Source organism: Pseudaestuariivita rosea (assembly GCF_017592335.1).
Taxonomy (GTDB): Bacteria; Pseudomonadota; Alphaproteobacteria; order Rhodobacterales; family Rhodobacteraceae; genus Parasulfitobacter; species Parasulfitobacter rosea.
On sequence record NZ_JACNMP010000028.1, the window covers coordinates 1 to 44,462 of the forward strand.

45 protein-coding genes and 3 pseudogenes are annotated in these 44,462 nt (G+C 56.4%); 22 read left to right on the forward strand and 26 right to left on the reverse strand.

Annotated elements, in window-relative coordinates; genetic code table 11:
* The 4 genes and pseudogenes from H7848_RS15350 to H7848_RS15365 form a co-directional block, all read right to left on the reverse strand.
* Positions 1-414 (reverse strand): annotated as a pseudogene (locus H7848_RS15350) (hypothetical protein); the annotation flags it as partial.
* 98 nt (positions 415-512) lie between these two features.
* Positions 513-1,067, reverse strand: a complete 555-nt coding sequence (locus H7848_RS15355; RefSeq protein WP_208353193.1) for a type II toxin-antitoxin system RelB/DinJ family antitoxin — start codon at positions 1,065-1,067, stop codon at positions 513-515.
* A gap of 221 nt (positions 1,068-1,288) precedes the next feature.
* Positions 1,289-1,513: a hypothetical protein gene (locus tag H7848_RS15360; RefSeq protein WP_208353195.1), complete on the reverse strand. Its 225-nt coding sequence runs from the start codon at positions 1,511-1,513 to the stop codon at positions 1,289-1,291.
* A 189-nt stretch (positions 1,514-1,702) separates the two neighbouring features.
* A complete protein-coding gene (locus H7848_RS15365; protein ID WP_208353197.1) occupies positions 1,703-2,863 on the reverse strand; it encodes a replication initiation protein in 1,161 nt (386 codons plus the stop codon).
* A 523-nt stretch (positions 2,864-3,386) separates the two neighbouring features.
* Between H7848_RS15365 and H7848_RS15370 the strand changes: the two genes are divergently transcribed.
* From H7848_RS15370 to H7848_RS15380, 3 genes are all read left to right on the forward strand, one after another.
* Complete coding sequence (locus H7848_RS15370) at positions 3,387-4,772, forward strand: AAA family ATPase (RefSeq protein ID WP_208353199.1); 1,386 nt, start codon at positions 3,387-3,389, stop codon at positions 4,770-4,772.
* A 3-nt stretch (positions 4,773-4,775) separates the two neighbouring features.
* Complete coding sequence (locus tag H7848_RS15375) at positions 4,776-5,882, forward strand: ParB/RepB/Spo0J family partition protein (protein ID WP_208353201.1); 1,107 nt, start codon at positions 4,776-4,778, stop codon at positions 5,880-5,882.
* A gap of 144 nt (positions 5,883-6,026) precedes the next feature.
* Positions 6,027-6,326 carry a hypothetical protein gene (locus tag H7848_RS15380; RefSeq protein ID WP_208353204.1) on the forward strand — a complete coding sequence of 100 codons (300 nt, stop codon included), beginning with the start codon at positions 6,027-6,029 and terminating at the stop codon, positions 6,324-6,326.
* Between the two features lie 260 nt (positions 6,327-6,586).
* Here H7848_RS15380 and H7848_RS15385 read toward each other — a convergent pair whose 3' ends face one another.
* Together H7848_RS15385 and H7848_RS15390 are read right to left on the reverse strand one after the other, a co-directional pair.
* Entirely contained in the window at positions 6,587-7,603 is a 1,017-nt protein-coding gene (locus H7848_RS15385; RefSeq protein ID WP_208353206.1) for a nucleotidyltransferase family protein, read from the reverse strand.
* Positions 7,604-7,711: 108 nt separating this feature from the next.
* Positions 7,712-8,746 carry a tyrosine-type recombinase/integrase gene (locus H7848_RS15390; RefSeq protein ID WP_208353209.1) on the reverse strand — a complete coding sequence of 345 codons (1,035 nt, stop codon included), beginning with the start codon at positions 8,744-8,746 and terminating at the stop codon, positions 7,712-7,714.
* Between the two features lie 66 nt (positions 8,747-8,812).
* Here H7848_RS15390 and H7848_RS15395 point away from each other — a divergent pair, with 66 nt between their 5' ends.
* From H7848_RS15395 to H7848_RS15405, 3 genes are all read left to right on the forward strand, one after another.
* On the forward strand, positions 8,813-9,055 hold the full coding sequence (locus tag H7848_RS15395) for a type II toxin-antitoxin system Phd/YefM family antitoxin (protein WP_208353211.1): 243 nt from the start codon (positions 8,813-8,815) through the stop codon (positions 9,053-9,055).
* Positions 9,055-9,456, forward strand: coding sequence for a type II toxin-antitoxin system VapC family toxin (locus tag H7848_RS15400; protein ID WP_208353212.1), 402 nt, complete (start codon positions 9,055-9,057; stop codon positions 9,454-9,456). The genes H7848_RS15395 and H7848_RS15400 overlap by 1 nt, the downstream gene beginning before the upstream one ends.
* Before the next feature lie 233 nt (positions 9,457-9,689).
* Positions 9,690-10,709, forward strand: a complete 1,020-nt coding sequence (locus H7848_RS15405) for a helix-turn-helix domain-containing protein (RefSeq protein ID WP_208353213.1) — start codon at positions 9,690-9,692, stop codon at positions 10,707-10,709.
* Positions 10,710-10,892: 183 nt separating this feature from the next.
* Here H7848_RS15405 and H7848_RS15410 read toward each other — a convergent pair.
* A pseudogene (locus H7848_RS15410) lies at positions 10,893-11,039 on the reverse strand (IS5/IS1182 family transposase); the annotation flags it as partial.
* A 336-nt stretch (positions 11,040-11,375) separates the two neighbouring features.
* A pseudogene (locus tag H7848_RS15415) lies at positions 11,376-11,501 on the reverse strand (IS110 family transposase); the annotation flags it as partial.
* 207 nt (positions 11,502-11,708) lie between these two features.
* Here H7848_RS15415 and H7848_RS15420 point away from each other — a divergent pair.
* A complete protein-coding gene (locus H7848_RS15420; RefSeq protein WP_208353214.1) occupies positions 11,709-12,254 on the forward strand; it encodes a P-loop nucleotide/nucleoside kinase family protein in 546 nt (181 codons plus the stop codon).
* Between the two features lie 496 nt (positions 12,255-12,750).
* Complete coding sequence (locus H7848_RS15425; RefSeq protein ID WP_237072785.1) at positions 12,751-13,386, forward strand: ArdC family protein; 636 nt, start codon at positions 12,751-12,753, stop codon at positions 13,384-13,386.
* A gap of 52 nt (positions 13,387-13,438) precedes the next feature.
* Here H7848_RS15425 and H7848_RS15430 read toward each other — a convergent pair whose 3' ends face one another.
* Genes H7848_RS15430 through H7848_RS15440 form a run of 3 tightly spaced genes read right to left on the reverse strand, consistent with a single transcriptional unit; the run spans position 13,439 to position 16,616 of the window.
* The gene (locus H7848_RS15430; RefSeq protein WP_208353215.1) at positions 13,439-14,437 is read right to left on the reverse strand and encodes a tyrosine-type recombinase/integrase; all 999 of its coding nucleotides are present in this window, start codon (positions 14,435-14,437) and stop codon (positions 13,439-13,441) included.
* The gene (locus H7848_RS15435) at positions 14,434-15,378 is read right to left on the reverse strand and encodes a tyrosine-type recombinase/integrase (protein WP_208353217.1); all 945 of its coding nucleotides are present in this window, start codon (positions 15,376-15,378) and stop codon (positions 14,434-14,436) included. The genes H7848_RS15430 and H7848_RS15435 overlap by 4 nt, the downstream gene beginning before the upstream one ends.
* Positions 15,375-16,616 carry a tyrosine-type recombinase/integrase gene (locus H7848_RS15440; RefSeq protein ID WP_208353220.1) on the reverse strand — a complete coding sequence of 414 codons (1,242 nt, stop codon included), beginning with the start codon at positions 16,614-16,616 and terminating at the stop codon, positions 15,375-15,377. Before H7848_RS15440 ends, H7848_RS15435 begins: the two co-directional genes overlap by 4 nt.
* A gap of 189 nt (positions 16,617-16,805) precedes the next feature.
* Between H7848_RS15440 and H7848_RS15445 the strand changes: the two genes are divergently transcribed.
* Entirely contained in the window at positions 16,806-17,831 is a 1,026-nt protein-coding gene (locus H7848_RS15445; RefSeq protein WP_208353221.1) for a serine hydrolase domain-containing protein, read from the forward strand.
* Between the two features lie 555 nt (positions 17,832-18,386).
* On the opposite strand, the gene H7848_RS15450 is transcribed toward H7848_RS15445, so the two are convergent.
* The 4 genes from H7848_RS15450 to H7848_RS15465 all read right to left on the reverse strand — a co-directional run bounded on the left by H7848_RS15450 (position 18,387) and on the right by H7848_RS15465 (position 21,609).
* Entirely contained in the window at positions 18,387-18,941 is a 555-nt protein-coding gene (locus tag H7848_RS15450) for a PadR family transcriptional regulator (protein ID WP_208353223.1), read from the reverse strand.
* Positions 18,942-19,054: 113 nt separating this feature from the next.
* A complete protein-coding gene (locus tag H7848_RS15455) occupies positions 19,055-19,846 on the reverse strand; it encodes an alpha/beta fold hydrolase (protein WP_208353224.1) in 792 nt (263 codons plus the stop codon).
* 27 nt (positions 19,847-19,873) lie between these two features.
* Entirely contained in the window at positions 19,874-20,281 is a 408-nt protein-coding gene (locus H7848_RS15460; protein WP_208353226.1) for a hypothetical protein, read from the reverse strand.
* Positions 20,282-20,418: 137 nt separating this feature from the next.
* Positions 20,419-21,609: an MFS transporter gene (locus H7848_RS15465; protein WP_237072786.1), complete on the reverse strand. Its 1,191-nt coding sequence runs from the start codon at positions 21,607-21,609 to the stop codon at positions 20,419-20,421.
* A gap of 97 nt (positions 21,610-21,706) precedes the next feature.
* Between H7848_RS15465 and H7848_RS15470 the strand changes: the two genes are divergently transcribed.
* From H7848_RS15470 to H7848_RS15480, 3 genes are all read left to right on the forward strand, one after another.
* Entirely contained in the window at positions 21,707-22,294 is a 588-nt protein-coding gene (locus tag H7848_RS15470) for a YdeI/OmpD-associated family protein (protein ID WP_208353231.1), read from the forward strand.
* 162 nt (positions 22,295-22,456) lie between these two features.
* Positions 22,457-22,861 (forward strand): zincin-like metallopeptidase domain-containing protein, encoded by a 405-nt coding sequence (locus H7848_RS15475; RefSeq protein ID WP_336512126.1) that lies wholly within the window; start codon positions 22,457-22,459, stop codon positions 22,859-22,861.
* A 302-nt stretch (positions 22,862-23,163) separates the two neighbouring features.
* Positions 23,164-23,829, forward strand: a complete 666-nt coding sequence (locus H7848_RS15480) for an aspartate/glutamate racemase family protein (protein ID WP_208353234.1) — start codon at positions 23,164-23,166, stop codon at positions 23,827-23,829.
* A gap of 221 nt (positions 23,830-24,050) precedes the next feature.
* On the opposite strand, the gene H7848_RS15485 is transcribed toward H7848_RS15480, so the two are convergent.
* A complete protein-coding gene (locus tag H7848_RS15485) occupies positions 24,051-24,992 on the reverse strand; it encodes a hypothetical protein (RefSeq protein WP_208353237.1) in 942 nt (313 codons plus the stop codon).
* A gap of 190 nt (positions 24,993-25,182) precedes the next feature.
* Here H7848_RS15485 and H7848_RS15490 point away from each other — a divergent pair, with 190 nt between their 5' ends.
* The 3 genes from H7848_RS15490 to H7848_RS15500 all read left to right on the forward strand — a co-directional run bounded on the left by H7848_RS15490 (position 25,183) and on the right by H7848_RS15500 (position 29,290).
* Positions 25,183-28,074, forward strand: coding sequence for a Tn3 family transposase (locus tag H7848_RS15490; RefSeq protein ID WP_208353240.1), 2,892 nt, complete (start codon positions 25,183-25,185; stop codon positions 28,072-28,074).
* 131 nt (positions 28,075-28,205) lie between these two features.
* Positions 28,206-28,757, forward strand: coding sequence for a recombinase family protein (locus H7848_RS15495; RefSeq protein ID WP_208353242.1), 552 nt, complete (start codon positions 28,206-28,208; stop codon positions 28,755-28,757).
* 104 nt (positions 28,758-28,861) lie between these two features.
* Entirely contained in the window at positions 28,862-29,290 is a 429-nt protein-coding gene (locus H7848_RS15500; protein ID WP_208353245.1) for an Imm1 family immunity protein, read from the forward strand.
* Between the two features lie 244 nt (positions 29,291-29,534).
* Here the strand turns inward: H7848_RS15500 and H7848_RS15505 are convergent, their stop codons facing one another.
* The 5 genes from H7848_RS15505 to H7848_RS15525 form a co-directional block, all read right to left on the reverse strand.
* Positions 29,535-29,744 carry a hypothetical protein gene (locus H7848_RS15505; RefSeq protein ID WP_208353247.1) on the reverse strand — a complete coding sequence of 70 codons (210 nt, stop codon included), beginning with the start codon at positions 29,742-29,744 and terminating at the stop codon, positions 29,535-29,537.
* Positions 29,745-30,133: 389 nt separating this feature from the next.
* Positions 30,134-30,733 (reverse strand): ferric reductase-like transmembrane domain-containing protein, encoded by a 600-nt coding sequence (locus H7848_RS15510; RefSeq protein ID WP_336512124.1) that lies wholly within the window; start codon positions 30,731-30,733, stop codon positions 30,134-30,136.
* Complete coding sequence (locus H7848_RS15515) at positions 30,733-31,224, reverse strand: twin-arginine translocation pathway signal (RefSeq protein WP_208353250.1); 492 nt, start codon at positions 31,222-31,224, stop codon at positions 30,733-30,735. Before H7848_RS15515 ends, H7848_RS15510 begins: the two co-directional genes overlap by 1 nt.
* Before the next feature lie 26 nt (positions 31,225-31,250).
* Complete coding sequence (locus H7848_RS15520; RefSeq protein ID WP_208353251.1) at positions 31,251-32,369, reverse strand: aldo/keto reductase; 1,119 nt, start codon at positions 32,367-32,369, stop codon at positions 31,251-31,253.
* A gap of 2 nt (positions 32,370-32,371) precedes the next feature.
* On the reverse strand, positions 32,372-33,358 hold the full coding sequence (locus tag H7848_RS15525) for an MBL fold metallo-hydrolase (RefSeq protein ID WP_208353252.1): 987 nt from the start codon (positions 33,356-33,358) through the stop codon (positions 32,372-32,374).
* Positions 33,359-33,489: 131 nt separating this feature from the next.
* Between H7848_RS15525 and H7848_RS15530 the strand changes: the two genes are divergently transcribed.
* The 4 genes from H7848_RS15530 to H7848_RS15545 all read left to right on the forward strand — a co-directional run bounded on the left by H7848_RS15530 (position 33,490) and on the right by H7848_RS15545 (position 38,252).
* Entirely contained in the window at positions 33,490-34,419 is a 930-nt protein-coding gene (locus tag H7848_RS15530; protein WP_208353253.1) for a LysR family transcriptional regulator, read from the forward strand.
* Between the two features lie 374 nt (positions 34,420-34,793).
* Positions 34,794-35,525, forward strand: a complete 732-nt coding sequence (locus H7848_RS15535) for an SDR family oxidoreductase (protein WP_208353255.1) — start codon at positions 34,794-34,796, stop codon at positions 35,523-35,525.
* Complete coding sequence (locus tag H7848_RS15540; protein WP_208353257.1) at positions 35,525-35,914, forward strand: c-type cytochrome; 390 nt, start codon at positions 35,525-35,527, stop codon at positions 35,912-35,914. Before H7848_RS15535 ends, H7848_RS15540 begins: the two co-directional genes overlap by 1 nt.
* A 55-nt stretch (positions 35,915-35,969) precedes the next feature.
* Positions 35,970-38,252 (forward strand): molybdopterin-dependent oxidoreductase, encoded by a 2,283-nt coding sequence (locus tag H7848_RS15545; RefSeq protein WP_208353259.1) that lies wholly within the window; start codon positions 35,970-35,972, stop codon positions 38,250-38,252.
* Positions 38,253-38,935: 683 nt separating this feature from the next.
* Here the strand turns inward: H7848_RS15545 and H7848_RS15550 are convergent.
* The 5 genes from H7848_RS15550 to H7848_RS15570 form a co-directional block, all read right to left on the reverse strand.
* Positions 38,936-39,304, reverse strand: coding sequence for an NAD(P)H-binding protein (locus H7848_RS15550; protein ID WP_419555516.1), 369 nt, complete (start codon positions 39,302-39,304; stop codon positions 38,936-38,938).
* Positions 39,289-39,615, reverse strand: coding sequence for an NAD(P)-dependent oxidoreductase (locus tag H7848_RS20350; RefSeq protein WP_419555517.1), 327 nt, complete (start codon positions 39,613-39,615; stop codon positions 39,289-39,291). The genes H7848_RS15550 and H7848_RS20350 overlap by 16 nt, the downstream gene beginning before the upstream one ends.
* A 49-nt stretch (positions 39,616-39,664) precedes the next feature.
* A complete protein-coding gene (locus H7848_RS15560; RefSeq protein ID WP_208353266.1) occupies positions 39,665-40,198 on the reverse strand; it encodes a hypothetical protein in 534 nt (177 codons plus the stop codon).
* Positions 40,199-40,370: 172 nt separating this feature from the next.
* A complete protein-coding gene (gene dps, locus H7848_RS15565) occupies positions 40,371-40,895 on the reverse strand; it encodes a DNA starvation/stationary phase protection protein Dps (RefSeq protein WP_208353270.1) in 525 nt (174 codons plus the stop codon).
* Between the two features lie 78 nt (positions 40,896-40,973).
* Positions 40,974-41,681: an isochorismatase family protein gene (locus tag H7848_RS15570; RefSeq protein ID WP_208353272.1), complete on the reverse strand. Its 708-nt coding sequence runs from the start codon at positions 41,679-41,681 to the stop codon at positions 40,974-40,976.
* A gap of 283 nt (positions 41,682-41,964) precedes the next feature.
* Here H7848_RS15570 and H7848_RS15575 point away from each other — a divergent pair, with 283 nt between their 5' ends.
* From H7848_RS15575 to H7848_RS15585, 3 genes are read left to right on the forward strand one after another with little or no spacing between them, the layout of a single operon-like run.
* The gene (locus H7848_RS15575) at positions 41,965-42,306 is read left to right on the forward strand and encodes a hypothetical protein (protein ID WP_208353274.1); all 342 of its coding nucleotides are present in this window, start codon (positions 41,965-41,967) and stop codon (positions 42,304-42,306) included.
* Complete coding sequence (locus tag H7848_RS15580; RefSeq protein WP_208353276.1) at positions 42,303-43,193, forward strand: helix-turn-helix domain-containing protein; 891 nt, start codon at positions 42,303-42,305, stop codon at positions 43,191-43,193. Before H7848_RS15575 ends, H7848_RS15580 begins: the two co-directional genes overlap by 4 nt.
* Positions 43,194-43,204: 11 nt before the next feature.
* The gene (locus tag H7848_RS15585; protein WP_208353277.1) at positions 43,205-44,095 is read left to right on the forward strand and encodes a helix-turn-helix domain-containing protein; all 891 of its coding nucleotides are present in this window, start codon (positions 43,205-43,207) and stop codon (positions 44,093-44,095) included.
* Positions 44,096-44,462: the final 367 nt, after the last annotated feature.

Sequence of the window (44,462 nt, forward strand, 5' to 3'; positions counted from 1 at the left end):
TGTCGAACACCATCCGCACGGCCCTTGCTCGTGTCTCAGGTGAATAGCGGTTCGCTCTGTTGTCTTTTCCCATGGCTCCAATCCTTCCTCGATTTGGAGCCTCCGGAAAACCCGGAGCGGTTCATTGCGCAGATTGAGCCGCACACCATCGCTGGTCTCTAGCTCGATCTTCCCATTGCGACTGATGTAGTCGATATGTGCGGCGACACGAACACTCTCTGTCCGCTGGTTCACCATAATCTGTTTGCCGTCCTTCCCAACCTTCGCAGGTTTCGTCACCTTCACCATCACTTCGGGTGCACTACGCACGACAACGCGCCAAGGTCGCCTTATCAGAGGCAGAAACAGCACCAGACGACGCCCGTCGGCCACCTGACTGCCTTTGGGCGTCTTTATCCCCATCATCGCGCCCACGCCTTTGTCCAACCGAAAAATACCTTGCAGCCTTCGACCGCACCGCACGTGGTTTCTTTGGTGTCCAGCAATCTTGGAACCCGATGGGCGTTTCAAAGTCACTCATCGTCCAAACCTCCGACCACTTGAAGGTCATATTGCCCGGCCGCGAATTGCCGTAGATCAGTACGCAAATCAGAAATGCCCTTCCGCAATGCAGCCAGCTCGTCACGGGTGGGCGTGTAGCTGTCACCAGTAAACACACCTCGGTTCATCAAAGCCGCCATTTGGTTTGTATTCGTCGCCATACCTTGAAGCTGACGAAACGACCGTTGGATAGCCCGCCTCTGTGATTTCACTGGCAGTGGCGCTCCACGAAATTTCGCCATCAGGATCGACGCCGCCCAGGTCGAAGCTGTCACCCGCTGCTCTTTCGCATCATCGGCCAAGTGCCCGGCCACATCGGAAGGTAGACGAACCGTTACCTTGTCTTGCCGCTTGACGGGCGCGGCTTCTGAAATGTTGTCCGAGACAACAACTCCTTCCGTGACCTGATCAATCATCAATCGCAGAAAATCAGACGGCGACAGACCGTTTTCCGCTGCAACAGTCTCGAACCGAGCTTTTGCTGCTCTGGAAATACGCGCTCTGACGACTTCTGATTTCTCTGTCATAATTAATATTGTGCTACATTGCTGGCGCTAAGCCTATCCTGCCATAGCTCTATAATCAACTTCAAAGTTGCCCCGGACAACATTGTTCCTTTATTCACGGATTCCATGACAGACCCGCAAACGTAAAATTTTCCTTTACTTTATTAAGGCTCATTGCTCCAAGGCGAGCTAATTGGTACGATCATTGCCATTACTAACGGCGAAAGAAAGTTATCCCGTGCCTATCTCGCGCGCTTGATGTCACCATGCTTCATATGTCGTTGTTCACGTCTCAACCGGCCAATCAGAAACTTACGCTGACGACTTGGAGACCATCCCTTGATTTCCATCTTACGGAAAAGGGCAATCTCAGCTGGAGTCATTGGGTTCGCCTCAATTTCCTGGGTCGCAAAAGCGTGACGCAAGCGTTTCGATTGCACATCGCCGAACCGATCTTTTGCTACCATTTCCGATCTCCATAAAATGATCACTATAGACGCTACCGCAAACTGCGGCCTGTAGGTTTTACAAGCCTGTAAAAGCCTTCCATAAACCCGCATGTCTATACGTATCTATCATGCCTGTTTTAGAGAGAGCCTACAATAAAAGCCGATCAGTCAGATGGGGCAGTATTCAGCTTTGCCTGAATATCCTTTTCAGTCAGCAACACCATCAAACGCACCCGGCACCAGATCATCCCAGAACGCACGAATAGCAGTGGCATTCAGGGCCGACATCCACCCGTGGCGCTCAAAATCCTGGCGGTGCGCGTCGTCATCAAGCCCGCTTAGAAACAGCCGCTTGTCCGCATCCCGTTGCGTGGGCGTGCGCGCCACCACAAGGTCCTGCACGACCTTCAGCTGCGCCGCTCGGCCCTTCAGCACCGGTGCCTCGAAATCATCGCGCAGGGCGGCGGTCAGATACTTCACCGGAAAGCGCACACCATCCTGCCCGGCCATGTAATCCAGCTTGGCCTGCACATGCCCTTCCCCGTGTTCCGCAATCCACTGCCGCGCCAAGCGGTCGCTGACCCCCAGTTCGCGCAGACGGCCGTAAACCGGCCCCTTGCGCAGCCCCTCGCCATCGTCCAGATCCAATATCCCAAGCTGCGGGTTTTCCCGGATCAGAAACCTTATGTCGCTGACCGCCCTGCCCCGCTTGCGGATCTCGGGCGTCAGGATAATATTCGACGTCCTGTTCACCTCGGCCACGGCAGGCTTGATGATCTTGGCGTTCAGGTGTTTGTAGGTTTCATAATAAGCACTGTCCGCCACCCCCATCAGGCGCCGAAATAAATTCAGATCCCACCACCCCGTGCTGCCCGTGCGCACAAAGCGATAGCAGTTTTCATAAAGCGCCAGTGCGTGACCGCTGGTGAACCGCCGCTGGATGTTCAGATTGATCAGCGCGAAAACCTTGGGGTCATTCAGTTTGTCCGCCAGCGCGGGGGAATAGGCATATTCGCAAATACCCCCCTTCAGCTTGGCATAGGATAACAGGCTGCTGACCCCCCATTCCTGCTGGCCCTTTTCGTCCAACATGTCCCATTCCGCCACCGTTTCCGCCAGCCCGCGCAGCGACGCCTTCAGCGTTTCCATATCGTTCGAATTATAGCCGATCATCATGCACAATGTGCGCGCATCGATCACATGGGTCGCCTGGCTGGTCAGCGTGTCATAGGCGTTCAGCAACAGCACATTCGACAGCTTGCGCTGCAGCAGTGTCAGCTTGCCCGACACATGAATCGCCGCCACATGCTTTTTCACAGCACTGCGACGCAAGGCCCCGGTCAAGGTTGTCCGATCTATATCCTGCATCTGTCCGCTCGGGTTTTTATTGTTATGCATCGCACTATGCCCCGAAAGGCACCCAAAAACAAGTCCCGCTCAGGTTCCTGTCACAGGGGCGATTTTGGCCCTGTAAACGGGTTCCCTTGGGTTCACCGCGACCCAGAAAGGTACCAATTTGCAGGATAGAAGCGTTGGGGGCGGACTCATGAGATTCAAGAAAACCGTTGAAAATCAACATGTCCCGGATTCTGGCGCCTTTTGGCACGCGAATCGGCACCTTTCAGCCTGTATTCAGGTCCCCTTGCCCCCGTATCCAGGTCCCTTTCGACCTGTATCGTGGCACCCTTATACAGATAAACTATTGATAATAAATGGTATTATGCCCTGAAAGTCCTTAAAGAGAGTCAAAATATACTTATACTTTTATAGGGGTTCGGGTGTTTCTTTCATTTGATTTATGATGATTTGGCGTTGAGCGATTCACAGATGGCAAATCATGTGCCATAAATGGTTTCAGGTTTTATCTTTTGTCACACATCAACGGGGTCACATGACATCTTCAGACCGGTCTCACTTGCCACCCTATTTCAATATCAGTCCCGCCAAAGCCGCCGAGCGGCTGACCGAGGGAATCGATACCGGCCGTTTTGCTAAGGCCGCCGCCTTTGGCGCAAAGGGCCGCGAAGATCTGGCCAAGCGCGGGTATGCGCCCGACGGCCAGAAACGTCTGCGCCGTTTTTCCACGTGGGAGGTCTGCAAATATCTGATCCCCGTGGCCCCCGCCCATTTCCGCCGTGTGCTGAAAGCGAATCCCGACCTGCCCCAGGGCGAAGGCGAAGGCGGCACAAAATGGTTTAGGCTCGATGACATCATCGCACTGCGCGAACATTTCGCCGCGGAAGGTGCCGCAAACAAGGAATACAAAAGTTGGCGCCCCGAAGGCTTGCCCGCCAAAGTCGTGGCCATTGCCAATTTCAAAGGCGGCGTCGGCAAGACCTCAACCTGCGCCCATCTGGCCATGTCAGCGGCGCTGGATGGCTATAAAGTGCTAGTCGTCGATCTGGACAGTCAGGGGTCGTTAACGTCGATCATGGGTGGTCAGGTCGAAGACGAATGGCAAACTGCTTTCCCGCTGATGGCGAAGGATTTCGCGCGCCATATGCAATCGGAAAACACCATCCGCGAGGCCCGCGGTGAAGCCCCCCTGCCCTTCGACGAAACCCTATCCGAGGCGCTAGAGGTTTCGCCGCGAAACCTGATTCAGAAAACCCACTGGCCGAATATTGACCTGATCGGAGCGCAGCTGAACCTTTATTGGGCCGAATTTCAGGTGCCAGTCTGGCGTCTGCAAAGCCGGTCCTGGCCGCTGTGGGATGCGCTGACAAACGCCCTGGAAAGCGAAGAGATCCTCAACGACTATGACATCGTCCTGCTCGATACGCCCCCTGCCCTGGGCTATCTGACCATCAACGCGCTGGCCGCAGCTGATATACTGATCGTCCCCCTTGGCGCCAGCTTTCTGGAATTCGACTCAACGGGTCGATTTTTCGATATGCTCTATTCGACTTTTGCCTCGATCGAAGATGGTGAAAACCGGGCGCGCCGCCGCGATGGCCTGCCTGAAATGCGGTTTGAATGGGATGCCGTGCGCGCCCTGATCACCCGGTTTGACGCAGCACAGCAGACTGATCTGGCCAACGTAATCCAGGCCTATTTCGGGGATTTCATGGCCACCTATCGGCAGGATATGACCGCCCTGGTCGGTCAGGCGGCCGAGCAGGTGAATGGCATCTATGAAGCGGACCACAGGCTGTTCAATCGCGACACCTATGTCCGCGGTCGTGAAACTTTTGACCGCACCTGGGCCGAGATCAAGGAAGTCATTTTGGGCGCCTGGTGGCGTGATCTGCAGATGCAATCGGACGAGGAGGTATAAGTCATGGCCAAGCGCAGAAGACTGTCTGCCCCCAGTGCGGAAGACCTGAGCAAAATCGAAGAAGAGTTTCGCCGCGAAACCTCGGAAAACGGTCGGCGCGGGATGGCCCCGATCGCGCAGGTGGCTGCTGATACGGCGCAGGAACTGACGGTGACTGACCCCAATCTGCGCGCGGCGCAGGCCCGCGATGCGGCTGATGCTGAACGTTTGCGCGAGGCTGAAAAGCAGGGTCTGATCCTGCTGGATTTGCCCCTGGATGACGTGCTGGCCGACGCCATGGTCCGGGACCGCAGTGTGCTGGACAAGGGCGCCATGGACGAACTGCAGGCCTCGATCGCGCTGAACGGTCAACGCTTGCCAATAGAGGTCTATGAAATGGCGAATCAGGCCGATGGCGAGCCGCGCTATGGCGTCTTGTCGGGCTATCGTCGCCTGAGGGCTTTGCAGAACCTGCGAGCGCAGTATGGCGCTGGTCCGTTCGACACCGTCCGGGCGATCCTGCGGGACCCGAAAGAGCAGCGCCACCGCTTTGCCGCGATGGTCGAGGAAAACGAAATACGCCAGTCGCTGAGCCATTACGAACGCGGTCGCATCGCTGTGATCGCCGCACAGCAGGGCGCTTTTGCAAATACGGAAGAGGCCGTGAACGCGATGTTCCCGGTGGCCTCGAAAGCCAAGCGATCCAAGATCAGATCCTTTGCGCTGATCTTTGAGGAGCTCGGCGATCTACTGAATTTCCCTGAAAATCTGCGCGAAAAAGACGGGCTGAAAGTGGCGGCCGCTTTGCGGGACGGGGCCGAGGAAAAGCTGCGCGCGGCGCTGGAAACGGGGCAGGGCACCGATGCTGCGTCAGAACTGGCCTTGCTGGAGGCGGTTCTGGATGATTACGCGGATGTCCCGCGGCCATCGTCCCGCGGTGGTCGACCCAAGGTGAAGGTGCCACAGCAGGGCTGGCAGGGTCAGAATACGCTGCGTCTTTCCAATGGGATCATATTGCGCAAAGGGCAGGATTCACAAGGCTATGTGATCCATCTGTCCGGTGATCTGCTGACACCGGATCTGATGGAAAGCCTGATGGATCAGATCCGCTATATGCTTGAAAAGCCATAGGTTTCGCCGCGAAACCCTTCTTATGCCGCTTTTGAAATCGTCTTCATTTTGTCAAACGATAGACGCAAAAATATACATTTTATTTGTAGTTATAATAAGTGTTAGTAATTAACATCTGAAGGTTGAGGAAAATCCATATTTAAAGTGAATGCTAGATTTATTACCGCTATATTTATTGCTTTTTCAATCCCTGCTAATGCGCAGTCAGGAACATTCACGGAACCGTACATTGGATGTTTGACTAAAGATCATTTGAGCCAACTTTATCGGGCAATTCATTCGGGAGATAAAAGGTTATGTTATAGTATGATGGGCAAAACTTGCGTGATTGTTCAAGGTTATGATTTTTCAATATTAGATCGTGGTTTGCTTAACTCTAAAGTCAGGGTTTATGTAGGTGAAAACACAGTTGACCTTGTCGTTCCTTTAGAAGCTGTTCGTTGAAATTAGACTAATCCTCCTACCCATAGAATGCTTCAAATTGCTTAATCAATCTGCTTAAGTGTAGTTTCCAAATACTCAAATTGGCATACTAGAATGTGCCGCTTTAGCGATCAGGCCATCGTGAGGGAAAGCATGCTTCAGGGCAGGGACGTTGTGCCGGATCATATCAAGGGAACACCCATTGATGCGGTGCGTTTTGACAAGACGCCGCAACGTCGGTGGGAAGTATCATTTGAGTGCCAGTCGCCCAATCCTTACGGCTAAAGCTCCGATAGAAGCGCCAGCGTTTCAGGTATTCGTTTCAGGGTGTTATCCAGCCGCATGGCCCATTTCGGGCCGGTGTTGCGGGCTGTGATGTAGGCATCGCGCAGCTCATCTGGGCGGTCTTCGGCCAAGGCGCGGATCAGGAAGGCGGCTTGGGCACGGTCCTTGACGGCTTTGATCCGGTCGGGTTCATCCCGGCGTCGATCCGCGACGATCAGCTTATGGATGGCAAAGCGTTCGGGCTGCGGCACCTGGACCAGCACGCCGCTGCGATACAACACGGCGGCCTGGATCGGGTCCTGGATCAGATAGTTCAGATGGTGCAGTGACTGCGCATCCACACCAAGGGCGGCGAGGGGGCGCAGGCCCTCATCTTCGTCAAAAGACGGGGTCAGGAATTCGACCATCAGATCATTGCGCGTCTGCTTCCAGCGCCAGACGTGATCGCGTTTCAGACTGGGCACAGGGTCGAAGGCGAAGTGCTTGAAAACGTCCTGAAGGGGAGGGGAGACAGTGTCTTCCAACGCCAGGGACAGACGTTCAAAACTGGCGATGTCGACGTCGCCGGTTTGGGCGGTGTCGTCGAAACTGTAGCGCAGCCCAAGGTCGCCTTCGTACAGGCGAAAGGCATGGGTGCCGATGATGGTGCCGCCCAAGCGAAAGACCCCGGATTTGGCCATGGCGGACAACAGACTGCCGGTGGTGGCATCGGTGCTGAGGAAGCCCTCGGCGCGCAGAATGCGGATCAGGCGTGTGCGGTGGGCCTGGCGATCGGCCGTCTGGTCGCGCAGTTTGGTCAGGTCAGAGAGGCGCTGCGCCAGTTCTGGGGTATCTTCACCAATGTAGGATTTGCGGACGTCATTGCCGACGCGGAAGGTGTCGTACCAATAGGTCTTGTCGCCGCGTTTGACCTTGGTCGGCGTGCCGCGGATCTGTGCGGCCTCTTCGTCTTTCAGGGACCGCAGCAAGTCGTGATAGGCGGCGTGGGCGACGGTGGAATGGCGTTGGATCATGCGTGTTCAACGGTGATTATTTTTGTTGAACATAAGGTAATGTTCTACAAAAAGCAAATGTGTTGAACATGGGCCATTTGGATCGACCGAAAAACAGTCTGCAACCCCTCATTCCAGTAAATCCGTCGCAGGGTTATCAGATAGCTCTACGTCGTCGTAATACTGCATGGCTTGGGCAACGGACCGGTGCAGGGACAATCGCATGGCCGCCTGAATGGGCGCGCCGTCCAATGCGGCCTGCGTCAGAAAGCCGGACCGCAGGCCATGGGGACTGGCGTAATCGGGGGGATAGCCCGCCAAGGTCAGGCGGTGGCGCAGGATCTGGCGGATCGCATCGGGGCTCAGGGCGCGGGGCAGGGGGCGGTCGGATTTCGATATGGGGCGGAACAGCGGGCCATCGGTGATATTGGCTGTTTCGATCCAGTGGATCAGGGCCTGAGCCGCCTTGCCTTTGATCAGCAGTTTCGGGGTCTGACCGCGGGCGGTGGTTTTGGTCTCGGACAGGTGCAGCCAGATCAGGGTTTTGTCTTTCTCGTCCGGTTTGACGTCGCTGCGGTGCAGGGCTGTCAGCTCGGACCGTCTGCGCCCGCCGCTGGCAAAGCCCAGCATTAAGATGGCGCGATCACGGATACCGCGCAGGGAATTGTCACAGGTCTCTAACAGCTTCAACAAAACCTCGCGTGTGATGGGTTTTCGTGACTTTGGCTGACGCGGACGGGCGGCCGCTTTGCGGGCCTTCGCGCGGGCTTGTCGGATCAACGGAGCGTTAAACGGCGAGGCCAGGTTGCGCATGCGGTGGAAGGCGCGCCAGGAGGCGATGCGCCGGTCCAGTGTTGATGGGGCAGGGCAGACCAGTGTACGGCGCAATCCGGCGGCGATCAGAGCGTCGGCCGTATCACGGGCCGGCCCCGTTGTGTCAGAGAGCGCGACAGAGTGATCAAGGATGAACCGCAGCGCGACCGGTTCGGTTTCAGGCCATGTGAGAGGGGTGTCAAAGGCGGCACGCTTCCAGGCGGTGATATAGGCCAGATCGCGTTCCCAGGCGCGCAATGTGTTTTCGGGTGTGCCGCGACGGTAGAGATCATCGAGCATCTCAAGGTCAGCTGTGGATGGACTGTGTAAGGGCAGGGTCGGGAGTGTCATTGTGGGTCCCTTGTAAATCGCTTTCGTTTATAGTATCTAGCTCGATAGCTAGACAGGAGTAAGGCTGTGTGGACGTTACAAGATGCCAAGAACAAATTCAGTGCGGTGGTGGATGCGGCCCTGACGGGTCGTCCGCAAGAAGTGACGCGCCGCGGCAAGCTGGCAGTCGTGGTGGTGTCTGCGACTGAATACAAGCGGCTTGTGGCGGAGGAAACCGCACACCGCGAGAGCTTCGCAGAACACCTGATGGCCTTTCCCGGCACAGAGATTGGCCGGGCTGATGTCAAGCCGCGCGACGTCTCGTTCTGATGTTCATTCTTGATACGAATGTGATTTCCGCGGTGCGTCGTTTGGACCGTGTGCCAAAGGTTGCGGCCTGGCTGACGGAGCAGAGTGAGGCTGAGTTGTACATCAGTGTAATCACGCTTGGTGAGATTGAGCGCGGGATTTGTCAGCAAGAGGCAAAAGATCCTGTGTTTGCTGCGGACTTGCGGGTTTGGCTTGATCGCACGATGCGGGTTTTTTCGGATCGTTTGATTGCGTTTGAGGCTGAGGACGCGCGTATTTGGGGGCAGTTGAGTCAGCGCATTGGTCATTCCGGCGCTGATCTGATGATTGCCGCCACAGCCTTGCGATGTGATGCGACCGTCGTGACAGGCAATGTTGATGACTTTGCGCCAACTGGGGCGCCGATCAAGAACCCCTTTTGAGATTGGAGTAGGGACAGTTTCAACGCTGTTCATTGGGTCAATCTGCGCGAATTTTGAGTGAAGCTCAAGAGTCATGATAACTGTACCTTATCACGTATAATATTAATTTTATAAAGAGTCTTTGGTAGTCAGCAAAATCCTGATATTCTGCGCACATGGTCGATAAGCCTCTAGAAAAAATATCAAAAGAAAACGAAGCGATAGATCTGGCAGGGCCCTATGATGCGGAGCCAATGGCCGAGCGGGATTTATGGTTTCTACCGGCCCCGGTTGAGGAGGCAGCCTGGGACATGCCGGGCCCGTGGGTCGACCGGCGCTCTCTGGTGGACCCCGACGCCTGGCGGCGCGCGGAACGAGCACAGGGCCGAGCCCTAGTCGCGGCCGCCACTGCGGTGGCCAGGTTGGATGAGCGGCTGCGTCAAGGGGCGTGGCAGGGTGCTTTGGATCGGCTGGCGCTCGAGGAGGCTTCGGCCCTGACCTGGACCCATGGCGTCGGGATCAGCGCCGACAAGCTGGCGCTTTATGATTTGCTGCGTCTGACCTTTGCGGCGGATCACCAAAGGGCCCTGCCGCTGGCGCATTGGGCTCATCGCCGCCTGTCGGGTGTTCTGACCCCGCGCGAGGGTCTTGCAGCCTTTCTGGGACGGCATCCGGTGAAGGACCCCGCACCGGAGATGCTGGCGCTGATGGGCCGCGCTGTCGGGGAGTATTTTGATCTAGCAGCCGAGGAGTGGCTGTCGGGGTTAGATGTGGATCTGCACCCGATCAGTCGCGGGGCGTTAGCCGCGCAGAGCTGGCAGCTTTTGGACCTGTCTGTGGAAGGTGCAGCGATCGAAGGGTCCGTGGCGGCGGCTCGGATTGGGGCTGAGGGATTAAACTTCTTACCGTTTCTGCCCATCGGTCTAGGGGCACAGCGAGTGCGGCCTTCCGCCGGTGTATCCAACTGTTTGACGCAGTGGTATGCCTCTGTGGAAACTGGCGCGTTGCAGGCACTGATGATGCTGGACCAGTTGCAACACTGGCAGGCGCGGGCACATCAGGTGACGCGCGGACTTAAAGGGCGAACGCCCGGACGGTTGATCGAAGCGCTATTGTGCAAACCTGCCGTTTCGGTCGCCATGCTGAGCGAGATGGCCGATGTGTCCCGCGCCGCCGCCTTGCGCAATCTGACATGGTTTGAGGACCACGGTCTTACACGCGAAATAACAGGGCAAGGCCGGTTCCGGTTGTGGCGCGCTGACGTCGCTGCTTGAGATGCGTTTACCAAGTCTTCCTGAATAGGGGTCTACTGTGGGAGGGAGCAGGATCGTACGTCAGTGCAAGCAGCCGTTCGTATACGACGCGGCGAAGGTCTTAAAAGAGCCGATTCTGTGGAAAAATAACGTGTTGCGGGCGCAGAAAGTGGCGTTTTGAACGATGTGCGAGCGCCTTTCTTCTCAGGCTTTTCGCGTTTGCTGCGATGCAGGAAAGATCTTGGCCAGTTTCCGGAGGTTCTGGGCGGTGGCGGCGAGGAGGAATTCGTCGTTTGCGCCGCATGGACTGGACCTGTCGCGTTTTTGTGCCGCCCCAAGTGCTCGTTTAAGCCACTTTCCTTTCGAAAGCGACAGGGCTTTTCCACCCCAATGCTGAGTGCCGTCGCCGCGGATTGTAGAAGCCATGTGTGGATGCCCCTTTCAATGCAAGTGGTTTTCACAGAGCTTTGGAACAAGTGATCAGGTGCAGTCGTGTGTCCGGCCTGTTTTGCAGCTTTCGCACGCTGCTGGCCCGTATGGTGTCCGTGGATTGGGTCCAAATCGTTGATGCGAGCACGTGGCTCCAGGCTTCTATCTGGTTTTCCCAACCCCGTCTTATGACCGTTGTCCCTTACTCTGCTTCGCCCGTCTCACATTGCCGGTTTATTCCAACGTATAGCGCGCAGTTTATGCAGCCAGCGGTGGAATTCGATAATTCTCTTTCGTTGTTGTTAACGCCCAAACAGTACGGGCAAGCTTGTTCGCCAGTGCAGTTGCCACCAGCATACGCGGTTTGCGCGCCAGCATCTTGGCCCAACTGGACCGAACGTGCATATTTGGGCGTCTTGAAGAACAATAGCGGAACATGAAGTTTAGCCGCCGTTCACTGCGTCGTGCACGAACTGGTAAGATGCGGACGACGCTGCCGTTGTCCGACTCCTTTTGGATGACCGCTTTCCGGTCGCAAGCTACGGCTTCTATGCTTAGCATGGAGAAAATCGTGCTTAGGAATTGAGACGCATGCTGCCGCCGTCAATTATCCATATCAACAGCTATCCCGGTGTCGGTAAACTCACGATTGGTCGCCGGATTGCCTCGGAACTGGGGGCCAAACTCTTGGACAATCATTCGATCTACAACGTCGCTTTCGCGCTGACCGAGTTCAAGTCCGAGCCATTTTACCGTGCCGTGAGAGATGTCCGATCCACCGCATACAGGATAGTGATGAATCTTTCCCCAGACGTTCCGGTCATTCTTACGAATGCCCATGCAAAGGATTCGACTTGGGGGAATGAGTGCTGGAACGAAGCTATTGAGCTAGCACGAAATACTAATCGCCAACACGTGGTGATCCTGTTGGATTGCGCGCGAGACGAAAATGCGAGGCGCATTCAATCCGTTGACCGCGACGCTATGCGCAAGCCACGTGATCCGACGATGTTCCGACTGGGAGAGGTCGATCGCGCTCTTATTGATCGTGGGGCCGATAGACTGCTTCGGATGGACGTGACCAACATGTCCGCGAACGACGCAGCTGCGTCGATCTTGGCATGGTTGCGAAATTAATAGCCGCCATTCGTGCAAACTGCAGCATCAGTTACATTGGGCTCTCTTTCCTCTTACGCCGCGTCTAACCCGAACGACCGGTTTCCATGCTCGGTGAAACATGATCCTGTGATCCCGGCTGTGTGCCGGTCTCGCTTTGAGCGATAGACAGGGCAGGGGATCGACGGGCTGACGCCCGTTCACCCCCGCCCTGACAGTTTCCAACTCCTGTTGATCCGCCTGCCATCCTGTCAGGTCCGAGAAAACCGGCAAGCGCCGCCTTTGGCGTCGGTTCCGGTCGAGAATTCCGGTTCCTCCCACGCGCAGGCGCGCGGTTCCCTCCCAAATTCGCGCCCTTCACCCGGTTGTCACGGCCCCGCCAGGCCGCAGGACGGGCTTTGCCCTTACCTGCTCTGCCCTTTGGAATGCATGGGCATTCCAAAGATCAGAACAGGAAGGCCCGCCCATTGGCGGAAAGGGAAAGAAACCCGGACCGCGCATGCGAGGAGGGTCACAAATGACCAAAGAGAAATTCGACGTTTATTCCCATGTTACCAATCAGATTGTCGCGCAGATCGAGGCGGGAACGCCGCCTTGGCGCAAGCCGTGGACCGGCGGCGGGGTATCGGTCAGCTTGCCGGAACGGTTCAACGGCGAAGCCTATCGGGGCATCAATATCCTGATGCTTTGGGCCACAGCTATGGCCAAGGACTACAGCTCAGCCCGCTGGATGACGTTTAACCAAGCGAGGCAACTGGGGGGCCATGTCCGCAAGGGCGAGAAATCCGCCACTGTTGTGAAATACGGAACCGTCGAGCGTGAGGACGAGAACGACGAAGAGCGACAAATCCCCTATGCCAAGGCTTACCGGGTGTTCAACGTCGACCAGATCGAAGGCCTGCCCGCCGAGTTCTACATCCTGCCCGACCCGCCCCGTGATTTGGGCACCGTGGCCGACCCCACGTTGGAAGCATTCTTTGCAGCAAGTGGCGCGCAGATCGACAGCACCGAAGAGCCGCGCGCCTACTACAACGTCAAGACCGACCGCATCCACATGCCGCCGATTGGCACGTTTCACCGTATGGCCGGATACTACGGGACAATGGCGCATGAGCTGACTCATAATGCCGATCTTCGGATTATGCCGCGCTGATCTTCACCACCTGTTGCTCAGTGGGAAGTTCAGCGCGACAAGTCGGCATAATTCAGAGCGCTTCTAGGAATGCCAAAAGTTCGTCACCCGGCCGATATCGTCCGATCGTCTGACCAACTGGCTTTGTCAGAGCCATCGCCCGTTCTTTCAATTCGATATCGGCGTGGATGTAGACCTGTGTCGTCTCAATCGATTCATGGCCCAGCCAGAGCGCGATGATTGTTCGATCTACGCCACTTTGCAAAAGCTGCATGGCAGCGGTGTGGCGCAAAACATGGGGCGTGACGCGCTTCAATCTGAACGTCGAACAGTTCGAGGCTGCGGTGGCCGCATGCTTCCGAACGAGCCGTTCAACTGCATCTCGGCTCAAGGGCTTACCGCGGATCGTCGCGAACAAGGGATCGTTGGGCTCAGCGCCAATTTGGTAAAGCCAAGCCCGCAATGCTTCCCGGCTGTCTGCGCGGAGAGGCGTTGCGCGTTCCTTTCGGCCTTTGCCCATGCATCTGAGATGTGCTCCGGTTCCGAGCTCGACATCGCCGACGCGCAAGCCGATCAGTTCCGATACACGCAGGCCAGTTTGGAGCATTGTAAGGAGCAGAACTCGATCGCGCCGACCGAACCAGGTCGATTGGTCCGGCGCCTTCAGCAACGACTCCATTTCGTTACGGGTTAGGAAGTCCACGACACGTTTTTCGTGCCGCTTGGATGGCATCGCCAGCACCTTCTGGCAATGATGCAGCAAATGAGGTTCACAACCCGCAACGTATTTGAAGAACGAACGGATGGCCGCAAGACGGGTGTTCCGGCTTCGCGCGCTGTTACCGCGTTCATCTTCACAGAACGTCAAGAACCGACCGACAATATCGGCATCGATATGAGCGACATGCAGATCAGTTGGTGGTAGCTTAGTCTCTGCTGCCGCGTATTTCAGCAAAAGCCTGAAGGTGTCGCGATAGCTGGCAATCGTATTCGGGCTGGCCTGCATCTGGGTCAACAGCCGCTCGGTGAAGAATCGCTGCACGTAGACAGGCAAGGGATAGGTTGCGATCATGATGCGCCCTCCAAAACCCGCTGCTCGGCACGCGCTGCAGCGAGCTGCATCAGCTCGGGCACTGCCTCGATATACCAGAATGTGTGCTTTGGCTCAGAATGGCCGAGATAAGTGCTGAGCTTGTACATTTCGGCTTCGATGTCCCGGCTATCCCGGAACCAGTCCAGAATGGTATGAACAGCAAATGTGTGCCGCAAATCATGGATGCGTGGTCCATGACCGTGCCTGTTGAAGGCTTGCGGAGAGCGAATGCCAAGGTTTTTGCTCACTTGTGCGAAGTTGTACCGAGCCGCGCAGTCCTTCGCATGTTGGCCATCTTCCTGGATGAAGAACCGCGACGAGTCTTGCGTAACCAGCCGATCCCGTTTTCTGGCGTATTCGACCAGCCGATGGGCTGTGTCTTCGTTGATGGGAAGCTGCCGATCTTTGCCATTTTTTGTATTTCTTAGTGTGAGAAGGGCACAATCAAGATCGACGTCATCCCTTTCTAAAGACAACGCTTCGTTCACCCGCATGCCCGTCACTGCGATCAGACCAAACAGAGTCTGCCAAATTGCGGCTCGGAGACCATAAGGTGACGGTAGCCGCCCAGCCTCTGCAACAATTTCCGCAATCTGGATCGGCGCGTAAATGAACGGCACCCGTCTTCGATAGCGCCCAGTGACAAGCTGGCTGGACGGGATCTCGGTCTGATCGTCGTGTTCTGCAAGCCAGAAGGCAAACCTGCGGACCATACCAAGGCGATGAGACCATGTGTTGTTGTCCGCTCTGCCGTAGTTTACCTTCCAATCGAGGAACAAAGGCGTCGAGATGCAATGGAACCCGTTCTCATCGCCAAACGTGGTGAACTTGCGCAAAACGCGCTCATCAAATGAGAGATCGAACCCCATTGAACGTCGAAGGGCGAGGTATTCGTCCAGTCGTTGAGTAAGTGTCTTCATTGTGCGTCTCCTATGACCGGCCAGGACCGTGAGATGGAGCGCAAGGCATCCACATCATGTTGCGCGTAAATCGTCGTTGTCAGCGGGGAACGGTGACGCAAAACGTCGCCGATCTCGGCCAGTGATGCTCCCTTTCGCAGCATATCAGTCGCGAGGCTGTGCCTGAGAATGTGGCTACCGACATAGGCTTGTGGAGGACTGATACCGGTTGCGTCATAGGCGTCGCGCAATATCCAGCGCAGGATTTGGGCATCCTTGAACCGCTTGAATGGCGGTTTCACCGAGACAAACAGGGCACGGTCCGGGCCTCGACGCTCATTCTTGATGTAATCGACAATCGCTTCGCCGACCTCAGCCGACATTGGCATCCGATCATGCAACTGCTTTTTCCCATGGATCAGGATTTCACCGGCGCGCCAATCGATGTCGTCGAGCTCGATGGCCGTCACTTCGGGGGCCCTAAGACCAAGCCGCGCAATCAGCATCAACATCGCATAGTTGCGCCGACCGGTTTTCTTGTGATCGCGCACCACCTCAATGAGGCGGTTTACTTGCTCTGGCTCCAGATATCGTGGAATGCCTGTCGGCTTTGGCTGTTTTGCCTTCGGCACGGCACTGCTTAGATTGCGGTCGGTTTTGCCGCTCCAGAACAGGAACTGGAAGAGATTGCGAAGATGTGATGGGCCGGTCTTGTCGCGAGGCGCGTTTTGCGCCTCCCGCAGGCGGAGAATGAAGCCCGAGATGTCGTCGGGCTTGATGCTATTCAAATCACCCAGATCGGGACCAAACTTCGCGGTCAGGAACCGGTCGTAAAACCGCAGACAGTGATAGATGGTGTCTTGGGACAGACCACGTTGGACATGGAGGTAGGTTTCGTATTCCCGTTTCAGAACTGCCCTTGGCGACATGTCGAGCGGCGGCATAGGACGCGCAGGGGCAGACGCGTTTTCGATCAGATAGTCCCTGAACCGATTTAGTCGGTACAGGCAGTGCTTCTTGTCCTTCGCCGACGCAGCCTTAACGATCGGGGCCGCAAGCTTGTCCATGATTTCATCTGTAAGGTCAGCAGGGCTGAGCTTGAGAGACAACAGCGCTCCCCAGAGCGCCGTAGCATTTGACTTGTATTTCGCAATGGAGCCTTTGCTATACCCTTCGTCTTCGATGCGTTCGCCAAAGAGCTTCGCATGATTGATCAGGTTTGGCAGAGGTTGGTCTGCGCGAGATGGCTTCGTTTTCATAAGCATTTCCTTCAGTTGATTGAAGGTTGTGCTTATGCCAGATCAGCGAAGCAGACGCTCACTGGGCCAGAGTTGACCGACACAGTCGGGACGAAGCGGACGTTCGCACCGGCGATTTGAACGTCCGCTCAGGCTTGCATGGGGTCAGACAGTACATCACTATCAATTGTGAATAGTTGGAGAAAATAAATGAAAGTCAATGCTCTCGTAATGTCAGCCTCCCTATTGGCCGGCCCCTTGCTCGCGGAGGTGCCAGCCCGTGAAGCTCTAGCAGGCGCTCTCGCGCGCGACCTTCCGGTTGTCGTTGCGTCACGCAGTAGCGCCGGAGACATAGACGTCGAAAGCGCAATCGAAATCGCCGCTCACGGCGCTGACGAAATCGTCGATATCGGTTCGATAACAAAGACAGTAACAGCGGTGGCCATTCTCCATCTTATCGAAAATCAAGGTGTGACGCTTGAAACAACTATGGCAGAGCTTCTGCCCAACGTCCCTCAGGACAAGGCACAGATCACGTTGCATGAGCTTTTGACGCACACGTCTGGTATCGTGGAGTCCACGGGCGACGACGGCGAAGCGCTCTCTCGCTCGGAATTCCTCGAACGCGTGTTTGATGCCCCGTTGGATGCCGCTCCTGGCACGCTCCATTCCTACTCGAATGCAGGCTACTCCATTTTGGCGGCAATCATAGAAGTCCAGAGCGGTCAGGAGTATGAAGACTATCTAATTGACCGCGTTTTTCCGGAAGGTTCCTCTGCCATTGGCTACGCACGGGCCTATGATGCCGAACGAGCGATTACCAGCGAGAGAACGTGGCTCACCGGTTTTCAACGCCGTGGTGTCGCAGATGCAAGTTGGAGATCTTCTGAGCCGGGTTGGAATTTGATCGGCAATGGCGGCCTTGTGAGTACGGCTGAAGGTTTCCTGGCATTCTGGGCCGCGTTTCTGAACGGCGACATCGTTGATGCGGCCCTAGTAGCAGAAGCAACCACGCCGCATGTCGACGAGGGTTCCGGAGATACATTCTATGGGTACGGGATAGTCATTGAACCTCTCAATGACGGAACAGAAATGCTCTGGCACGATGGCGGCAATGACATTTTCTCTGCGGAGTGGCGTCACCTAACCGGATTAGACGTCACCTTCTTTTCAGCGGGACGTGGCGAAGCGGCTTTCGAAGCGATGTCTATGATCCTGACCAGCGCTGAGAATTGAAGAAAGTCTTGGTTGATCACCAGTCTCTGAGATTAGAGCCAGGAGAGCAGACGTTCGCGCACCGTGCAGCCTCGGTCAGTGAGGCCTTACAACTAACCTTGGCTGCAAGGCGTGCACACAGCGGCGGGGTAGGACGAAGCCGACCGTTGATCGAGTATCTCAAATGTCCGCTCTATGACTAGGAACCCATGACGAGGATTAAATTTGACCAATCATTAGAGATTTAAATAGCGACGCCTATTGCTGAGTATCGAGACAAGTACGTTATGTGCAATAAGGTACCGATTAAAATAAGTGCTAGTCTCTCGGTATCCGAAACACTTCCCATTTGATACCACGCTGTTCACCGCATTTCGTACAGCGCGTGCGCGTCAAAAGATCATTGAGAGAAGTGTTTCGGCCGTAGCGCTTTCTGAGGTTGGCTGGATACAACTCGCCGGAGTGTTTGCAGTTAGCACAAGTCAGCTTGATTTCGTGCCAACTTTGCAGGTCACAAAGTGAAAGATCATCACGGGCTGTGTACTCGGGTTGAAGGATATGTCGAGGCATCTACGTTTATCGCTCTATCGCCGGCTCTCGGCTGACTTCACATATCCATGCTAGTTCAGCCTTCATCAGTGATATTGTCAGGGCGATCGTCTTGGCTCCGACTGCTGCACGCGGGCTATTCAAGGTCTGGACATAGATGAGGCTTTGTTCTTCTTTTTCCAATTCTTTTATTAGATAGTCTTTGCGTGCTTTGAACATCCGGGCGCGTGTTTCTGCATCGGTATCAATGGACAGCCCAACCCATGTCGAGAATGGTTGAGGAATTCGGGATTGTGCCCAGGACGGTTTACTGAGCGTTTCTTGAAGAGCGCCGCGTCCATCTTCGGTCACGCGGTAGACTGTTTTGCCGCGTGCATCTGGTTGGTTCTTTTTTTTAGCAGGTTCGATCAGTCCGTTCTCTGCAAGTTTCTTGAGCGCGTAGTAAACTTGGGCTTTTGACACACTGGCCCAGTCCTGCACCTCCTGACGTTCGTATTCCTGACCGACCTCATAGCCGTGCATCTCTTTTTCCAGCAAAAGGCTGATCACGACGGCGTCAGCGTTCGTAAGTGAGATCGTCACGACTCAGGTCCTATTCATTGTGCTTTCATGTTGCATAAGGGGAGGCGCGTACCAAAACAATGACTTGGAGGTATAAGCAGCGGCGATGATCACCGCCGCTGCTCTGCATGGGGCTATTGCATCAAGATATTGGCAACGTCTTCAGGCTGTTCGAGCATCGCAAGGTGGCTACCTTCAAACTCAACCGCCTCAATGAACGGTACGCTCTGCGCGAATTGGTAAAACGGTTCAAACGGAGTGTTCTCCCAACGGAACAGAACATAGCGTGTGCGGACTTGGGGAGGTTGAGCCGGCACCGTTGCAGCCTCAAAATAGGTCCGCCATGGCTGTGGTGTAAGACGTGGCAAGATCGTTTCAGCGAAGGCTGCATCAGTGACGCCCAACATCTCCAGTGGGATTGGCGGAATTACTTGATCGTTGTCGCGATTTGCCCCGTAAAGTTGCTCACCCACTGGGCCGAAGATATCGACAATCGACTGGCCGGGCTGCGGCACAAAGGCATCCAAATAGGTAAGATCAGCAATGCGGTCGCCCATCTCCGCAATCACACCGGTGGCGACCATGCCACCATAACTCCAGCCTACGAGATGAACATTTCTAAGATCGTTTGAATCAATGTAGGCGGTGATGTCGGTGATATGCGTGCTGAGATCCGCGCTGTCTTGCATGACGTGCGCGCGGTTACTGAGGCCCGTTAATGTGGGTGCGTGCACCTCATGACCTGCCGCGCGCAGGATCACTGCGACATCATTCCAAACCCATCCGCCGAACCACGACCCGTGGATTAGCACAAAGGTTTTGCCGGTTCCGTGGCCGTCTGCGGCCGCCGGGATCGCTGCAAGACCGATTAGGGCTGTTGCGCCTGCTGCAGCGCCGATCAAGCCGCGTCTTGAGAGTAGTGTCATAGTTTGTCCTTCATGTTGTTAGGAGTTTCAGTGTTGATTTGTTTGCCGTCTGCGCAAGGCGATCTCACCTTTCGCGACAAACCTTTTGATCTCTTTCCAAGACCAAATTTTACCAGCCGCGCCCCAGTTGTCGCATCCGATCTCGTTGATAATGCACCAGACATTGAGCGGATTCATCTCAACGTGATCCATGTTGCCACACGCCAAGACGCTCTTCGTGGATTGCTCGATCAGAGCCTCTTTCGCTGCTCGATCCAACGCACTGGCCGGTATGAGATAAGACACCCGCACGAGGGCGTCCGCAGTTCTTTGTCCGCCAAGAAACATTGCCTCGACGGGCAGTAGTGAAACCTCTGCCCGCGTTATTTTCAGTGCTGTTTCTGTGTCCGCCGCCACGCCTTGAGCCTCAAGCAAATGGCCGGTCAACTCAGTCACTAGCGCGTCAACGGACGTTGGACTTAGTACATCCTTCTGAAATTTGAGCTCAATCAATGGCATGTCGTGCTACGGTTCCTTCATGTATCTGGAGGTAGGTAATAGGTTCGCGCCTACGCGAACGTTCCAAGGAAATTTCATGTGGCCGCATGTGCGCGCGCTCTGGTGGTTGAGGACGGGATGGCGAGCGCGATAATCAAGGCAAGGCCAAGAAAAGCTGCGCCTACAACGAATGGGACAGCCATGCCTAGCCCATATGTCGCACCGCCAATCAATGGGCCTATAATCCGACCAAGGGCACCAAGAGCCTGATACAGTCCAAGCACCTTGCCCTGTGCGGCATCGGGAGTTTCGATCGCTACCAAGGCGGTGCCGACAGGCAAAGCCAAACCGTATCCGACCGAGAAAAAACCGATCATAAGCAATTCAGCCGGAACGAACATATCCGCTGGAACGAATGGCATTGCGCACATCGTGACCGCCATCAGACTGAGACCAGCTTTTAACAACGAAGCTTGTGAGACCTTCGCTGATATCTTGCCAATGAGGCCTTGTACGACGGCCATGACAACCCCAATCAACCCAAAGGCGTAGCCGACCTGCGCGGGTGTCAGACCGAAGCGGTCCACCCACAGCAATGCGCTGACGACGGTAAGGATCGCAAATCCCACGATGAACACGAAGTAAACTGCGAAAAGCCTTTTTAGCGTTCCCGACGCTTTAACGACCTCGAAACCATTGAGGTGCGCGGGTTGCTCAGTCCCTTGCGCTTGTTTCGCCCCGATCGTTTCTGGCAATCGGATTGCGGCCAAAACAAAGTTCAACCAACAAAGGCTCGCCACGAAAAATCCAACAGCAGCGGTGCCGAACTGATCTGTAATAAACCCGCCAAGGGGCGGTCCGAACACAAACCCCATCCCAAGCGCTGCTCCGATCATACCAAACGCCTTAACGCGGTCCTTTGGTGGTGTGATGTCACTGAGATAGGCCTGTGCGACAGCGAGGTTCGCCGCGCCAATACCAGCGATCACGCGCGAGGCAACCAATAGGGCAAGGCTTTCGACAAACCCGAACAGCAGATAGGCCCCACCATTCAGCGCGATGGTCGCAAGCAAAATCGGCCTGCGCCCGAACTTATCTGACAGGGAACCAAGGATGGGGCTGAACAAAAACTGCATCGCACTGTAAGACGCAACAATAATGCCAACGAGCATTGCAGTCGCCCCAATGTTGCGCGCAAATTCGGGCAGCAGAGGGATTATGATTCCGTAACCTAGCAAGTCGATAAAGACCGTCAGGAACAAAATAGATTTTGCCTTAGAGTGCATGATTTACTTCTTTCACATCTATAGTCTTAATTAGACTAAGGTAGTTAGTCTAATTAAGACTATAGTCTAGGGCAGATTTGGAAAAAGTGAGGCACAGATGGTCAAGGGCATCCCAACAGAACGGTTTGAACAGGTAGAAGTCACTTCAAAACAAGCACTTCGAGCATGGTTGGAAGACAATCACGCGCAGTCCGAGAATGTCTGGCTGGTCACCTTCAAGAAGCAGGTGCCAAACAAATACGTCTCAGTCGATGAGATCCTAGATGAAGTGGTCGCTTTTGGTTGGGTCGACGGAATCCGGCGCAAATTGAACAATAACCGCACCATGCAAATTATCGGGCCGCGCCGCACTCAGGCTTGGGCGCAAAGCTACAAGGATCGCGCGCAACGCTTGATCGCAGAAGACCAGATGACCGATGCAGGCTTGCGATCAATAGAAGAGGCCAAAGCCAAAGGGCTTTGGGACTACTGGGCAGATGTGGATGCGCTGATTGTGCCCGATGATTTGCAAACTGCATTCGCAGAAAACCCACTGGCGCGAGCGAACTTCGACGCCAGTGCCCCCTCCTATCGGCGAAACCTCCTGCGATGGGTGAAACTCGCGAAAACACCACCGACACGGTCCAAGCGGATCGGTCAAATCGTCGAGTTCGCAAGAAAAGATGAGAAGATACCGCAGATGTAACCAGGAGGCCTTGGCGGTATATCTGATCCCTGAACACCTCAGGTCAATCTGTTTGGTTATATTCTACCTGTTGAAAACCAGACATTCGCTACCGGTGCAGCATCAGTCGTTTTGGGCTCTGAGTCCGAATTCGCTGCGCTTTGTGTGAATGACCGCTGTTTGGTGTTCACGTATTATGCCGACACGCCGCACCGAACTTCCCACTGGGCAACAGGTGGTGATGATCAGCGCGGCATAATCCGAAGATCGGCATTATGGATTTTATGCCGATGTCGGCATAAGACTCACTGGACAGGGGCGTCGAAGCGGCTGGACCGTCTCAGCCGGCTCAATGACCGCAAGGCCTATGCGTTCGAGGAACTGGTGGCCGAGATCGGCAATTGCATGCTGTGCGCACAGATCGGGGTGGAGCCCGAGTTCGGCCAGAGCGCAGCCTATGTCGAAGGATGGCTGGAGGCGATGAAGGAAGACAGCCGCGCGATCTTCCGCGCCGCGTCCGAGGCGCAGAAGGCCGTGGATTACATCATGGCCCGCACCGCGCAGGCTGACCGGATGGCCGCTGAGTAGGAGCCCGCACCGACGAAACGTTCGAGGCCCCCGTCAGCAGGTGGGGGCCTTTTGCGTTTCCATATTATCCTGGGTGAAGCCGGTTTCAGGGTGACCTGTCGCCGGGCTACCTGGCGGCCACCCGCCGACAGGCCTAGCACTTCGCGCGGACGGGCATCAGATGCCCGGAAACGGTCGCATTTGGAAGAGTCGTGCCGACAAAGCTAAGGTTCGTTTCAATGCTAAGGTGACTCTTTTCTCCCGCATGGCGGATGGCTGAGTCTGCGCATATAGTTCTGCGAAAATTGGAAGGATTTTATACCATGCACATCGGATTGATTGGCGGCATTGGACCAGCGGCGACAACGTACTATTACCAACTCCTTCTTGAAGAGATGGGAGAGCAAAACCTCACTATTTCCCATGCTAGCCTTAAAAGCCTAAGTGGAAATGTGATGGCCGGAAATCGTGATGCGCAAGCTGCGATCTTTGCGAACCACGTTGATATTTTAAAGGGTGCTGGTGCTGATTTTGCAGCCGTCACATCTGTTGCCGGGCATTTTTGCATTGAAGAGCTAGCGGCGCGGTCGTCGTTACCGCTGGTAAGTGTGTTGGATAGCTTGAAGACATATTTCTCAGAAAATAGTCTGAAACGGATCGGCATTTTAGGCAACCGTGTTGCAATGCAAAGCCATCTCTTCGGGATGATTGATACTGTAAATTTCGTCACACCTGAGGCCGAAACGCTCGACAAAGTTGGTGAAGCCTACATGCAGATGGCCAAGCGCGGTCGATGTGAAGATCATGAGCGACAGCTATTTATCAAAGCTGGCCAAGATATGGTCGATCACAGTGGTACAGATGCAGTCCTTTTAGGAGGAACTGACTTGTTTCTTGCGTTTGATGGCGGCAAGGCGAGTTACCCAGTAGTTGATGCAGCGCGTGTGCATGTCGCTGAATTGATCAAAGCTGATCGTGGACCGTTCTAAAACGGTCATTTCTGCCGCGCTGCCCTGCCCCACGCCGGATCAATCGCTTAGGCTGGACAAAAACCCCCGGCAAAATAGAAGGGGTTTTGTCACGTTTTTGCACCTGCCAGTCGCGAAGGTCGGCGAGGTCTGCAGTCGGGACAATGCCGCTGTTTGGCGGGTAAATCCGAATGGCGGGTTTTCAGAAATGCAACAACTTTAACGAAAACCCAAAGTCAAAATCATGGCCAATCCCTTTGAATACTGATCTCTTCAACTCTTTGTTCTGAACCAAAAACAATCATAAGGGAAAGAAACTCAGCATTCAGGTTAGGGTTTGCAGCGGCATCACATATATCGATCGCATATTGTTGCGATGCCGGCGTGCCTTTTTGTGGTTCCCAGCCAAGAATACTATGAACATCAGCGCGCACTAGCCCTACGCGCAGCCCTGATGGCGTGGCCCATTTTGGATCGGTGCTGTAAGCTTCCACAACCGTGTCGCCTTGCATGTACACAAGAAGGCCATCGTGCGAAAACCTGTCCACGCCATAAAAATCGGGGATGACGTCCCCGCGAATGACGGGCATACCACTCGCGATGAGTTCCGAAACAAGCGTGCCATCTCTAACGCCATTCAACTCAAATTCGGATATAGGTAAACAAGCGCCTTGCGGGCCGCGGTAAGGCTCTACGACTGGCAAGGCGGATGACGGTTCAAACGCCGGTGATGCATCACCGCTAGAACGCACATCAGGCCCGGCAATTTCATTGATGGTCAGTCGGCTCAGTTTTTCTTGATCGATCGGACGGCCTTGCCAAGTTACGTTAAAGCTCTCTGTTGGGGACAACGTGTAGTGAGTTGCCCACCCATTTGCGAAACCTTGTCTTATCTCATAAGTATTGGCACATTCATACGAAAGCTGTGTCACGTCACACACATCATCATAGCAAATACGGTAATACGGAGCGACCGTGTTGGGCATACTGCCATCCTCAAAGTTGGCACAGCCGGCGGAAGCTATTGTTCCAAAAGCCAGAAGTACACCGGTCAGAAACAGTACCTTTTGCATTTCAATAGATTCCACCTTGCGCTGTTTGTCGTACACATCCAACGCAATAATAACCTCAAGTGCAGCAGTACTAAAGCTGCAACTAAATTGGTCAGAGACTTCAGCGGACATTTGCAGTCTCCGCAGCATCCGACAATTCGGGCTCCTTCGGAGAATTCGCTGCGCTCTGATTGAACGGCGGCTTTGAGGCACAAGGCCTCGGGATGACATGCTGCACTCATGCTGACGCAACCTCAATTTCTGCTTTCTTAACGTAAGGTTAAGCAGATCAGACATTGTGCTCCGACTCGGAGGGTTTGATTTGGATCAGGACTTTATTGCCGCTTGGAGCTTATCGTTTTCAGAGCTTGAATTTGTTCACGGGTATCGGCACGCGATGCGGGTCGGGATCGCGGTTCAATTGCTGCATTTCCGCAGTCATGGGTACTTCCTGACTTCGCTGGATGAGGTGCCATCTGACGCGGTCGAATATGTGGCAGATCAGGCCGGCGAAAGCATTGAATCCGCGCGCACCTATGACAATTACAGCGATACGTCCCGTCGCCATCGTCTGGACATTCTACGATTTCTTGGAATCCGCCGCGCGACAGATCGGGACAGGTCTGCACTTCGCATCGAACTCACGTCACTGGCTGCGCATCTTGGCACGACCTCGGAGGATCTCGTTTCTCATGGGTATCAATGGGCGCTGCGTAACTCTGTGCTTGTTCCATCCCGGAAAATCATGGAACGGCTGGTCCGCTCTGCAAGACACGCGTTTCAAGAAGAGTATCTGATGTCGGTGTTTAATCGATTGGAGCCTCGTGCAATCGAAGGTCTAGAGAATAGTCTAGCTGACCCACGTGGAGCATATGGATTTCAACAATTGAAAGCTGATGTTGGTGCGCCAGCCTTAGATAGTGTGCTTGAAGCAGCCGCCCGGCTTGAGTTTATTCACGGCCTTGATCTGCCGTTTGATCTGCTGACGAACGTCGATCCGTCTTGGGTCCGGATAATAACGCGACGCGTTGAGGGTGAGACGGCATCCGAGATGCGGCGGCACAGAAAGGAACGACGTCTCGGTCTGCTTGCTGTATATCTGATGTCACGCCGGGCCCAGATGATTGACGGGCTTGTCGATCTGTTGATTGAGGTTGTGCATCGGATTGGTTCGAGATCACGGCGGAAAGTGATTGGCCGGATTGCGGGGGATATTGAGAAGGTCCACGGCAAAGAACGCATCCTTGTGGAAATTGCCACTGCCGCCATGCTCACACCCAATGGCCGGGTTGCTGATGTGATCTATCCTATTGCTGGTGCTGCAAAATTGAAGGCGATAATCGACGAACATCGCGCCAAAGGCACCTTAGACAAGCAGATACAAACAGTGATGCGCGGTTCTTATGCTAGCCACTACCGCCGGATGTTGCCGCCATTGCTTTCTGCGCTGAATTTTCGCTCCAACAATGCAGGCTGGCGACCGATCTTGGATGCCCTCATATTGATTGTTCGCTTGAATGAAGAGGGACGACGCTTTGCCCCAATGGAACTCGCGCCTGAAGGATCAATACCGCGAAAATGGCTTGATACCGTCGTCGACAAGACAGGCCGTCTGAACGTTATCTCCTTTGAAATTTGCGTGCTGACGCAATTGCGTGACCGGATGCGTGCTAAAGAAATTTGGGTTGAGGGCGCGGATCGTTATCGCAATCCGGATGATGATCTACCCAAGGATTTTTCCGCAAAACGGAACTTCTACTATGCTGGTCTCAATCTGACACAGGACGCACACGCCTTTTCCCAATCTATTCGGGGACAGTTGGAGCAAGAACTGCGCCATCTGAATGCGACGATACCAACAAATGATAAGGTGCGGCTGCGTTGGTCCGGCGAGAGCAGGATCAGCATCACACCATTTGAACCGGCACCTGAACCCCAAGGGCTGATGAGGCTCAAATCTGGAATTGGGCGGCGGTGGCCTATGACAGGTTTGCTCGATACGCTGAAAGAAGCCGCACTTGATACGGGGTTCTTGAGTGCCTTTGAGACCTCAGCGACCAGAGAGGCCTTGTCACGTAGCGATCGTGACCAGCGCCTTCTTCTTTGTCTCTACGGTCTGGGAACGAATGCAGGCCTGAAACGTGTGGCGGCTGGAACCCCAGAAATCAGCCATGACGAACTGTTGCATGTGCGCCGGCGCTACATTGATCCAGCATCACTACGTGCAGCGTGCTCCAAAATTGCTGATGCGACACTTGTAATTCGGAACCCCGCTGTTTGGGGAAACCCTGGTACAGCTTGCGCTGCGGATTCCACCAAGTTCGGCGCTTGGGATCGCAACGTTATGACAGAATGGCATGCGCGGTATGGTGGACGGGGCGTGATGATTTATTGGCATGTCGAAAGGCAGTCCACATGTATTTACTCGCAGTTGAAGCGCTGTTCGTCATCGGAAGTGGCTGCGATGATCGAAGGCGTACTAAGACATTGCACCGACATGGAAATCCAACGGCAATATGTCGACAGCCACGGGCAAAGCGCCGTGGGGTTTGCATTTTGTCATCTCTTGGGCTTCGAGTTGGCGCCGCGCCTGAAAGCGATTGCACGTCAGAAGCTCGCTCTGCCAAGCGCGGGGATGCGGGGGCAATTGCCAAACCTTCTACCTATATTGTCGGGAGCGATCGACTGGAAAGAGATCGAGCAGCAATATGATGAGATGGTCAAATACGCTGCTGCTATGCAGCATGGCACCGCCGAGCCCGAGGCCATCTTGCGCCGATTTGCGCGGGCCGATGTCATGCATCCAACATACAAAGCGCTTGCCGAACTTGGTCGTGCCATCAAGACGATTTTCCTCTGTCGCTATTTACGATCCGAGGCGTTTCGTCGGGAAATCAATGAAGGTCTGAATGTCGTGGAAAACTGGAACAGCGCCAATGGCTTTGTGTTCTTTGGAAAAGGCGGTGAAATATCTAGCAATCGCATTGCTGATCAGGAAACATCAGCTCATGCATTACATCTGCTTCAGGCATCCATGGCATATGTGAACACCCGGATGGTCCAGACAGTTCTGGGAGAACCGGATTGGGCGAGCCGACTCTCAGAGCATGACTATCGTGGCCTTAGCCCACTTATTTACTCTCACATCAATCCGTATGGCCGATTTGAGATTGATCTGGACAAGCGGATTGATTTTGAGCGTCTGGCAGCATGAATGTCATCGTCACAAAAGGGTACACTCATAGGAGGCAAGCAGATGTGACAGGCCAGAATGTCACAAATGAGTGGCCAGACACATATTGTTACAGTATCAGAGTGCAAACCACCCTAATGTGACAGGTTCCCATGCCCAAGATCGGATACGCCCGCGTCAGCTCATCAAGCCAGGATCTCAACATTCAGAAAGCCAAGCTGAAAACTGCGGGCTGTGAGGTCATCCGCTCGGAAACGGTTTCTGGTGCTTCCCGTGATGATCGTTCTGAGCTGGCGACAGTGTTGGAATTCCTGCGGGAAGGCGACGAGTTAGTCGTTCACCGCCTCGACCGCCTTGGCCGGTCCACCCGCGATGTACTGAACCTGGTCCATGAGTTGGACGCCAAAGGCGCATCGCTCCGGGTGCTTGAACCGGAAGTCACCACCGCAGGCGACATGGGCCGCATGGTTATCACCGTGCTGGGCATGGTCGCCGACATGGAGCTCAAGTTCATCCGCGACCGCCAACGCGCCGGGATCGACGCGGCGAAGGACAAAGGTGTTTACAAGGGGAGGCGGAAATCCGTGGATGATGATGAAATCCGTCGATTGGCGAACGAGGGCATCGCAAAAGCCCAGATCGCCCGTGATCTTGGCGTTTCAAGAATGACCGTCTACCGCGCCCTCGCGGATGCCGAGACATGAAGCCGCCGTTCGTTCAGGGTGCGGCGGATTCAACGAGAGAGCCCCTTGCGACCATTGCCAAACCTTGCCTTATGTCTTCAAAGTTAGACATTTCCTAGTCGCAGATGCTTGGGACAATCGAAGAAGAAATGCCGACACAAATAACAATTTCAGAATCGCAAACACCGCTAACTTGTTCGACGGTTGAAGAGGTCATGGAAGCACTGTCACAAGCTGCCTCCGATGCGGAGGCGAGTGAGCGCCCAAACATTGTGCACATCACGGCAATCACAGAGGATACTCTCTCAGTTGTGGTCGGCGCTAAGTCACTATCAAATCTGGGATTTCAGTACGCACACGGCGACCCGCCGTATTATTCAAGCCGTGGTATATCGAACGTTGATGAACCCTTTCTCGTCGCGTTTGCTTTGACAAATCATCATACTGAGATTCCACAGCGTTACGTCATACCTGTGTCTGATGCTTTTAAAGCGGTGCGTCAGTTCTTGGAAACCAACAGTCTTCCAACCTGTGTCCAGTGGTCGGAGATTTAGAAGATAAATCACCTGAGCCTCGGATAGTCGAAGGTCGGCTTCGTCCCGCAGTGTGTCAGTAAGTACGTTGCGCAGCGAACGGCCATTACATCATTCGTTCCCTTTGTGTTCTTCATAACCCCTATCTGTGCACGTTCGGGGCGGTTGGGCCTAATTGGTTCAGCAGTACCGCGAAACGGTAAGCGTTGCATCTGACCCCTTATTTGGGACCTTCCGACACAGGCATCCTGGGCCTATATTGGCGCTACGCGCCAATATGGCCGCTTAAGGCGCTGAAAAGCCTAGTTGCGTTCAGATCGCTAACAAAGCCAGCGGTGTCATATCCTGCGATGCGGAGCGAGTCGTCACCTTGTTCTTCAGCAAAGCTCGGTCGACAAAGCAGCACAAGAAGCAGAAGCAATGACACTTTAAGCAAGCAATTCTCTCCAGATATTCTATCGAACTTGGTTGCCATGAGGGGGTCCTTTGCGGGAGAGTGTGGAATCCTACGCTAAGCAAACAACGAGAACCGTTGCGCGACGGGGCGGAATGACACTCTAAGCGAATTGGTGCTGCGCGCGTTGACAGCACCAACGTACCACAGGGGCGGAAAAATCGACGCTGCCGCGCAGCAAGGAAACCGGCCATTCATCGACAGTGCAGCAATTTGCAATCAACCAATCAACGAGATGCGGGACTTTTCTGCCGTTCATTTTGGGCTTTCGAATGTCCGATCCCGCATATTATTTGGATAGCTATGCGCGATGGCGTGTCGCCGCCAGCCGGGCTGATGAATCATGCCGCATCAAGGAAATCAATGGGTATTGGCCCTAGCAAAACTGTTGCGGGCCGCTCATCGACCGATCAGGACCGAATCCGTATCCGGATTATCGTACGGCTGTTTCTGCGTCGCCAGATAGCATAGCTGAGCCCGACGAGGGCGAGCAGGCCGACCAGTCCCTTCAACATCGTCCCCATCGTTCCCTCGATCAGCACAGCATGCACGACGGTTCCCACGACGATGACGGTCGTCGTCACGACGTGAATAGCGCGCCATGCCCGGTGTCCCATCCGCCTTCGAACCGCAGCAAGCAGAACCGCCGCGAAGAGCGCCCACATCGCCGCCACGCCCCAGATGGCGAATGGTGTCGGTGAGCGCAGGAGCAGGACGTCGACCACGTCCGGTGGGCTTGTGATCCACAGGCCCGCGACGTGAACGACGGCCGCAAGCAAAAGGGCCACACCGATCCAGACGTGGCTGCGCCGCCCCCGAACACCCGGAACCAAGCCGGCGATCAGAAGGGCTTGAACCGGCAGGAGGACCAAACCGATCACCCCGGCGAAACCAGCTGCGACGTAAATCGGCTCCCGCCATTGCAGCAGGGGGCTCTGCGCCGCCACAATCAGCGGGACCGCGACAAGCGCGACCAGTGCCGCCCAGATCAGACCCGCTGGCGCGCGCATCATGCTGGCCTGAGCACGAAATCGACGGTCAGACTCGTGTCAGACGCGCTGGCCAAGACCGGACGCAGGAAGACCGTCTCGAACCCGCCGTCGTCATACTCGGCGTCATAGGCCAGGTGCCCGTGGGGCTGGCCAAAGGCCGGCACGATCTGCGGCATCTCGATCCGGAACACGCCATCCGCGTCGGTCAGCGTCGCACCATGCGACCTGGCATCACGCTCATGGCCCTCGGTCGTGTGCGCCCAGATCTGAATGCGTCGCCTGGCCAGCGGCGCACCGTCGCCCGCCCGCCGGACGGTGCCGGTGGTCCAGAACCCGCCGCCTCCGATCCGGTCCACGATGGGGGCGCCGGAGCGATAGTTGTTGGCTCCGCCCCGCATGGTCGGCGTTGGCGCGAGGCCTTGCGCGCGGGCCGGGACCAAGAGCCCGCTTGCACCCAGGATTATGCCGGCGGCTCCGGCGGTGATAAGCTTGCGTCGTGTGGTGGTCATTTCTAGCTCCGTCGTTTTGATGATGTTCAGTTGGCGAGCCTGTCGCGCGCTTGAGCTTGCGCCAGCCTGATCTGGCCCTGGTACTGGCTGTCCTTCTCCGGATACCAAGCCATGTTTCCCAGGGTCGCAAAGCCGGGCAGGCCGTCCATGTAGGAGACCATGCGGCGCCGCATCTCGGCATCGGGAAGCGGACCGCGCATTGCCCCGAGGTTTTCGGTCATGTGATCGGGGTTCGACGTGCCGCAGAGCACGCAGGTGACGGCCGGATGTCCCATGACCCACTTCAGGAAGAACTGCGACCATGTTTCGGCCCTGAATTCGGTGGCAAAATCGGGCAGCGGCTGACCCCGGACGATGTGCGTGAGCCGCGCCTTTTCCAGCGGCAGATTAACTAGAATGCTGACGCCGTTATCCGCCGCGGCGGGCAGCAGGCGTTCCTCGGCGGACCGATTGAAGATCGAGTAGTTAGTCTGCACGATATCCACCGCGCCACGTTCAATGAATTGGGTCAGTTCCGGCTGATAGGCGGTCTCGTGATGGGTGACGCCGACGAGGCCGATCTCACCCTCCTGCTTCCAGGCTTGCATCAGGGGGATGACAACGCCCGCATTCGTGATGCTGTGGCACTGCATGAGGTCCATGGATGACCGCCAGATCCGCAACTTCGACTGCTCGAGGCTGGCCGTCGCGTGGCTGGTGTCGCCCAGATATTCGCCCGTGGACCAGATCTTGTTTGCGACAAACACCTCGTCCGCCTGCGGCAGGCCAGCCATGATGGTGCCGATCGTTGTCTCGGCCGATCCATAGAGCGGCGAGGTGTCGATCACCGTACCGCTCCCTTCGACAAAGCGGGTCATGACTTCGCGAAGAGGCTCTCGCGGCTGGCCCGGCACAGTGTCAAAGGTCAGGAAGGTGCCGAGACCGAGCGCGGGTATGCGCTGGCCAGTCGCCGCGATCTCGCGTGTGATGACGTCAGTAGCCGGGTTCACCTGATCGGCTACGGTATCAGACGGCGTGTCCGCAACCTGAGCGTAGGCAGTCGGCCCAGTCGCCGCGATGGCGCCGATGGAGGCTGCGGAGCGCAGAAATCCCCGGCGCGTCGTGCCATGGCTTTTCGCTTCCGGCTTTTCGTGTTCGGTCGTCATAGTCAGAACTCCCAGTTGGCCGGAACCCACGCGTAGCCGGTATCGGTCCTCAAGATCCGACCCAACCCGGGGAAGGGATAGTGAAAGCCGAGAACCAGCATCCGTTCGGCCGCGGCGCGGTCGAAGATGCGCGCCCGCGCCGCGGCGGCCTGATCCTGATCGCGGTCCGGTCCGGGTCGCCAGGCACGGTCGATATTGATGATCGGGTGATAGGCGAGGTCTGCGGTCAGCAAGAGCTGGTCCGACCCGGACTCTACCAGGAACGTCGCCATTCCGGGCGTATGACCCGACGCGGAGATCGTTGTCAGGCCGGACAGGATTTCGGCACCCCCTTCGTAGAGTTCGATGTCGCGGACGTAGGGTTCCACGCTGCGCTGGATGTTGGCCGCGAAGCGCTGCTGGAAGTCCTGTGGGACGGGCATGTAGGACAGGTCGGGATCGTTTTCGACGAAGAAGGACCAGTCGGCGCGCGGCGCCATCACTGTTGCGTTCGGGAACGCGCGGCTCCCGTCAGCCGCGCGAAGGTTGCCCACATGGTCCGGATGCGTATGCGAGATGACCACCACGTCGATATCGTCCGGCGTCAGACCAAGCGCGCCCAGGTTATCGAAGAGACGGCCGCCGTTCGGGCCCATCGTGGCACCGGCCCCGGCTTCGAGCAGGATACGGCGGTCGCCGATCTCAAGGAGCAGCGTGTTCAGGTTCAGCGTCATGTGGTCCGTGGGCAGGAAGGCGCGGCGCAGGACCTCCTCCAGTTCGGCCTCCGGCGCGTTGCCGGCATAGACGGTGGGTGGGCCGCCGATCAGGCCGTCGCTGAGGACGGTTGCGGCGATGTCGCCCACCTGAAAGCGATAGAACGCGGCGTTCCGCGTCGGCATGGTTTGCGCGCTTGCCATCCCTGCAGGTTGGGCGATCGCACGGCCGGTCATTATACCGGTCGCACCGGCCACTGCAGACACCATAATCTTCCGCCGGTTCAGGGTTAGCATATTCGTTCTCCTTAAATTGGTCCGGTGTAGGTCGGGTAGAAAGTTCCGCGTTTGATGACTGGTCATGTGAGGCCGATTATTGATAAGTTAACCCCAGCAAATGAAATCAGCTTGATAGGTAATTACGATCAATGAGCCGTATTCGTCTGGACCACCTCGATATTTTCGCCCAGATCGTCCGGCATGGCGGTTTCCGCGCCGCCGCAGCCGACCGTGGGGTGTCGTCCTCGGTGATGAGCCAGACGATGACTGCGCTGGAGCGGACGCTGGGAATTCGCCTTCTCAATCGAACGACCCGCAGCGTCGCCGTGACGGAGGCTGGCGCGCGGCTTTTGGAGGGCCTGGCACCGGCGCTGGAGGAGATCCGTCTTGCGGTCGACGAGCTGGACCGCCTCCGCGAGACGCCGTCGGGTACCTTGCGGATCAACGCCCCCGAGCCAGCCGCCTACCACGTGCTCTGCCCCCTGGCACTGGACTTCATGGCCACCTATCCCGAGGTCAGCATCGAGATCGCGAGCGATGCCGCTATCATCGATATCGTCGCGCAGGGCTTCGATGCCGGCGTGCGGTTCGGCAACCAGATCGCTCAGGATATGATCGCGCTGCCGGTCGGGCCGCCGCTGCGCTACGCGATTGTCGCTTCGCCTGACTATCTAGCCGGGCGGCCAGCGCCAAAGACACCAGCGGACCTGTCGACCCATGAGTGTATCCGTCGTCGCTATCCCGGCGGGGCCCTCGCAAAGTGGGCGTTTGAGAAGGATGGCGACGCCGTCGAGTTCTTACCGTCCGGGCGGTTCACCGTCGGATCCGCACAGTTGGAGCTTCGCGCCGCAATCTCGGGACATGGCATCGCGCATCTGTTAGAGGACTACGCTATCGCGGCACTGGCCGAAGGCAGCTTGGTGCAACTGTTGTCCGACTGGAGCCCGACACTGCCGAGCTGGCACCTGTACTATTCGAACCGTCGCCACAGCAGCGCGGCGATGCAGGCTTTTATTGCCTTCGTGCGGAGGTCTACACATCGCCAAGGTGAGACGAAGAGCAGCTTGACCGGTCAATAGGCCTATGAACGGGAGCAGGGTACCCGACACGCGCCATATGCACTTAGGCGAGTCTTGCGCGTGAAGAAAGAACCGCGGTCCACCGCCACCGACCCCTAATCAGAGCAGCCTTCGGACACACACAGACTGACCAACGCCAGGGCTAATCACTCCCAGTCCACGATTGCGACCTGAAAGCACAGCACCCGTGCGACGATCAGATAGGCTTCAAGATCACTACGGCGCATCGGGGCCTATTGATAAGTTTTACTGCTCAGTCCGATAAGAACTATAGCTCTAATCTTCTCAATTCATATCCCTATTTCGATCGTTGACGGGTTGAGCTGACGACAGGCAGCGCGTCCACCAATCGAGATACCAACACGGATATGAGTATGTCGGAGAAGAAAATCGCGATCGTGACCGGGGGGTCCGGGGGTATCGGCACAGAGGTCGCAACGCGTCTTGCCAAAGACGGTTTCATTGTCGCCGTGCAGTGCCGCAATGATCTGAAAGCAGCGGAGTCCGTCGTTGCTGAGATTGAGGCGGACGGCGGTCAGGCCTTCACGGTTCAGACGGATATCTCTGACGAAGATGATGTCACTGGGCTCTTTGATATCGCCGCGAAGCGAGGCGAGCTTATGGTCGTCGTTCACGCCGCCGGCATCATGGAATTAAATCCGATCAGCCAGGGCGCCATCGACAGCTTTGACAGAGTGATCGAGACCAATCTGCGCGGTACGTATCTGACCATGTGCGAGGCTGCGCGGCATTTGACCAAAGGCGGGCGGTTTATCGCTTTCTCCAGCAGCGTCGTTGCCGTGAACTTTCCCACCTATGGCGCGTACATCGCCTCCAAACTCGGCGTTGAAGGGCTGGTGCGTGTGTTTGCCAACGAATTGCGCGGCAAGGGTATCACCATCAATGCCGTCGCACCTGGGCCTGTCGCGACAGAGCTATTTTTTCAGGGAAAGAGCCAAGAAGAGATCGCTCGGCTCGCGGCCTTGCCGCCGCTCGAGCGGTTGGGAACGCCAGAGGACATCGCGGATGTCGTATCGTTTCTCGCAGGACCGGATGGCGGATGGGTGAACGGCCAGGTCTTACGCTCAAACGGCGGCTATGCGTGATGTTCGCCTCCCTTTGGAAGAACACACAAAGACATGGGCTGCGCCGGGTGGCTGCCATCCTGTTCATTCTTGCTGCGCCGCAGATGACGGGCGCGCAGCAGGATTGGGACCGGATCTTTCAGCAAAGGTGCGCTGCCTGTCACAGCCTTGAGACCCGTGGCAGAGGCGCGGGTCCCTCCCTAGCTGGGGCTTTGGGACGCGCTACCGGTTCCCTTGAAGGCGCGCGCTATTCCCAGGCCGTCCCAGAGGCCGGGCTAATCTGGGACGCCGCAACGCTTGACCGCTTTTTCGTGGATCCACGCAGAAAGGTTCCAGGAACGCGAAAAAACATCCGCCTTACCGACACTACAGAGCGCGCTGTCATCATCGCATTTCTGGAAGGCGTCTGATCGGAACGCCCAATTTCAACGCAACTGAAGCAACGAGATCCTTGAGGGAGTTAACATGGTCACTTTGAACGTGAACGGCCGAACGGTCGATATCGACGCAAGCCCCGACACACCGCTTCTGTGGGCGCTTCGGGAAAACCTACAGCTTGTCGGAACACGCTATGGCTGCGGCCTTGGGGCCTGCGGTGCTTGCACTGTCCATGTCGACGGCGAGGCCACATTTGCCTGCATGGCCTTGATCGGCGACTTGGAGGGAAGCGAGATCACGACCATCGAAGGGTTGTCCGGGGAGGGCGACCATCCTCTCCAGCGCGCCTGGATTGCCGAACAGACGCCCCAATGTGGTTACTGTCAGTCCGGCCAGATCATGCGGGCGGCCGCCTTGCTCGCCCGGACGCCACAGCCGAGCCGGGAAGAGATCGTGGAAGAGATGTCCATCAATCTCTGCCGTTGCGCTACCTATGGAAACCCCGTCTTCGGCGGCATCCTCTTTACAGCCGGCAGCGCTGCAGTCGAGGGATACTATCCGATCCTGCGGCAGGCCGGAGCCCAGGTTCGGCAGGCGTTGATCCTGACGGCAGCCGCACATTGGTCCGTGCCGAGGGAAGAGGTCACGACGCGCGAAGGGGCGGTGATCCATGAGGCGTCGAACCGCTCCATGCGCTATGGCGAGGTGGCTGCCCTACCCGTGCCGGTGAGCGATGTGCGCGAAGTTGCGCCGGAGAACCTGAAGCCGCGGGAAGAGTGGCGGATCGTAGGCACGGATCTTCAGCGTCTGGATATTCCGGCCAAGACGGTTGGCGCCGCGCTCTATTCCATCGATGTGACCCTTCCGGATATGTTGACGGCTGTTCAGCTGCTCGCTCCGGTCGAGGGCGAGACGCCGACGCTCAACTCCGATGCAGCGGCGCGGGCCGTTGACGGTGTGGTCGATGTGGTGGTGCTGAATCACTCGGTTGCGGTGCTAGCGACAAACTTCACCTCGGCACTTGCAGGCCGCGACGCGCTCGATGTCACCTGGAGCGAAACTTCGCCCTTCCGGTCCGCTGATAGCGACGGCGAACTTGCTGCCCTGGCAGAGGCCGCCGACGATTTCGATCAGGACGCGATCATCTGGGAGGACCAGGGCGATGCCGAGGCGGCACTGTCGGAGAGCGGCACTGTTATCACATCACGCTACACTACCGAGCATGTCTATCACGCCCAGATGGAACCTCTGAACGCCGTCGCTTCCGTCGATGACGACGGCCTTGGAGCGGAAGTGTGGTTAGGTACACAAAGCCAGACAGTTTCGATTGCGGTCGCCTCAGCCGTGTTAGGCACGACGCCCGACCGGATCCGACTGAACCTCATGGAGATGGGCGGCGCCTTCGGGCGTCGCACGGCATTTGCTCGCGATCTGCTGCGCGACACGCTTCTGCTTTCCCGATCCGCAGGGCGGCCCGTGAAGTTGATCTGGACTCGTGAAGACGACGTTAAGAACGGCTGGCTGCGCCCCGCAACGGTGCATCGGATGGATGCTGTTATGGGTAGTGACGGCACCTTGACTGCCATGCGGCACCGGGTGGCGTCCCCGTCCATTCTGGAATTCTTGTTTCCGAACCGCTGGGATCCCGACACGCGCAGGGACGGCCTTATCATGGAAGGCACCGAAAGAAGTGACTACGACATTCCAGACTTCCGAACCGAACATGTGCTGATGCCGCGTCAGTCTCGGCTGGGGGCGTGGCGCTCCATCGGCTGGGGCCCGAACATGTTTGCCCGCGAATGCTTCGTGGATGAACTGGCGGCCGCCGCAGGTTCGGATCCCGTTGCGTACAGACGCCGGCTTCTCGCGCAGTCGCCGCGGGCGCTCAACGTGTTCAACACGGCCGTGGAGATGTCGGATTTCGGCAACGCGCCGGAAGGGCGTGCCCACGGGCTGGCTTTTGCTGGCTACAAGGCGACACTCGGAACCGGTGTGGCGGAGGTGTCGTACGAAAATGAGCAGCTTCGCGTTCATCGGTTTTGGGCTGCGATTGATCCGGGCGTCGTGATCCACCCCCAAGGCTATCGCGCTCAGGTCGAAGGAGGCATTCTGTTCGGCCTATCCAGTGTCTTGCGTGAACGGACGAGCTTCACCGGCGGTCAGATCGATCAGAACAATTACTACGACTATGAGCCGATCCGAATGCCTGACATTCCTGAGCTAGAGGTTACGCTCATCGAATCCGGCAATCCGCCAAGCGGTGGCGGTGAGATCGGCGTGCCCATGACGGCGCCTGCGGTCGCGAATGCCGTGCGCGAATTGACAGCGGCAACCCCGCAAAGGCTGCCGTTCCCAGGAGTTGAGACATGATCAGATCAGTGACCAAAAAGCCGACGCCTTGATGAACATTTCTTCTCCGGGCTGGCTAACCGGAGGTACGTGATTTTAAGTACTTGTTCCGGATCCGCTCCTCGAAGCGGTACTCGCTCATCTCGGGCATGAGGCGGTTCTGGCAGAACAAGGAGGGAGCTGCGCCTTCCACATTTGAAACGACTCGGTATGAGGGTCTCAGAGCTATTGGAAAGGCTCTCTTTTTCGGCCGCTGGTACCAAAACTGTCGTACATGCGCGGCGCAGCATTAGTTAAAGTGGGCTCAGAACGGCCTGATGCTTATGCAGCAATGCTGTTGCGGCAGGCTGAACCAGACCGGCCATTTGCCAAGGTCGCTAGAACCATGAATTTTCAGTGGCCCGGTCGGAGCGCTGCCGTTGGGTGTCATTAAGCCGATGTTCAGGAGGTAGGCGGCGAAATCTGATTGAGAGCCCACTTGTTCATTCGATTTCCTCGCTGCGTGCGCTCGCAGCAAGGGGAATGCCGCAACGGCAAAAACACTATCGCTGCTGTTCCGCAATTACGCCGGTCTTTGGTGTCGTCCGCGGCGACGTTGGTGTGATCAACTCTAAAGCCGCAGGAAAATCTTCCTTGCCGAGCGTCCACAAGAGGTCGCATCTCTCTACTTGATAACGCCAATGCCAGGCCGAAGAAATGACACTTCAATCCGAGATCAATACCGCACCGTTGTCATGGCTCTTATTGGAAACTTTTCCGGCGAGATAGGCGGCACCGCTTAACCGCGAGATTGCGCCAGGCTCTTCGATGCCGTCAAAGGATGTGAACTCTCGCAGGTTCATATTCTTCACGCCATCTGTCAGCTCGGCTGGACGCACAATAACCCACTCGGGCACGCCACTTTCACGCACGACACGTTCCTGCGCGGTTCGGTCTCTCATTATGCGACCAAGAAGGACAGGCTTGATAATGTTTCTAAAAGGCCAGCTGCCGTGTCCGGATGAGTCACCCGCACCGATGGATGTCATGGCCACGAGACGCGGCACCCGAGAGGCTTTCATGGCAGTGACCACGGCTCTTGTGCCAACTTCACAGACGTTGGTTCCGAAAAAATGGTCTTTCGGTTCAACGGTGCTCCGAAAGTGAGAATGACAACATCATGGCATGGCATGGCAGCCGCAAGGTCTTGGGCATTCGTGACATCGCCTTTGACTACGGTAAGGCGCTCGAAGGGTTTGATCCGTTCGACACTGCGGCCAAAAGCCGTGACGTCGTGACCGAGGGTGGCAACTTCGGCAATCGTATGACGGCTGATCTTGCCGGTCGCGCCGATAATCAGGACTTTCATGATGCTTCCTCGCTTTCCATGGAGATAGCACACCATCCGTGAGACGGACGAACGGGAACCGCCGCCCTCTGCCAAGCACGAGAAACTAAAGCGCTCTCAGAGCAGATATGTTTTTCCACAACCAGCGCGCCGGAAAGAAGGCGACGACGGCGCCGAACACGACCATCATCAAGGACATGAATATCGGAATATCCATCGCTGATCCTATGACGAATGCCGAATACGCAAAATACAACCCAATTCCGATGAATGCGCCAATGCCTAAGACCGCTGCGCCTTGCAAGACCAACGGCGCCCAGTCAGCGCCTGTGTCCAGCGACCGCGCGGCATAGAGGATCGAACCACCTGCGACCAGCTTTATCGCCGCGAAGATCAGTGAATACTGAATGTTGGCAAAGACCCCGGCAAACAGCGCCGTGATTTCCTCGGGCATCGGCTCATCACCCATATAGCTTTGCATCGGGGCCAGAAGTTCCTCGGGCGGTATGCTTGCCAATTGTGAAGATATCAAAGGTTGCGCGACAGAGGCCACCAACAGGACGCTGCCTATGATCGTCCAGTAGAGAACGAGGCGATCGCGCGCGATAAAGGTTTTGGGGTTGGTGTTTGTAACAGTCATTGATCTGAACCTTTCAGTAGGTTGTTTGCAAAAGCGCAGTGACAAAGGTCGCGACCTTGGAGGCTGATCACTTTTGCAGTTTCAGTCTGTGGTATTGGCTTAGGCAGCGTGGGGTCTGGCAAGCTGCGCCGGTTTGACCGGGTCAATGTGCAAAGGATGTAGGTCCATCGTGTCATTGCCCCGCAAGAGCTGTCTGTTCAGACAGGACAGAACGCGCCAGCTTGTCCGAAGGCAGGTGCGCCTCCAGAAACCACAACGACTTGTCGACGGTCCTCGACACTTCGGTCAGAACGTCCGACGATGTCGGATCACCGATTTGTGCCGTTTCATCAATCTGGCCGATCAGAGATTGACTAAACGTGGCATAGCCCTGTGTCAGCGCGGTAAGGACATCCGCCTGCCCGGTGCGATGCCCCAGCTCAGAGCCAATGCAGGCGTTTTCATGGATATGCTGTGCGGTGCCTTCCGCGAAGCCGCCAAGGGCGACCAGGCGCTCCGCCATTGTATCGGCGGCGTCGTGCATTTGGCCGGTAAGATCATCGAGCATCTGATGCAGCGCGATAAACCCCGGACCCTTGATGTTCCAATGGGATTGCTTGCTTCGAAGCGCGAGGTCCAGCGCCAAGGTCAACGCCCTTAGGATGCTCACCGTGCGCGCCCGGACATTTTCGTCGAGATGGTTGCACGTTGGGGTCATGCGTTGTCTCCTTTGGAAATGACCGGGCTGCCTGTTGGGGAACAGGGACGTGGCAGCCCGGTTGCGGGGGTTATCCGATCACTCGGCTGCCATAGGTGCGTTGTCTGACAGGATCATCGGAATGGGCGGATGTCCGGTCAGACCAACCCCTTTCTTGATCTCCTCGGCATTTTCGGCCACGCCGAGGAAATTGTTCATCGCTGCCTGATACTGGCCCATATGCTCGCTTAAAAGCATGCCGATGTGGCGGCCGTTGACTTGGGTGTTGTTGGCAATCTCGGCCAGAACCGCGACCCAAGTGGTTACGACGGCACCAGCGGCCGCCAGACGGGTCATTGTCACCTGCGTGATCAGTGGGTTGAAGTCCGCTGACGCGTCGATGACGACATAGACCTCATATCCATCACGCAAGGCCGCAATCGCCGGAAAGGCCGCGCAAACCTCGGTCGCGAGGCCCGAGATCACGAGTTTCTTCCGGCCAGTCGCTTCGACCGCCGCCTTCGAGGCCGGATCGTTCCAGAAGTTCACGTAAGGGCGGTCGATGACCTCAACATCCGGGAAAATCGCCTTGAGCTCTGGCATGGTCGGGCCGTTCGGGCCTTGCGGCCAGCTGGTGCCCATAATCACGGGAATACCGAACGCCTTGGCCGATTTGGCATGGCCGAGGATGTTGTTCTTCATCTGCATCGGGTCGATCGAGGTGAGGAATTGCATCAGGCCGACCTGGTGATCGATCATCAGGAAGACGCAATTGTCGGGTGTCAGTTCGCTTTCGGGAAGAGCCATGGGAAATCTCCTGTTTGGGTGGATTGAACGACTTGCCCCACCACTCTGGCTGGTCCGCTCGCGATCCTATTTCAGATATTAATAAATCCCTTATTGCATTGTTTTTATGTGTTAATTTGAATGCTGCAGGCGCAAACGTCACTGGCGACACAGCGAATCCTGAAATCGCGATGCCCCCATAAAGCCGGCTGCACAATCCCGCCGCAGGCATCAGAGAATCCTGAAAGACCCACACAGCCGCACATGTAACAGTGCCTGCGATTACTTAAGGAAAGAAGATGCCATGCCCGCGCAACACTCGCCCGCTCTCGAAGATCGTCTGAATTGCTGCTTTGTGCTGACATCGGCCCTTTATTTCCGCATGGTCGCCGTTGATCCCGCAGGGCAGGATCAGAGATTTGCGCGCTGGTACGGCGCGCTGCACGACGCGGCGCGGGACCTTGCAGGGTTGTCAGAAGGCCGCTCCAGATCCGGCCTTGGTGCACAACAGATACGCGATGGTCTGAACGATATCCTGAACAGCCTGCGGGATATCGCCGATCTGGCGAAGAAAGAAGGGGCTGTGCCTTTGCACGATGAGGTTCTGAGTTACCTTGCTAAATTGGAGATTGAGATCGCGACATGACCCTGATCGTTGACACTACCGGCAAAGCCAAGCCTGACACGCGGCTGCCCGGAATGCCCAATGAGATTGATCTTGGGCAACTGCGGTTGGTTTTGTTGCCGCCGGGCGAATACAATTTTCATCACAAACTGGACTTCAATGTTTTTGACGTGAACCTACCGCAAGCACACCATGATATGGCAGTCAACTCCGATAGACTGGAAATGGAAGTGGTCCCGTCAGAATCCATCGCATTCATTCCAAGCGGAACGGAGTTCAGGTTGCGCGTGACCAATCGCCTGCCAGGATGTTATCTGGAAGTCAGCGATGATTTGCTAGCAGAGTGGATGGCAGCAGGAGAGGTGCAAAAGGCTGCAGCCCAATCGTTTTGCAAGTATTTGTCGGACGGTGTCGCAGCCGAATTCGCCCGTACTGGAATTCGCCATCTGGCGCGCAGCCACCAATCCAATACGCCCTGCGACCGCCTGACGGTCGAGGCGCTGGCTCTTGGCATCGCGGCGCGTGGTATGGCGCAGATCGGCAGCCCCGATGGCGATATCACCGCCGAAATTTCCCGTTGGAGCTATCGCGCCCGCCCTGGCGCCATTGAGCGCGCCATAGAGTTGTTGGAAACGCGGCTCTGCGAGGCGGACCTCACCATAGCCGAGCTTGCCCGCGCTGCGGGTATGTCGTCATCGCATTTTGCGTCCGTGTTCAAATCCGCCACAGGCCAGACGCCCTATGCCTTCATCCTGCGCCGCCGCGCCGATTTCGCCCGCGACCTGATCATCGGCACGCGCGAGCCGCTCTCGTGGATCGCCTATGAGGCTGGGTTTTCCAGCCAGGCCCACATGACCACCGTCCTGCGCAACCTGCACGGCACGACCCCTGCCGCAATGCGGGATTAGAGGGCACTGACATGACCTTTATTGTAGACAATGCCGGCAAAGCCAAGCCGGACACGCGACTGCCGGAGATGCCCTATGAGACTGATCTGGGGCAATTGCGGTTGGTGTTGCTGCCGCCCGGGGAATATCACCTGCATCACAAATTCGAAGTCAACCTCTTCGATGTGAATCTGCCCTACGGCTCACACGGTTTTGCAATCAATTCTGATAACATCAAAGATACAGTCTTTCCGTCTGAATCGGTGGCTTTCTTCCCGCGCAGCACGGAATTCCGTCTACACGCGAATAATCGCCTGCCCGGATGCTCCCTTGAAGTCAGCGATGCACTGCTGGCTGACTGGATGGAGGCCGGAGAGGTGCAGCCGGATTCAGGCCTGTCTCACCAAGACTACATGCCAGACGGTGTCGCGGCCGAATTCGCCCGCACCGCGATCCGCCATCTGGCAGGCAGCCATCAGTCCAACACACCCACCGACCGCCTGACGGTCGAGGCGCTGGCCCTTGGCATCGCCGCGCGTGGTATGGCGCAGATTGGCAACCCGGACGGCGACATCACCGCCGAGATTGCCCGTTGGAGCTATCGCGCCCGCCCCGGTGCCATTGAGCGCGCCATAGAGTTGTTGGAAACGCGGCTCTGCGAGGCGGACCTCACCATAGCCGAGCTTGCCCGTGCTGCGGGTATGTCGTCATCGCATTTTGCCTCCGTGTTCAAATCCGCCACCGGTCAGACACCCTATGCCTTTATCTTGCGACGACGCGCCGATTTCGCCCGCGACCTGATCATCGGCACGCGCGAGCCGCTCTCCTGGATCGCCTATGAGGCTGGGTTTTCCAGCCAGGCCCACATGACCACCGTCCTGCGCAACCTGCACGGCACGACCCCCGCCGCGATGCGGGATTGATGCAAACGACAGAAGCTCGCGTTCAAGCACAGCGATCTGCCTCCACAACAATGGCTGTGAAAGTCCGACCAGACCATTGCGCGCATGGCCGATCTCGGTACGGGCAAAGCCACCATTCGCAATTTTCAACGCTAGCAGACAGTCAATGACCGCCTGACGATTTTGGCGGCGACGCGGAGATGAGCAAATCGCGGCCGCGAGGTCTTTCTGCTTCATCATCTGCTGCATGTGCACAAGGCGGCTTTGTCCGCTCCTCGATAGTTAATCCGGGTTGCGGCGAAAGGGCGGTTTGATTTTCACCTCACAGATTGGATGTCAATGACCGCTCTTACGACATTTGCTGCATCATAGCGAGAACCATGCCGCG

Excerpts from the sequence above, each read along its gene's own strand:
- H7848_RS15355 (WP_208353193.1), bottom strand. The coding sequence starts at position 1,067 with ATGACAGAGAAATCAGAAGTCGTCAGAGCGCGTATTTCCAGAGCAGCA.
- H7848_RS15360 (WP_208353195.1), bottom strand. The coding sequence starts at position 1,513 with ATGGTAGCAAAAGATCGGTTCGGCGATGTGCAATCGAAACGCTTGCGT.
- H7848_RS15365 (WP_208353197.1), bottom strand. The coding sequence starts at position 2,863 with ATGCAGGATATAGATCGGACAACCTTGACCGGGGCCTTGCGTCGCAGT.
- H7848_RS15370 (WP_208353199.1), top strand. The coding sequence starts at position 3,387 with ATGACATCTTCAGACCGGTCTCACTTGCCACCCTATTTCAATATCAGT.
- H7848_RS15375 (WP_208353201.1), top strand. The coding sequence starts at position 4,776 with ATGGCCAAGCGCAGAAGACTGTCTGCCCCCAGTGCGGAAGACCTGAGC.
- H7848_RS15385 (WP_208353206.1), bottom strand. The coding sequence starts at position 7,603 with ATGATCCAACGCCATTCCACCGTCGCCCACGCCGCCTATCACGACTTG.
- H7848_RS15390 (WP_208353209.1), bottom strand. The coding sequence starts at position 8,746 with ATGACACTCCCGACCCTGCCCTTACACAGTCCATCCACAGCTGACCTT.
- H7848_RS15400 (WP_208353212.1), top strand. The coding sequence starts at position 9,055 with ATGTTCATTCTTGATACGAATGTGATTTCCGCGGTGCGTCGTTTGGAC.
- H7848_RS15405 (WP_208353213.1), top strand. The coding sequence starts at position 9,690 with ATGGCCGAGCGGGATTTATGGTTTCTACCGGCCCCGGTTGAGGAGGCA.
- H7848_RS15420 (WP_208353214.1), top strand. The coding sequence starts at position 11,709 with ATGCTGCCGCCGTCAATTATCCATATCAACAGCTATCCCGGTGTCGGT.
- H7848_RS15425 (WP_237072785.1), top strand. The coding sequence starts at position 12,751 with ATGACCAAAGAGAAATTCGACGTTTATTCCCATGTTACCAATCAGATT.
- H7848_RS15430 (WP_208353215.1), bottom strand. The coding sequence starts at position 14,437 with ATGATCGCAACCTATCCCTTGCCTGTCTACGTGCAGCGATTCTTCACC.
- H7848_RS15435 (WP_208353217.1), bottom strand. The coding sequence starts at position 15,378 with ATGAAGACACTTACTCAACGACTGGACGAATACCTCGCCCTTCGACGT.
- H7848_RS15440 (WP_208353220.1), bottom strand. The coding sequence starts at position 16,616 with ATGAAAACGAAGCCATCTCGCGCAGACCAACCTCTGCCAAACCTGATC.
- H7848_RS15445 (WP_208353221.1), top strand. The coding sequence starts at position 16,806 with ATGAAAGTCAATGCTCTCGTAATGTCAGCCTCCCTATTGGCCGGCCCC.
- H7848_RS15455 (WP_208353224.1), bottom strand. The coding sequence starts at position 19,846 with ATGACACTACTCTCAAGACGCGGCTTGATCGGCGCTGCAGCAGGCGCA.
- H7848_RS15465 (WP_237072786.1), bottom strand. The coding sequence starts at position 21,609 with ATGCACTCTAAGGCAAAATCTATTTTGTTCCTGACGGTCTTTATCGAC.
- H7848_RS15470 (WP_208353231.1), top strand. The coding sequence starts at position 21,707 with ATGGTCAAGGGCATCCCAACAGAACGGTTTGAACAGGTAGAAGTCACT.
- H7848_RS15480 (WP_208353234.1), top strand. The coding sequence starts at position 23,164 with ATGCACATCGGATTGATTGGCGGCATTGGACCAGCGGCGACAACGTAC.
- H7848_RS15485 (WP_208353237.1), bottom strand. The coding sequence starts at position 24,992 with ATGTCCGCTGAAGTCTCTGACCAATTTAGTTGCAGCTTTAGTACTGCT.
- H7848_RS15495 (WP_208353242.1), top strand. The coding sequence starts at position 28,206 with ATGCCCAAGATCGGATACGCCCGCGTCAGCTCATCAAGCCAGGATCTC.
- H7848_RS15500 (WP_208353245.1), top strand. The coding sequence starts at position 28,862 with ATGCTTGGGACAATCGAAGAAGAAATGCCGACACAAATAACAATTTCA.
- H7848_RS15505 (WP_208353247.1), bottom strand. The coding sequence starts at position 29,744 with ATGGCAACCAAGTTCGATAGAATATCTGGAGAGAATTGCTTGCTTAAA.
- H7848_RS15510 (WP_336512124.1), bottom strand. The coding sequence starts at position 30,733 with ATGCGCGCGCCAGCGGGTCTGATCTGGGCGGCACTGGTCGCGCTTGTC.
- H7848_RS15515 (WP_208353250.1), bottom strand. The coding sequence starts at position 31,224 with ATGACCACCACACGACGCAAGCTTATCACCGCCGGAGCCGCCGGCATA.
- H7848_RS15520 (WP_208353251.1), bottom strand. The coding sequence starts at position 32,369 with ATGACGACCGAACACGAAAAGCCGGAAGCGAAAAGCCATGGCACGACG.
- H7848_RS15525 (WP_208353252.1), bottom strand. The coding sequence starts at position 33,358 with ATGCTAACCCTGAACCGGCGGAAGATTATGGTGTCTGCAGTGGCCGGT.
- H7848_RS15530 (WP_208353253.1), top strand. The coding sequence starts at position 33,490 with ATGAGCCGTATTCGTCTGGACCACCTCGATATTTTCGCCCAGATCGTC.
- H7848_RS15535 (WP_208353255.1), top strand. The coding sequence starts at position 34,794 with ATGTCGGAGAAGAAAATCGCGATCGTGACCGGGGGGTCCGGGGGTATC.
- H7848_RS15540 (WP_208353257.1), top strand. The coding sequence starts at position 35,525 with ATGTTCGCCTCCCTTTGGAAGAACACACAAAGACATGGGCTGCGCCGG.
- H7848_RS15545 (WP_208353259.1), top strand. The coding sequence starts at position 35,970 with ATGGTCACTTTGAACGTGAACGGCCGAACGGTCGATATCGACGCAAGC.
- H7848_RS20350 (WP_419555517.1), bottom strand. The coding sequence starts at position 39,615 with ATGGTGTGCTATCTCCATGGAAAGCGAGGAAGCATCATGAAAGTCCTG.
- H7848_RS15560 (WP_208353266.1), bottom strand. The coding sequence starts at position 40,198 with ATGACTGTTACAAACACCAACCCCAAAACCTTTATCGCGCGCGATCGC.
- dps (WP_208353270.1), bottom strand. The coding sequence starts at position 40,895 with ATGACCCCAACGTGCAACCATCTCGACGAAAATGTCCGGGCGCGCACG.
- H7848_RS15570 (WP_208353272.1), bottom strand. The coding sequence starts at position 41,681 with ATGGCTCTTCCCGAAAGCGAACTGACACCCGACAATTGCGTCTTCCTG.
- H7848_RS15575 (WP_208353274.1), top strand. The coding sequence starts at position 41,965 with ATGCCCGCGCAACACTCGCCCGCTCTCGAAGATCGTCTGAATTGCTGC.
- H7848_RS15580 (WP_208353276.1), top strand. The coding sequence starts at position 42,303 with ATGACCCTGATCGTTGACACTACCGGCAAAGCCAAGCCTGACACGCGG.
- H7848_RS15585 (WP_208353277.1), top strand. The coding sequence starts at position 43,205 with ATGACCTTTATTGTAGACAATGCCGGCAAAGCCAAGCCGGACACGCGA.